General features: G+C 70.1%; 55 protein-coding genes and 4 tRNA genes (1 of these 59 running past the window's edge). 23 read left to right on the forward strand and 36 right to left on the reverse strand.

Going from position 1 to position 56291, the window contains the following annotated elements; all coding sequences use genetic code 11:
• Positions 1-441: 441 nt before the first annotated feature.
• The 4 genes from ABT324_RS11490 to ABT324_RS11505 form a co-directional block, all read right to left on the reverse strand.
• Positions 442-516 (reverse strand) — tRNA-Val (locus ABT324_RS11490).
• A gap of 1 nt (position 517) precedes the next feature.
• Positions 518-589 (reverse strand) — tRNA-Cys (locus ABT324_RS11495).
• A 47-nt stretch (positions 590-636) separates the two neighbouring features.
• Positions 637-709: transfer RNA gene (locus ABT324_RS11500), tRNA-Gly, on the reverse strand.
• Positions 710-851: 142 nt separating this feature from the next.
• Entirely contained in the window at positions 852-1277 is a 426-nt protein-coding gene (locus tag ABT324_RS11505; protein WP_351175136.1) for an SsgA family sporulation/cell division regulator, read from the reverse strand.
• 943 nt (positions 1278-2220) lie between these two features.
• Here ABT324_RS11505 and ABT324_RS11510 point away from each other — a divergent pair.
• Positions 2221-2610 (forward strand): TIGR02611 family protein, encoded by a 390-nt coding sequence (locus ABT324_RS11510; protein WP_351175365.1) that lies wholly within the window; start codon positions 2221-2223, stop codon positions 2608-2610.
• A 58-nt stretch (positions 2611-2668) separates the two neighbouring features.
• A tRNA-Val gene (locus ABT324_RS11515) sits at positions 2669-2740 on the forward strand.
• A gap of 99 nt (positions 2741-2839) precedes the next feature.
• Here the strand turns inward: ABT324_RS11515 and ABT324_RS11520 are convergent.
• The 15 genes from ABT324_RS11520 to ABT324_RS11590 all read right to left on the reverse strand — a co-directional run bounded on the left by ABT324_RS11520 (position 2840) and on the right by ABT324_RS11590 (position 11794).
• Positions 2840-4069: a tyrosine-type recombinase/integrase gene (locus ABT324_RS11520; protein WP_351175138.1), complete on the reverse strand. Its 1230-nt coding sequence runs from the start codon at positions 4067-4069 to the stop codon at positions 2840-2842.
• The gene (locus ABT324_RS11525; protein WP_351175140.1) at positions 4069-4239 is read right to left on the reverse strand and encodes a helix-turn-helix domain-containing protein; all 171 of its coding nucleotides are present in this window, start codon (positions 4237-4239) and stop codon (positions 4069-4071) included. Before ABT324_RS11525 ends, ABT324_RS11520 begins: the two co-directional genes overlap by 1 nt.
• A gap of 2 nt (positions 4240-4241) precedes the next feature.
• Positions 4242-5780 (reverse strand): replication initiator, encoded by a 1539-nt coding sequence (locus ABT324_RS11530; RefSeq protein ID WP_351175142.1) that lies wholly within the window; start codon positions 5778-5780, stop codon positions 4242-4244.
• Positions 5781-5881: 101 nt separating this feature from the next.
• Complete coding sequence (locus ABT324_RS11535) at positions 5882-6784, reverse strand: hypothetical protein (RefSeq protein ID WP_351175144.1); 903 nt, start codon at positions 6782-6784, stop codon at positions 5882-5884.
• 9 nt (positions 6785-6793) lie between these two features.
• Positions 6794-6985: a hypothetical protein gene (locus ABT324_RS11540; protein ID WP_351175146.1), complete on the reverse strand. Its 192-nt coding sequence runs from the start codon at positions 6983-6985 to the stop codon at positions 6794-6796.
• Positions 6985-7245: a hypothetical protein gene (locus ABT324_RS11545; RefSeq protein WP_351175148.1), complete on the reverse strand. Its 261-nt coding sequence runs from the start codon at positions 7243-7245 to the stop codon at positions 6985-6987. The genes ABT324_RS11540 and ABT324_RS11545 overlap by 1 nt, the downstream gene beginning before the upstream one ends.
• A 117-nt stretch (positions 7246-7362) precedes the next feature.
• Entirely contained in the window at positions 7363-8655 is a 1293-nt protein-coding gene (locus ABT324_RS11550; RefSeq protein WP_351175150.1) for an FtsK/SpoIIIE domain-containing protein, read from the reverse strand.
• Positions 8656-8862: 207 nt separating this feature from the next.
• Entirely contained in the window at positions 8863-9054 is a 192-nt protein-coding gene (locus ABT324_RS11555) for a hypothetical protein (RefSeq protein ID WP_351175152.1), read from the reverse strand.
• Positions 9055-9056: 2 nt separating this feature from the next.
• Positions 9057-9323 (reverse strand): hypothetical protein, encoded by a 267-nt coding sequence (locus ABT324_RS11560; protein WP_351175154.1) that lies wholly within the window; start codon positions 9321-9323, stop codon positions 9057-9059.
• A gap of 6 nt (positions 9324-9329) precedes the next feature.
• A complete protein-coding gene (locus ABT324_RS11565; RefSeq protein ID WP_351175156.1) occupies positions 9330-9533 on the reverse strand; it encodes a hypothetical protein in 204 nt (67 codons plus the stop codon).
• The gene (locus ABT324_RS11570) at positions 9530-9754 is read right to left on the reverse strand and encodes a hypothetical protein (RefSeq protein ID WP_351175158.1); all 225 of its coding nucleotides are present in this window, start codon (positions 9752-9754) and stop codon (positions 9530-9532) included. Before ABT324_RS11570 ends, ABT324_RS11565 begins: the two co-directional genes overlap by 4 nt.
• Positions 9755-9886: 132 nt before the next feature.
• On the reverse strand, positions 9887-10246 hold the full coding sequence (locus ABT324_RS11575; protein ID WP_351175160.1) for a hypothetical protein: 360 nt from the start codon (positions 10244-10246) through the stop codon (positions 9887-9889).
• A gap of 383 nt (positions 10247-10629) precedes the next feature.
• Positions 10630-10863: a hypothetical protein gene (locus ABT324_RS11580; protein WP_351175162.1), complete on the reverse strand. Its 234-nt coding sequence runs from the start codon at positions 10861-10863 to the stop codon at positions 10630-10632.
• A gap of 115 nt (positions 10864-10978) precedes the next feature.
• A complete protein-coding gene (locus tag ABT324_RS11585) occupies positions 10979-11191 on the reverse strand; it encodes a hypothetical protein (protein WP_351175164.1) in 213 nt (70 codons plus the stop codon).
• A 243-nt stretch (positions 11192-11434) separates the two neighbouring features.
• Complete coding sequence (locus ABT324_RS11590; protein WP_351175166.1) at positions 11435-11794, reverse strand: hypothetical protein; 360 nt, start codon at positions 11792-11794, stop codon at positions 11435-11437.
• Between the two features lie 168 nt (positions 11795-11962).
• On the opposite strand from ABT324_RS11590, the gene ABT324_RS11595 reads away from it, so the two are divergent.
• On the forward strand, positions 11963-12730 hold the full coding sequence (locus ABT324_RS11595) for a GntR family transcriptional regulator (protein ID WP_351175168.1): 768 nt from the start codon (positions 11963-11965) through the stop codon (positions 12728-12730).
• A gap of 19 nt (positions 12731-12749) precedes the next feature.
• The gene (locus ABT324_RS11600) at positions 12750-13418 is read left to right on the forward strand and encodes a YdcF family protein (RefSeq protein WP_351175170.1); all 669 of its coding nucleotides are present in this window, start codon (positions 12750-12752) and stop codon (positions 13416-13418) included.
• 945 nt (positions 13419-14363) lie between these two features.
• On the opposite strand, the gene ABT324_RS11605 is transcribed toward ABT324_RS11600, so the two are convergent.
• A complete protein-coding gene (locus ABT324_RS11605; protein WP_351175171.1) occupies positions 14364-14975 on the reverse strand; it encodes a QsdR family transcriptional regulator in 612 nt (203 codons plus the stop codon).
• Between the two features lie 106 nt (positions 14976-15081).
• Here ABT324_RS11605 and ABT324_RS11610 point away from each other — a divergent pair, with 106 nt between their 5' ends.
• The 6 genes from ABT324_RS11610 (at position 15082) to ABT324_RS11635 (ending at position 21051) form a co-directional block, all read left to right on the forward strand.
• Positions 15082-16053, forward strand: coding sequence for a phosphotriesterase family protein (locus ABT324_RS11610; RefSeq protein ID WP_351175173.1), 972 nt, complete (start codon positions 15082-15084; stop codon positions 16051-16053).
• 75 nt (positions 16054-16128) lie between these two features.
• Positions 16129-16704, forward strand: a complete 576-nt coding sequence (locus ABT324_RS11615; protein WP_351175175.1) for a class I SAM-dependent methyltransferase — start codon at positions 16129-16131, stop codon at positions 16702-16704.
• A 49-nt stretch (positions 16705-16753) separates the two neighbouring features.
• Complete coding sequence (kamC, locus tag ABT324_RS11620; RefSeq protein WP_351175177.1) at positions 16754-17407, forward strand: 16S rRNA (adenine(1408)-N(1))-methyltransferase KamC; 654 nt, start codon at positions 16754-16756, stop codon at positions 17405-17407.
• Positions 17404-18531: a DUF371 domain-containing protein gene (locus ABT324_RS11625; RefSeq protein ID WP_351175179.1), complete on the forward strand. Its 1128-nt coding sequence runs from the start codon at positions 17404-17406 to the stop codon at positions 18529-18531. The genes kamC and ABT324_RS11625 overlap by 4 nt, the downstream gene beginning before the upstream one ends.
• Positions 18532-18800: 269 nt before the next feature.
• Entirely contained in the window at positions 18801-20081 is a 1281-nt protein-coding gene (locus ABT324_RS11630; RefSeq protein ID WP_351175181.1) for an MFS transporter, read from the forward strand.
• A gap of 142 nt (positions 20082-20223) precedes the next feature.
• Positions 20224-21051 carry an SAM-dependent methyltransferase gene (locus tag ABT324_RS11635; protein WP_351175183.1) on the forward strand — a complete coding sequence of 276 codons (828 nt, stop codon included), beginning with the start codon at positions 20224-20226 and terminating at the stop codon, positions 21049-21051.
• Between the two features lie 3 nt (positions 21052-21054).
• Here ABT324_RS11635 and ABT324_RS11640 read toward each other — a convergent pair whose 3' ends face one another.
• Together ABT324_RS11640 and ABT324_RS11645 are read right to left on the reverse strand one after the other, a co-directional pair.
• Entirely contained in the window at positions 21055-21804 is a 750-nt protein-coding gene (locus ABT324_RS11640; RefSeq protein ID WP_351175185.1) for an SWIM zinc finger family protein, read from the reverse strand.
• Positions 21804-24542, reverse strand: a complete 2739-nt coding sequence (locus ABT324_RS11645; protein ID WP_351175187.1) for a DEAD/DEAH box helicase — start codon at positions 24540-24542, stop codon at positions 21804-21806. The genes ABT324_RS11640 and ABT324_RS11645 overlap by 1 nt, the downstream gene beginning before the upstream one ends.
• 535 nt (positions 24543-25077) lie before the next feature.
• Here ABT324_RS11645 and ABT324_RS11650 point away from each other — a divergent pair.
• Positions 25078-25263: a hypothetical protein gene (locus ABT324_RS11650; RefSeq protein WP_351175189.1), complete on the forward strand. Its 186-nt coding sequence runs from the start codon at positions 25078-25080 to the stop codon at positions 25261-25263.
• Between the two features lie 192 nt (positions 25264-25455).
• Here ABT324_RS11650 and ABT324_RS11655 read toward each other — a convergent pair whose 3' ends face one another.
• Both ABT324_RS11655 and ABT324_RS11660 read right to left on the reverse strand, forming a co-directional pair.
• Positions 25456-26112 carry a response regulator transcription factor gene (locus ABT324_RS11655; protein ID WP_351175191.1) on the reverse strand — a complete coding sequence of 219 codons (657 nt, stop codon included), beginning with the start codon at positions 26110-26112 and terminating at the stop codon, positions 25456-25458.
• Positions 26103-27359: a sensor histidine kinase gene (locus ABT324_RS11660; RefSeq protein ID WP_351175193.1), complete on the reverse strand. Its 1257-nt coding sequence runs from the start codon at positions 27357-27359 to the stop codon at positions 26103-26105. The genes ABT324_RS11655 and ABT324_RS11660 overlap by 10 nt, the downstream gene beginning before the upstream one ends.
• Positions 27360-27541: 182 nt before the next feature.
• On the opposite strand from ABT324_RS11660, the gene ABT324_RS11665 reads away from it, so the two are divergent.
• From ABT324_RS11665 to ABT324_RS11680, 4 genes are all read left to right on the forward strand, one after another.
• The gene (locus ABT324_RS11665) at positions 27542-27778 is read left to right on the forward strand and encodes a hypothetical protein (RefSeq protein WP_351175195.1); all 237 of its coding nucleotides are present in this window, start codon (positions 27542-27544) and stop codon (positions 27776-27778) included.
• Entirely contained in the window at positions 27775-28530 is a 756-nt protein-coding gene (locus tag ABT324_RS11670; RefSeq protein ID WP_351175197.1) for an ABC transporter ATP-binding protein, read from the forward strand. Before ABT324_RS11665 ends, ABT324_RS11670 begins: the two co-directional genes overlap by 4 nt.
• Before the next feature lie 3 nt (positions 28531-28533).
• Positions 28534-31053 carry an FtsX-like permease family protein gene (locus ABT324_RS11675; RefSeq protein WP_351175199.1) on the forward strand — a complete coding sequence of 840 codons (2520 nt, stop codon included), beginning with the start codon at positions 28534-28536 and terminating at the stop codon, positions 31051-31053.
• A 112-nt stretch (positions 31054-31165) separates the two neighbouring features.
• Entirely contained in the window at positions 31166-32092 is a 927-nt protein-coding gene (locus ABT324_RS11680) for a CPBP family intramembrane glutamic endopeptidase (RefSeq protein WP_351175201.1), read from the forward strand.
• A gap of 91 nt (positions 32093-32183) precedes the next feature.
• On the opposite strand, the gene ABT324_RS11685 is transcribed toward ABT324_RS11680, so the two are convergent.
• From ABT324_RS11685 to pruA, 4 genes are all read right to left on the reverse strand, one after another.
• Positions 32184-32864 (reverse strand): Pr6Pr family membrane protein, encoded by a 681-nt coding sequence (locus ABT324_RS11685; protein WP_351175203.1) that lies wholly within the window; start codon positions 32862-32864, stop codon positions 32184-32186.
• A 58-nt stretch (positions 32865-32922) separates the two neighbouring features.
• Complete coding sequence (locus ABT324_RS11690) at positions 32923-33699, reverse strand: thioesterase family protein (protein ID WP_351175205.1); 777 nt, start codon at positions 33697-33699, stop codon at positions 32923-32925.
• Positions 33700-33845: 146 nt separating this feature from the next.
• Positions 33846-34775, reverse strand: coding sequence for a proline dehydrogenase family protein (locus ABT324_RS11695; protein WP_351175207.1), 930 nt, complete (start codon positions 34773-34775; stop codon positions 33846-33848).
• A gap of 187 nt (positions 34776-34962) precedes the next feature.
• A complete protein-coding gene (gene pruA / locus ABT324_RS11700) occupies positions 34963-36591 on the reverse strand; it encodes an L-glutamate gamma-semialdehyde dehydrogenase (RefSeq protein ID WP_351175209.1) in 1629 nt (542 codons plus the stop codon).
• Between the two features lie 145 nt (positions 36592-36736).
• Between pruA and ABT324_RS11705 the strand changes: the two genes are divergently transcribed.
• Positions 36737-38395 carry a PucR family transcriptional regulator gene (locus ABT324_RS11705; RefSeq protein ID WP_502949729.1) on the forward strand — a complete coding sequence of 553 codons (1659 nt, stop codon included), beginning with the start codon at positions 36737-36739 and terminating at the stop codon, positions 38393-38395.
• Position 38396: 1 nt separating this feature from the next.
• On the opposite strand, the gene ABT324_RS11710 is transcribed toward ABT324_RS11705, so the two are convergent.
• From ABT324_RS11710 to ABT324_RS11720, 3 genes are all read right to left on the reverse strand, one after another.
• Complete coding sequence (locus ABT324_RS11710) at positions 38397-39218, reverse strand: SDR family oxidoreductase (RefSeq protein ID WP_351175211.1); 822 nt, start codon at positions 39216-39218, stop codon at positions 38397-38399.
• A 274-nt stretch (positions 39219-39492) separates the two neighbouring features.
• Positions 39493-40425 carry a type I pantothenate kinase gene (gene coaA, locus ABT324_RS11715; protein ID WP_351175213.1) on the reverse strand — a complete coding sequence of 311 codons (933 nt, stop codon included), beginning with the start codon at positions 40423-40425 and terminating at the stop codon, positions 39493-39495.
• A 275-nt stretch (positions 40426-40700) separates the two neighbouring features.
• Positions 40701-42161: an amino acid permease gene (locus tag ABT324_RS11720; RefSeq protein WP_351175215.1), complete on the reverse strand. Its 1461-nt coding sequence runs from the start codon at positions 42159-42161 to the stop codon at positions 40701-40703.
• A 336-nt stretch (positions 42162-42497) separates the two neighbouring features.
• Here ABT324_RS11720 and ABT324_RS11725 point away from each other — a divergent pair, with 336 nt between their 5' ends.
• The 4 genes from ABT324_RS11725 (at position 42498) to ABT324_RS11740 (ending at position 46737) form a co-directional block, all read left to right on the forward strand.
• A complete protein-coding gene (locus ABT324_RS11725; protein ID WP_351175217.1) occupies positions 42498-42950 on the forward strand; it encodes a universal stress protein in 453 nt (150 codons plus the stop codon).
• Positions 42931-43920, forward strand: coding sequence for an adenylate/guanylate cyclase domain-containing protein (locus ABT324_RS11730; RefSeq protein ID WP_351175219.1), 990 nt, complete (start codon positions 42931-42933; stop codon positions 43918-43920). Before ABT324_RS11725 ends, ABT324_RS11730 begins: the two co-directional genes overlap by 20 nt.
• A gap of 193 nt (positions 43921-44113) precedes the next feature.
• Positions 44114-45493 (forward strand): FAD-binding oxidoreductase, encoded by a 1380-nt coding sequence (locus tag ABT324_RS11735; RefSeq protein WP_351175221.1) that lies wholly within the window; start codon positions 44114-44116, stop codon positions 45491-45493.
• Positions 45494-45507: 14 nt separating this feature from the next.
• Positions 45508-46737 carry a class I SAM-dependent methyltransferase gene (locus ABT324_RS11740; RefSeq protein ID WP_351175223.1) on the forward strand — a complete coding sequence of 410 codons (1230 nt, stop codon included), beginning with the start codon at positions 45508-45510 and terminating at the stop codon, positions 46735-46737.
• 369 nt (positions 46738-47106) lie between these two features.
• Here the strand turns inward: ABT324_RS11740 and ABT324_RS11745 are convergent, their stop codons facing one another.
• The gene (locus tag ABT324_RS11745; RefSeq protein ID WP_351175369.1) at positions 47107-48501 is read right to left on the reverse strand and encodes a lipase maturation factor family protein; all 1395 of its coding nucleotides are present in this window, start codon (positions 48499-48501) and stop codon (positions 47107-47109) included.
• A 100-nt stretch (positions 48502-48601) separates the two neighbouring features.
• Between ABT324_RS11745 and ABT324_RS11750 the strand changes: the two genes are divergently transcribed.
• Positions 48602-49426 carry a putative RNA methyltransferase gene (locus ABT324_RS11750; protein ID WP_351175225.1) on the forward strand — a complete coding sequence of 275 codons (825 nt, stop codon included), beginning with the start codon at positions 48602-48604 and terminating at the stop codon, positions 49424-49426.
• A 3-nt stretch (positions 49427-49429) separates the two neighbouring features.
• Here the strand turns inward: ABT324_RS11750 and ABT324_RS11755 are convergent, their stop codons facing one another.
• The 4 genes from ABT324_RS11755 to ABT324_RS11770 form a co-directional block, all read right to left on the reverse strand.
• Positions 49430-49918: a winged helix-turn-helix transcriptional regulator gene (locus ABT324_RS11755; protein WP_351175227.1), complete on the reverse strand. Its 489-nt coding sequence runs from the start codon at positions 49916-49918 to the stop codon at positions 49430-49432.
• Positions 49919-50027: 109 nt separating this feature from the next.
• Entirely contained in the window at positions 50028-51482 is a 1455-nt protein-coding gene (locus ABT324_RS11760) for an aldehyde dehydrogenase (NADP(+)) (RefSeq protein WP_502949726.1), read from the reverse strand.
• A gap of 122 nt (positions 51483-51604) precedes the next feature.
• Positions 51605-52666 carry a cobalamin-independent methionine synthase II family protein gene (locus tag ABT324_RS11765; RefSeq protein ID WP_351175229.1) on the reverse strand — a complete coding sequence of 354 codons (1062 nt, stop codon included), beginning with the start codon at positions 52664-52666 and terminating at the stop codon, positions 51605-51607.
• A gap of 142 nt (positions 52667-52808) precedes the next feature.
• Positions 52809-54158, reverse strand: a complete 1350-nt coding sequence (locus tag ABT324_RS11770) for an FAD-dependent oxidoreductase (RefSeq protein ID WP_351175231.1) — start codon at positions 54156-54158, stop codon at positions 52809-52811.
• A gap of 332 nt (positions 54159-54490) precedes the next feature.
• Here ABT324_RS11770 and ABT324_RS11775 point away from each other — a divergent pair, with 332 nt between their 5' ends.
• Positions 54491-55300, forward strand: coding sequence for an SAM-dependent methyltransferase (locus ABT324_RS11775; protein WP_351175233.1), 810 nt, complete (start codon positions 54491-54493; stop codon positions 55298-55300).
• 5 nt (positions 55301-55305) lie between these two features.
• Positions 55306-56291, forward strand: partial view of a putative bifunctional diguanylate cyclase/phosphodiesterase gene (locus tag ABT324_RS11780; protein ID WP_351175235.1) — the start only. 1108 nt of this gene lie beyond the right edge of the window; 986 of the gene's 2094 nt are visible here — the first part of the coding sequence; its start codon is at positions 55306-55308; its stop codon lies off the right edge, out of view.

Consider the following 56291-nt stretch of genomic DNA (forward strand, 5'->3'; position numbering starts at 1 on the left):
CTCCCCCGCCCCCCCCCGACATCTACCCCCACCTAATAACACTCTCCCCCCCCCCGCCGCTCTTCCGATCGCCGCGGCGGCCGGACCACGGGGTGCTCGCCGACGACGGCGAGCACCGCCAGTCCCAGGAGTGATCAGCTCACCGAGCCGACGTGCTGCCGCTCCGAGGAGTGAGGCGAGATCATCGGTGACTCGTGCTGCTCAGCAGAACGGAAGCCAGATTCCAGACGAAACAGCAGTTGGGCAGTGGCAGTGCCGACCCGTTGCTCGTCAACAACCATCCAGTGGTGCGTGGAGCTGAGAGCTTCGATCGAGTGATCCGAGTGGTGCCGCCACCCGCATCGGGGCAGGGCGGAAGGGCTAGAGATCAGATCGCGATTCGCTAGCTGACAGTCAGCCCGCCCCGTGGAAGAGCAGGGCCGTTGGCCCGTGAAGAAGAACTGGTGCGCGATACTGGGATTGAACCAGTGACCTCTACCGTGTCAAGGTAGCGCTCTCCCACTGAGCTAATCGCGCGAGGCGGAGGCGGGAATCGAACCCGCGTACAGGGCTTTGCAGGCCCTTGCCTAAGCCACTCGGCCACTCCGCCGGACTCCGCATCCACACCTGAGTCGGCTGGAACGCCAGAGGATCCAGAGCGGATGACGGGACTCGAACCCGCGACCCTCACCTTGGCAAGGTGATGCGCTACCAGCTGCGCTACATCCGCGTGCCTGCGACTTCCAGGTCCCGGGATCTGCCGGGGCCGTCCGCCGCGTTGCACAGAGAACTTTAGACCACGCCCGAGATCGCGATCAACGGGGGGTCCACCAGACGTTCGGCGCGGGCCGCGCCGAGCCTGTTGTTCCTGGTCAGCCGAGGTCGTGCGGCAGCAGCCTGGTCAGCGCCTCGTCGACGTCGACCCACAGGTTCTCGTTGCCGGGAACCACCACGTCGTAGGTGCGGTCGAGGAAGTCGGCCAGCTCCTGCGCGGAGGCCTCGAACACCGCGTGCCCCGACGGCGAGCTCAGCTCGACCGCCACGACCTCCGGGTCGTCGACGGCCGGGCGGATGGTCACATCGCCCTCACCGGCGTGCGCGATCAGCCCGTCGGCGAGCAGGTCGCGGGCGAACACCCACTCGACCCAGCCAGCGCGACCGGTGCGGAACGCGGCCACCACCGCGTACGGGTCCCGGGTGTCGTAGCGCAGCTCGACCTGGACCGGCACGGCAGGCGCCTGTGGAGCCAAGAGATCGAACACCGCTGTGGAACGCAGTGTGACGTGATCGTTACGCATTGTCCTCCCCTTTCTGCTCCCTCCCGGTCCTTCTATCGACCGAGCAACACAGTTGTGACGCCTCGACGGGCTCGCACGCTCGCGACTTTCGCTCAGATCACCCGTACGGGGCAGGGTGCACTTCGCTGGGCAATCAGTTGGATGCGCTGCGTGTTCGCGGTGGACTCCGGTTCGGGGTGGGCAGCGGCTCGCGCCCTTCGGGGGTGAAGTGCGTCGGGGCCGTTGCTCGCGCCAGCGGGGGAGCCGTTGCGAACGAGACATCGAGCCGCGGGGCCAGCACTCGATCGGTGACCACGCTCCGTTACTGCCAGCAACTGAGCGAATCGGTCCCGCTCCTGGTCCTCGACTCGTCGCCCCCGTCCCGCGGAACTCGCCTTCGCGTCCGGTTTGACCACCGGATTTGCCGCTCCGCCGAGTCAGCGCGACGTCCCCTCGAGAATAGGCGATCGACCGCCTCGGCTGGCCTGGCGCGCCGGTCGCAGGTGAGACGCTCGCCACGGCACATCCCCGTATTGGGCTAATGATGCTCGGCGTTTCGGTTACGTGACAGGCGTGTGGCCGAACGCCCGATCGAGAGCGCCGTCACACTGTGACCAGGATCGAAATGGTGGAACAGGGCCGAAGGGCCCGGCCGGGTGCCCTGCGGGCCATGAGACGGGTCACACTTCAGAGGTGGCCGGGGACGCGCCGACGTCCGACTGTCGGCTTGACAGTAGTCGCCCCGCGGCGGTCGTGTCGGAGTGCGCGAAACGCGCCCCGGAGCGCGGCGGGGTCGTATTCTGGCCGGGAGCTGGGCACCGTCGGCGAGACTGGTCCCGGCCACGACGAGCAAGCACGACCGGCAGGTGGAGCCCTGAGCGAGAAGACCGAGCCGGGATCCCGCCCCGCGGACCCCGCGACCGACGAACCCCGCAAGACCCGGCTGGGTGCGCTGCGCGAGCGACTGGCCGCGTTCCGCGAACGCGTCCGCAGCAAGCCGAGCTTCAACCTCGCCTACCGCGTGGCGATCGGCGTCATCGGCGGCCTGGTGCTCATCGCCGGCATCCTGATGATCCCGTACCCCGGCCCCGGCTGGCTCGTCGTCTTCGCCGGGCTCGGCATCCTCGCCACCGAGTTCCACTGGGCCGGGCGCGTCAACGCCTTCGCCAAGCGCCACTACCGCCGCTGGGTGGACTGGCTCGCCCGCCAGAACCTCGCCACCAAGCTCGCGGTGATGGGCGGCACCTGCGCGATCGTGCTGGTCACGCTGTGGATGCTCGGCATGTTCGGCACCGTCGGCGGCTGGTTCGGCCTGCGCTGGGAGTGGTTGGCCTCCCCCCTGTTCGGGCGCTGAAACCGGTCGTGTATTGTTCTTCGTGTCGCCAGGAACGGCGGCGGACACAACAGAACAAGGGCGATTAGCTCAGCGGGAGAGCGCTTCGTTCACACCGAAGAGGTCACTGGTTCGATCCCAGTATCGCCCACAGCGCGAAAGTCCTGGTCAGAGCTTCGTAAGAAGGCTCCAACCAGGACTTTCGGTTTTTCTCGGGGCCACCGCAGTCAGCAATTCGTCAGCAACCCGATCAGCGAAGTGGAATCCCGCTACTTGCGTCGCCCTCATCGTCGTCCGCTAGGGCGCGGAGAATACGTTCTCCGTCGTCGGTGCGGCGGGTGTACAGGTCGAGGGTGGTCGAGGACCGTTCGTGCCCCATGACGCGCTGGACCATGTTGACCGGTACACCTTCGTCAACGAGCCAGGTGGCGTAGGAGTGACGGAGATCATGGAACTTCAACCCGCCGGTAGCCCGCTTGGCGACCTCGAACACCGCGGCGTCGCGAGTGGCGAACTCGGAGGACCCAGCGGTGCCGTCCTGGTTGGTCCAGGTACCGATCCAGCCGTCCGCCGAAGTTGGGGTGAGCCCGCCGAGTAGCCCGGCCCGCACCAGGGAGGGTTTCCACACCCGCGACCGGAACAAAGTCCGCCGGAGCGGCTTACCGACGGTGTTGGAGAACACCAGTCCATCAGCCTGGGGTGGCCATCTGCGGAGGTGCTCGCCGATGATCTCGATCAGCCACGGCGGCAGGGGGACGGTGCGGCGTCCTGCCTTGGACTTCGGGAAGGACTTGAACGTGGTGTGGCCGCTGACCTCGGTGACGGTGCGGACGACGCTCAGGGTCCCGCCGTCGAGGTCGAGGGCGTCGGTGCAGAGCCCGGCGACCTCGCCCCAGCGCAAACCCGTCCCGGCGGCGGTGGCGATCACGCCTCGGTAGAAGTCCGGGACCGCAGGCAGGAGCCGAGCTCGCAGGTCGGCACGGCTGATGATCCGCTCATCGGTGTCGCGGGTGCGCTTCTTCGGGATCCGTACCTCCTCAGCCGGGTTGAACGGGATCAGCCGGTTGCGCACCGCCGACTTGAGCACGCTGGAGGCCAGCCGGTAGCACTCCACGACCGTGGCACGGGAACGCTTCTCGCAGAGCTCGCTGATCCAGGCCTGCACGGCCATGTGGTCGATCTTGGCCAGCGGCCACGCACCCCACTGGGGCAATACGTGGTTGCGCATGATCGAAGCATCGCGGGCCGCGGTGGTGGCCTCGGTGTTCCAGGTGTCCATCCAGCGCTGGGCGTGCTCGCCGAAGGGGATACGTCCGGCATGTGGGGAAACGTAGGCACCCTGGGCTTTCTGGGTCTCGATCTGGGCCAAGAACGTGGCGGCCTCGCGCTTGGTGCGGAAGGTCTTGGCGCGTTGCTTGCCCTCCGGATCACGCCAGTTGGCCCGCCACTTGCCGTTGGGGGTGGAGTTGACGAATCCCATCAGGCACCCTCCCCAGCCAACCACGCGTCGAAGCGGGCCTTGGGAATGATCCACCGCTTGCCCAGCCGCATCGACGGGATTGCCCCCTCACGTACCTGCTCATAGGCAACACTGCGGGACACGCCGAGCACCCCGGCGATCTCGTCCACTGTGTAGGTCTGGCGTTCCATAGCTAGTCCTTCCTTTCGCTGTCGTACTTGCGTTTCCGCACTGCCCGCTGCCCCTCGGCGATCGCGGCGGCGAGTTCGCGTTCTTCGGGGGTGCGGTGGCCGACGCTGGTCATGGACCAGTCGTTGATCACGGTGATCGAGTCGGTGTCGGTGATGCCGAGTTCGGCGAGGGTGTGTTCGTGCTGGTAGCGGCGGCGGTCCTCGCGGATCTGGCGGAAGGGCACCGAGTAGTGCTTGCTCTTGGTGAGGAAGTGGCCGCGGAAGCCGAGCATGTGTGCCCAGTGCCGCAGCTTGAGCGCGTCCAGCGGGTCGGGCTTGTCGTCTGCTTCGGGGTGCAGGAAGTGCTGGCGGGTGGTGCGGGTGACCTCGCCGCCGTTGTCGCAGGTGGCGCAGTACTGGGCGTGGGTGCGTTGCTGGCAGCCGCAGCCTTCGGGCCGGTGGGGGCCGTGAGGGTGGCAGTCCGGGCACGGCACCGGCGCGACCAAGTCCCACGCGGTCTGGATGATCTTGCGGTGGTGGGCGCTGACCGTGAGGCGGTCGATATCGGCTTGGGAGCGGATGCGGCGGTCCGCGGCCTGACTGGCGCTGGTGCCCTTGGTGGCGTACTTGGCCACGTAGGAGGCCAACCGGTCATCGGTGATCACCCCGGAGGTGTTCTCGACCTCCGCGGCCTGCGCAGGCCGAATGGGGCGGATGTCGAGCTGGTCGCCGAACGCCAGCTGCCAGCGCTGACCGCCGACGTCGGGGGAAGTCATCGTGACGTTGGCGTGGGCAGCGCGGACAGCTTCGGCCAGCGCGTCGATGCCGCCCCACGGCGGGGTGGGGTCCTTGGAGCCTGCGGGGCCATCGAGGCGGATCACGGCGTGGAAGTGGATGACACCGCGGCGCTGGAACTCGGCGACCTTGGCGAACGAGAGCCGGGCGTGCTTGTTGAAGTCGGCTTGCCGGAACCCGGCGGCCTCGGCCAGGTGGCGCTTGAGGTAGGTGATGAAGCGGTGCCACAGCGCCCCGGCGTGGGCCTGCCACAGCACGTGCCCGATGTAGTCGTAGGAGGCGGGGTTCAGCGGCTGGCCTAGAGCGGGGTCGTCGGGGTGGTGGAACTGCCCGCACCGGCAGGGCAGGGCCTTGCCGTGGGGTGCGCGGCGGTTGTGCACCGGCCCGAACGACGGTGCGGTGAGGGTGACGAACAGCCGCGGCTTGTCGGCCACCTCGGTGGGGACGCCCTTGGTTCCTCCGGCCAGGCCCGCCTTGAGCAGGTGGTAAGCGTCAGCGGCGTAACGGTCGGAGCAGGCGACGCAGACGGATTCACGGCGGTTGCCGCAGGGGATGAGGACGTGGCCGGTGCGGTTGGTCAGCACTTGTCCGGTGCCGGAGTCCTGCAGTGCCCATGAGCCGGACAGCCGGATTGGTTGAGTGCAGCCTCCGGTGGCGGTGACCGCGGTACGCCACTGCTGGAAACCCGCAGCGCGGGCACGGCGCTGCATGCCGTCCGCATTGATGCGGGCGTAGGTGGTGTGGTCGAGTAGCGGAACTCCGGGCACGGGTGCCCACCTCCTCACGCAAGAAAAGGGGCGGGACACCGCCTGAGCTCGTACTCGGTGGTGCCCCGCCGAGCTGGAACAGGTTGTGCGGTATGGGGTTGTCAGGCCACGGTGTGGCCGTTGGTGCGGTAGCTCGTGGCGACTTGTGCTGCCATGTCGTCGGGAAGCTTGACGACCTTTTGCACGTCGGCGGCGGTGAACTCCCGGCCCTCGCGGAGTGCGTGGGCGTGGGCGGTGTCGATCGCCTGGATCATCTGCGGGGGTAGCTTGGGCCCTCGCTTGACCGCTGTGACTGCCGCAGGTGGTGCCGGTGCGAGCTCGGGTTCAGCCTCCGGCACAGGTTCCGGTTCTGGCGTAGGTGCCGGTGTCGATGGTGCTGGTTCCGGTCCTGGTTCCGGCGCGGGGGCCGGTTGGTGTTTGTCGGCTTCGGCGTATCCGTTGAGGACGGCTTCGCGTGCCCGGGCTTGGATGACGGGGATGACCTCGGCCAGCGCGTAGACGATTACCGGGATGATCGCGTGCACAAGCGCGGAACCGGGGTTGAAGCTTCTCCAGTCGGTGAGTAGCGGCACGAGCTGGGGGATGACGTTCATGAACAACGTCGAGGCCAACAGCACATGCTTGAGCCGGGACCACCACGGGTGATCGGCTTCGATGCCGTGGGAGAGGATCACCGCTTCGAAGTTGAGCAACACGATGAGCAACCCGGCGAACATCGGCTCGACCGTCCAAGCAGCCCACCACAGCGGGTCGGCCAGGGTGGTGTCCCCGGCTAGGAACCGCTGCACGCCCGCGGTGGTGAACGCGAGTCCGAGGGAGAGGAAGAACCACAGTCCCGTCAGGGTGCGCCGACGACGGCGCTCGATCTCCACCGCCACCAAGTCGGGATTGCGGACCAGTCCGCGCAGCTGGCTTGCTTCGGCGATCTGGTCCCGCAACCGCTGGACCCGCTTGGTCTCGCCCGCCTCGGGCCCGTCCGTGTGCTGTGCGCGGCGGTCACGCATCGGTGCCTCCTAATCGCGGCGGGGGGCGAACAGGGCGTAGAGGCCCCGCACGATCATGATCACGATGATGGCTCCGGCGATGGCGTAGCCGGGGCCGACCAGCAGCCAGACCAACGCCAGCACCCCGGTGGTGATCAGCAGTAGGAGCAGGATGGTCTTGATCGCCTTGCCGGTCAGTTCAACGTGGACAACGGGACCCATCAGCGCGTTCCTTCCTGGTCGGTGAACGAGGGTTGGTGAGTGGCTTCGGCGCGGCGTCGCTCGATCTCGGCAAGTGCCGCGGCCCCATCGGCGAGCAGTTCCCGGAACTGATCAGGGCTCATCCGGCAAGCCGTACCGGGCTTGGTGTCGTCGGTAGGCCACGTGATCGCGATCCCGACACCCGTGCTCACCGGGTGGATGGAGACGATCGCCTCAGGGTGGCCCGCGTAGAAGTACCGGGTCGGCGGGAATGGGGTCATCAGTCCTCCTCTTCGAACGGGTCGTAGTCCTGCGGGGGTTCGGGCGGCGGCGGGATGTCGTCGGGTTCACCGGGATTCGGATTGGACATGGTGGTTTCCTTTCTGTGCCAATGTGTTTCAGGCGGCTTGCTCGTCGTCGGTGTCCTCGTCGCGGTGGAGGGGGACAACGTTGGACTGGGGGTCGGGGGTGCAGGTGCGCACCAGTTCGGTGATGTCGTCGTCGGTGGGGTATCCGGCGCGCACTCGGATGGGGCGGCGGGTGTACTTGTCCACGCGGAACCCGACCCCGGCGTGCTCAGCGTCGGCGGGGATCTCGTCAGCCAGCGCGCCCTTCTGGCGCATGCCCTCGCCCAACACCATGTCGGCGTGGTTTTCGGCGGTGGTGCGCAGGCACACGCGGCGGGTGAACAGGTCCCGGACCGGAACGATGTCCTTGGTGGGTTCCTGCACGTAGGAGCAGATTCCAAAGCCCGGCGCGCGCCCTTGGGTCATGACCTCGGCCATGAGCTTGATCGCCGCGCGGGTGGTGCCGGAGCTGCCGAGTGCAGTCATCATGGCCAGCTCATCGATCATCAGCAGCCGGAACGGCGTCTGCTGGCTGACGGTAAAGTTCCGCAGCCCTTCGGCGGCCAGGTGGCGCTGGGTGGCCTTCATGTCGTTGCGGAAGGCCTCGATGACCTCCAGGCCGTCGTCTGGGTCGTCGGCGTAGCGGTGGAAGAGTTGTCGGTGGCTGCCCGCGGTCATGCCGCCCTTGAGGTCGAGGAAGTCGACCTGAACCAGGCCGTCTCGGATTGCCGGGCCCATCGCTAGCAGCGGATTCCAGATCAGCGAGTCCTTACCCGAGCCCGTTGCGCCGCACACCAGCAGGTGGTTTCCGCCGATGAGCGGTTCGGTCCAGTCGTTGCCGTGCTCGTCCTCGCCCATGTACAGGGCGGAGAGGTCAACATCGGAGGCTTCAGCGGGGATCTCCGCGGGGGCGACGATCTCGGTGAACGGGTTGCCGCGGACCACAGTCAGGGCGATCACGCCAGGCTTGACCTTGGTAATTCCGAGCGCGTCGGCCCGCAGTGCCATTGCCAGTTCATCCTGGGCGTCCTGGAACCGCCTGACCGATTGGCCACGCAAGATCCTGACGTACAGGGTGTCAATCGACGGCGACGCCGAGCGCACCCGCAGCAGGCGGGGAACCTCGACGTGGCCGGTGCGGCGGTTCTCCCGTCCGAACTCGCAATCGATCATGATTCCGCGCCAGCGTCTGCCGACGTAGCGCACCCAGCGGTGCCGGAACGCCCGCAGCCACGGCGCGGCATGCCGGTCAAACGTCGACGGGTGTCCGCGGTACCAGGACAGGCCCGCCGCGCCGAGCCCGGCCAACACGCCCGCAGTGGTCACCGGCCCCAGCTCGACCATGCTCGTGCCCAGCGCAACCGGGGCCGTGGTCATGCCGGGGTGGCGGGCCATCCATCCGGCCGCGCGCCACTCGATGCCCTTGCGGCGAGACTCCTTGCCCATCACTGATCAACTCCTGTAATGCTTTCAGCGGAAATCAAAAACAAACGGGGCTCGACTACCGGTCTCAGGTAGCCGAGCCCCGCGGGTGGTGCGGTGCGCCGTGTGTCAGTCGACCTTGATGTAGGGCGCGATGTCCTCCAGGTCGACCTTGTAGTTAGCCACCTGGCGGGCCAGCTCGTCGTGCTCGCGCTTGAACCCGGCCGTGCGAACCTGAATCCCGGCCATGGCCTCGCGGAGCTTCTTCATCGCCTTGTCGACGTCCTCGATCACGGCATCGATCTGGAACCTGCGTGCCATGCTCACACCCTCCATCCGCGCGAAACCAGTTCCTTCTCCCATTCCACCGTCGAGTTGTGCAGCGTGTTCAGCTGCGCCACCGCCTTCTCGTAGGCGGCCTTCACCTCTTCCTTGGACGGCACTTGCCATCCAGCCTCCTCCCGCGACGGCTCCTTGATCTTCTTGTGGAGCTTGGCGGCCTCGCCCAGCGCGATCCGGACGACCTCCATCGCGTTGTGCAATTCCTGGTACTTGTTCATCGCGCGCCTGTTCAGCGCCTGTACCTGCACTGCCGATCACTCTCCCTCGTCGATTTGTCGGTACAATTCCCGTTCGAATTCCAAGCACACGACGTTCAGGTGATCCATAAGCGTCGTGAACTCCTTCAGTTCGGAAAACTCCTCGCCCCCTCGGCGGTGGGACAGAAAGCAATCCTCCAACGAAATTAGCCGGTTCATGGACTCGTTGGCCCGTCGGAGCAGGTCTTCGAGATCGCTCACGACAGCCGCCTTTCCAACGCTTCCATGTTCCGCGCGGCCCACGCCCGCATCGCATCCAGCAACTCAAGCAGATCTGCCCGCGCGTTGTGCACCCGCAAGGAGCACCGCAACACCGTGAAATTCTCCAACTCCTTGGTGAAGAAAGCGACCTCGGAATGCACATCTTGGAGGATCTTGTACAGCCTCTGGTCAGTCGTCGCCGGACCATCCGGCGAACCCACCGGAGCCAGTCGACACACGCGACATGCGGGATCATCCGAATCCGGTTTGCAAAACTGCGAACACCTTTCCATTCTCGAACCTTTCCCGATCAGCGCCACGACAATTCCGTGACGGTGGAGCCCGCTCGTGTCTCACGCCGCCTTCCACGGATTCGTCAACGCGCTCCACCGATACGAGGCTTTGCGCGACCTGCAGGGCACCAGCACCGACCGCGCCGGGCCCTCATACCGCCCGTAGCGCACCTGGTGGGTGCCGCCCACCTCCAGCCACCGGGACTCGATCAGCTGGTGCACCGCTGCATCCACCTCCGCGGTCACCTTCTCCACCTCATCACCGGTCGTCCGCTGGTAGACCTCCTCCCGAAACCGGCCCACCAGCACGAACCCCGGCGACGTCGCCAGGCGCAATACCTGCTCGATGACGGCCATGTCATTGACCACCGCACGCGGGGACCGCCGCGCCTTGAGCGGGACCACCGGGTTACCGAACAAGTCAGTCTCCTCGATCACCGGCGATCACCGCCCGAGCCCAAACAGCCGGAACCGTGAAAACCCACACCGTCAAAACCCCGCATCTGCCCACTCCTCACTGAGGGCCTCGAATGCATCGGTCGCGTTCGCTAGATCTGACCGCGGTGCCAGCGTTACCAACAGGCCCCCAACCCCTCGTCCCGGAAGGCGGAGGGAGCACGATTCGACCTCGGACTCAATCGCGCGGACCTTCCTTGTGAGCTTGGCAAACCATGCAGAAGACGAATTCGCGCCCCTCATTACTCACCCCTTGCCCTGACTCTGGGCGCAGAACTCGTCGTGCGAGTGCCGGTAACCCCGATCGGCGATCCAACACGCCGGGCAGTACTGCAACGACACGACAATCACTCCTTCTCAATCTCGGCTTCGGACTCGAACGTGTTCAGCCACACCTTCAGCGCGGAACACATTTGGTGCATCTCCGCGAGGAGAACACCGCTCGGCCGAACAAACTGCTCACCCGCAGCGGAAATCATGGCCGACCCGTCCTCAAAGGCACCGGCGGCCTTCTCGATGCTCTCCCACGCCGTCACATAGGCGCGAAGCATCTGCCCGTATTGCCTCCTCGAAATCGTCATTTAAAACCCCTTTCGTGTTGAAAAAACCATGAAGACCCCCGGAACAAGACGCCGGGGGTCAACATCATCAATCAACACGCGAACAACCACAGGTATATTCGATTCTCGAAAGCTGTCAGCGGACCAAATCGAAGTCCGGGTCTTTCCGCTGACGGCTGATCGCGAAGCGGCTCAGCGCACGGAATCCCGTAACGCTGATCTCTCCGGACTCGGTCACCATCCCGAACTTCCGCAGCCCGGCGGCCACGTCCGACCGCGTATCGGCCGGAATCCGCAACTCGCAGTTCATCGCCGCCGACCACAGGGCGTGAAAACGGTCGCTGGTCATCAACCATCGAGTCGCAGTGGTTCCCACCATGTCAGCCACTCCTTTTCTCTGCTGGAGACCATGAAGACCCCCGGCGCTGAAAAGAAACGCCGCTCATCCGGGGGTCAATAAGGCCTCCCCGACGCACAAATAAGCGCCGAAGAAGACATAGCTCGGCCCACTCTGGAATTCTCAAACAACACAGCCAAACGGCTCAGAAGGTGGAACTCAGAAAAGCGAATTCATTCGAACGCAAGGCGAGGCTCAGGCCGCGGGCTTCAAACCCAGGGCCTTGAACGAGATGCCCGAAGAAACCCGACCCTTACCCTCGATCTGCCACGGGCTCACCGTCGCGCCGACCAACTCGACGTAGGTACCTCGCGAGAAGCCCTCACCCGGGTCCGCGGTCAGGGTCACCTTGATCTCCTCACCCTTCTCCGCGTACTGGCCCTCCTGCGGACGCTTCTTCGCGAACAGCGACACCACGAACTGGTTCACACCCTCGCGGTCGGTGACCGGCTTCAACTCGCCCGTCTCCTCGTCCTCGCGCATCTTGATCGACGGAACCTCCGTGACCATCAGGTCGTAACCCTGCATGTTGACCGGGATGTTCTTCAGCGCCATGACTTGCCTCCGAGTGGCTCTGTGGTTTGGTTCGCGACCTCTTAGGTCTACATCTATTAGACACTGCGCCCCGGCGTCTGTCAATAGATGTACATCTAATGACTCGTTGGACGGTGTCGCCGGGATAGAGGTACGGTTATCTCCGCTGGTCAGAAGGAGGGCATAGGCGTGGGAACTGGCTACAAGGAGGTCGCCGCTGAGCTGCGGCAAGCGATCGAAGGTGGGGAGTACCCGCCCGACTCGACCTTGCCCAAGCAGAAGGAGCTTGCTGAGCGCTACGACGTCAACCTCGGAACCGTGCGCAAGGCCATCGCAGTCCTTGAAGCAGAGGGGCTCGTGACCCCGGTGCGCCGACGCGGCACTGTCGTACGGAGCAGACCGCCAATGCGGAGGCTCGGCGCGGACCGCTACGCCAAGAGCAAATGGAAGTTCGGCAACGTCGTGGCGTTCGCCGCGGACCGCGAGGCTTCAGGGCGGAAGTGGACGCCTCAAGATCAAACCAATGAGGTCCGAAAAACTGAGGCGGACCAGGAGGTGGCCGGCGCGCTGGGGCTCGATGTTGGAGCGCCTGTGTACGAGCGTGCTCGACTCGTCAAAGATCAGGGAACACCGACACACACGTTGACGAGCTACTACCGGCCGGACGATGTCGAGGGGACCCCCTTGGTTGACCCAACGGCCGGACCAGCGGGGCGTGGAGGAGGATTCGCCGTCCTGACCATTCAGGGACTCGAACCCGACACGATCAGCGAGACCGTCTACGCGAGGATGCCGACCCCCGAGGAGGCTGCGACGCTGGAACTTCCGGCCGGTGAACCGGTTGTGATCCTGAACCGGGTGACATCCACTGCAAGTGGCCGGGTGGTCGAATTTGCCCGCGGAGTGCACTCGGCTTCGCGGTTTGCCTGGTCATACACATTCAAGATCCCCGACTGAGCTGAGGCAGAGAACCACGATGAACGCGCCGACAGTGGAAGTTCCGGAGAGCCTGCGGGCGGATGTAGAGCAGCTGTGGGACTACCACGACCTTCACCATGAGGTTCGCCACTGCGATGTAGGTGTGGGCCTAGGCAGCCACGATCTCGGTGTAGCCGACCATGTCGTCGACCTCTACCGAGCAGGGAGCTTTCCCCTGATCGTGTTCACCGGTGCGAACGCTCCGACGACGGTGGGCCGCTTCCCCCGGGGTGAAGCTGTGCACTACCGCGAGCACGCCATTGAGCTTGGGGTCCCAGACTCGGCGATCCTGGTTGAGTCGCGGGCGACCAATACGGCCGAGAACATCGAGTACACCCGAGAGCTGCTGGGGGCGAAGGGCATTCCCGTTAGCTCCTTGCTGTTGGTATCGCGTCCCTACCAGCAGCGCCGAGCGTTCGCCACAGCTAAGAAGATCTGGCCAGAGGTCGAGATCGTGTGCAGCTCGCAGCGCTTGCCGTTGGACGAGTACGTGCGCGCCATCGGAGACGTTAGCCGGGTGATCAACATGCTCGTCGGAGACACCCAGCGCATCACCGTCTACGCGGAACGCGGCTTCGCGATCCCCCAAGATGTCCCGGCGGAGGTCGATGCCGCGTACCGCCGACTCGTTGACGCTGGCTACGTCTCCAGGCTTGTCCCCGCCTAGGCATTCGCCTACCGCGACGCTCGTGTTCAGAGTTTCTTTTCTTCATCAAGGGCGGCCCCTGCGGGGCCGCCTGCCTGCGGTTTCCGAGCCCGGCGCAGCGGGGCCCCGCCGGGGGCCCGCCTCCGGCACCCCGGCACCCCGCGCGCCGGGCAGATCGGAAGGCAGGCGGCCCCGCGCCACCAAGGGGCACGCTTGATCGCAAAGAGATGTCCTCGCCGGACGGGCAGGTCTCCGAGGTGAGGGTTCAAGATCGAACACTGCGGTTCGGTCGTGGCTGCTCTGCCCTCACCCCATCGACCTCCCACAGGGCTATCAGGCCGCGTCAAGGGGGCAAGCTCCCGCGGAGGCGTAACGTCGACATCGGATGTTGCCCCCTTGACACGACCTGATCGGTCTTCGACAGGTCGACGGGGTGAGGGCAGAGGCCCTCCCTCGTAGGTGGGAAGGACAGCCGTCGAGTCAGTAGGAAGTCAGCACGAGCAGCGGTCGCGCCTACTACTGATCAGCACGAAACAGCAGGTCAGCCGGACGCGCTAGCACTGGGCGGCACCACAAAATACCAGGTCAGCACCTGATCGCATCATTCACACCGAAGAGGTCACTGGTTCGATCCCAGTATCGCCCACTCGAAAATCCCCCAGGCTTGCTTCGCTTGGGGGTTTTTCTTCGTCATTCGTTGTGGGGGGCCCGAGCCCCCACGCCCCCCACGGTGCGGTGGGGGTTTCGTTGGCTCCTTGCGTGGGGTGGCGTTCCCGGCCTGGGTTGGGGACCAGCGTGTGTTGCCTTGCTTCGCTGCGGCCATTCCGGGGCCGTGTCTTGCTTCGCTGCGGCTGCTTGGGGGCTGTTCTTGGGGTGGCTTGCTTCGCTGCGACTGGTTTTGGGGCGGTTGGGGGTTTGCTTCGGTCTGCTTGGGGTTTGCTTCCTTGTGGTTGGGGTGGGGTGGGGTTATTGGGTCTTGGGGGTTGTTAGGAGAGTTCTTGTCAGTTCTAGGGCTGTTCCTATTTCTGGGTTGGGGTGGCCTAGTAGGGGGGCGTAGAGGTGGGGGTCGCACATGCGGACCACCGCTTGGGCCAGGACCTGTGGGGGTAGGGGTAGGTGGAGGTTGTTGGTGGTTTGTTCGGTGGTGAGGAGTTCTGCCAGTAGGCGGGCGCTGGTTCGTTCCACCGGGCCTGGGAGCAGGGCAAGGCGGGTGAAGAGGAGGGGTTCCCTCCTGGCCAGGGCTTGGAGGGGTTCCGCTTCGGCCACCGCGCGCATCCAGCGGTCCAGCACGTCGAGGATCCGGTCCGCTCCGGTCCTCGTCGTGCCGCGGGCCGCCACTGATCGGAAGGTGCGCTCTGTTTGTTCGGCCAGGATCGTGGAGACGAGTTCTTCGCGGTTGGCGACCAGGCGGTAGAGCGTTGAGCGGCTGATGGCGAGTTCTTCCGCCAGGGCGGACATGTCCAGCGGTTCGCACGCCAGGTAGGCGCGGGTGGCCGCGTCGAGGGCGGCTCGGCGGCTCAGCTCGGTGCCTAGGCGTGGGCCTGTCCGGGGGCGAACCGGTCGTCGCTTGTCGCTCACGGGTCGAGTATGGGACAAACCTTGACTTTGTTCCAAAGGTGGCACAGACTTTCGATCTGTTCCAGTTGTGGCACAGGTTACAAGCGTGTTCCAGGAGGTACCCGCGATGGCGGAAGCCCGCACCGTCCGTGGCCCGGTTCCGGTCGACCAGCTCGGGGCGACGCTCATGCACGAGCACGTCTTCGTCCTCGGTGCGGAGATGCGGCAGAACTACCCCGACTACCCGAACCGCTGGGACGAGGACGAGCGGATCGCCGACGCCGTCGACAAGCTGCGCCAGTGCAAGGCGCGCGGGGTGGACACCATCGTCGACCCGACCGTGATCGGCCTGGGCCGCTACCTGCCGCGCATCCAGCGGATCAACGAGCAGGTCGACATCAACATCGTGGTGGCCACCGGGGTCTACACCTACGACGAGGTCCCGATCCAGTTCCACCACACCGGCCCGGGGCTGCTCTTCGACGCACCCGAGCCGATGGTGGACCTGTTCGTCACCGACATCCGCGAGGGGATCGCCGACACGGGTGTCAGGGCAGCCTTCCTCAAGTGCGCCATCGACGAGCGGGGCCTGACCCCGGGTGTGGAGCGCGTGATGCGGGCGGTCGCGCAGGCGCACGTCGAGACCGGTGCGCCGATCACCGTGCACACCAGCGTGCACAACCAGTCCGGGTTGGTCGCGCAGAAGGTGCTCGCCGAGGAGGGGGTCGACCTGACCAAGGTCGTCATCGGGCATTCGGGGGACAGCACCGACCTGGACTACCTGCGCGCCATCGCCGACGCGGGCTCCTACCTCGGGATGGACCGGTTCGGGCTCGACGTCCTGCTGCCGTTCGAGCAGCGGGTCGACACCGTCGCCGAGCTCGCGAAGCGGGGCTACGCGGAGAAGATGGTGCTCTCGCACGACGCCTCGTGCTTCATCGACTGGTTCCCCGAGGAGTCCAAGGTCGCCGCCGTGCCGAACTGGATCTACACCCACATCAGCGACGACGTGCTGCCCGCGCTGCGGGAGCGGGGCGTGACCGAGGACCAGATCACCACGATGCTGGTGGAGAACCCGCGCCGCTACTTCTCGGCGTGACACCGGCGCACAACTGTCCACAGCGGAGGGCAGCGCCGTTGGTGGTGGCCGGTCGGCGCATGTGAGGATCGGGGCATGTTTCGAGGAACCGGACGCACCCCGGGCGGACCAGTCGAGTGGGACGGGCGCGACTACCAGCGGCGCTTCGACGAGCTCGCGGCGTCCGGGGCGGACGTGCACGGTGAGGCCGACCTGGTGCGTTCCTTCTCCCCGGCGAGCGTGCTCGACGCCGGGTGCGGGACCGGGCGGGTGGCCATCGAGCTGGCCCGGCACGGCATCGAGGTGGTCGGGGCCGACCTGGACCGCTCGATGCTGGCCACCGCCCGGCGGCTGGCGCCGCAGATCCCCTGGGTCTGCGCCGACCTGGTCGGGCTCGACCTCGGGCGGACCTTCGACGTGGTCGTCATGGCCGGCAACGTCCCGTTGTTCACGCGTCCCGGCACGCAGCCTGAGCTCGTGGCGAGCGTGGCCCGCCACGTGCGCCCCGGTGGTCGGCTCATCGCCGGGTTCAGCCTCGACCGCGGCTACCGGGTCGCCGACTACGACGAGCACGCCGCCGCGGCCGGGTTGACGTTGGCCGAGCGGTTCGCCACCTGGGACCGGGCGCCCTTCGACGGCGGCGACTACGCCGTGTCGGTGCACACCCGCTGACCGCCGCTGCGCCGGGGATCACGGGGAGCGCGGTCTCTAGACTGAGCGCATGCGCAGGGTGGTGGGCAAGAACGTCGTGGAGTTCTCCGGGGAGGAGTTCGACGCGGTGGCGGACCGGTGTTCCGGCGGGGTCGTGCTCGACGTCGGTGCGGGCAACGCCAAGCACGCCTACCAGCTCGCCCGTGGGGCGCAGGACACGTTGGTGATCGCGCTCGACGCCGCCAAGGACAACATGCAGAAGATCGCCGGGAAGGCCGCTGCTTCGCCGAAGAAGGGCGGGGTGCCGAACCTGCTCTGCGTGTGGGCGTCCGCGGAGAACCCGCCGCCGGAGCTGCGCGGCGTCACCGAACTGCACTCCCTGATGCCGTGGGGGAGCCTGCTGCGCGGGATGCTCGGTTCGGACACCGGGATGCTGAAGGGGCTCGCGGAGCTCTGCGTGCCTGGCGCGAAGTTCCTGATCACGCTCAACCTGCACGCCTGGCGGCCGCCCGTCCCGGAGGTCGGCGACCACCCGGAGCCGACCCCGGAGTCGGCGATGGAGCTGCTCGCCCCGTACTACGCGGCGGCCGGGTGGACCCTGGAGGAGGCGCGCTACTTCGGCGCCGAGGAGCTGGACGCGCTGGCCACCTCGTGGACCCGGCGGCTGGGGTCGACCCGCGACGAGCTCGACGTCCTCGGGCTCACCGGCGTCATCGGGGGGTGACCGCGGTGGGGGACGCGTTGCTGCGCATGGTGTGCCGCGGGCACGCCGACATCCGCGCCACGCACGGCAAGACCCTGGAGTTCGCCGTCGACGCGGAGATCACCCAGCGGGCGACGTGCGTTGTCGGGGTGGCTGCCGAGGTGCGTGAGCTCGCGGCGCCGGGCATCGCCGGGCCGGTGCGGATCACCATCAGCGCGGGGGAGCGCAGCGCAACTGCGCGGGCGGTGGCGAATTCGCTGTGGCGTCCCGGGTCGACGGCTGTGGTGCGCCGGAGTTCCGAGCGGCTGCTGAACACGTTGGCCACCGACGCCGATCTCGCGGCGAGCACGCTTCCCCGCGAACTTCTCGACGTGCTGCGCGAGCCCGGGGCCGAAGTGGACATCACCGTGGAGCGCGATCTCGACGTCGCGGGCGGGCTCGTCCTCTTCCACGCGCGCGAGGGCGATGCGCCGCGGCTGGCGGCCGAAGTGGCCTGCGCCGACCATGTGGTTGTCGAGGACCAGTCCGCTCGTGCGCTGGTCGACAGCGGGCGTCCCGTGGTCGATGCGCGCAAGGCCGACCTCGGGCGGCTCGGCGCCGCGCTGGAGCAGGGCGAGCGCGTCCTGGTGGTGTCGGCGATCAGCGCTCGCAGTGACGTGGTCGCGGGGTTGCTCGGCGGGGCAGAGGTGCCGTTCGAGGTGCTGGGGTTGCCGCCGCAGCTGGCGGTGGCCGCGACGACTTCGACCCGCAGCCCGGTGGTGCTGGTCGACGACACCGGGCGGCGCGGCATCGTCCGGGCCGTCCGTCGGCACGCGAACGCCGCTGTGGTCTTCCGGTCCGCCTCCGACCAGCTGCCGGGGATCCTCGCGGAGGCGGCGGGCGAGCGCGCGGTGACGACGCTGGTCACCTCGGAGCGGCCCCGGCGGGGTGCCTCGGGGCTGCCCGCCGGCATCGACGTCTTCTGCTGCGTCGCGCCCGCCGGGGACGCCGGTGCGGACACCGAGGTCGACGCGAACGGCTTGATTCGGGCGCTGCTCGCGCAGGGCGTGTCGCAGAAGACGATCTCGCGGGCGCTGATCGACTCGGCCGGTTGGTCGCGGCGCCAGGCGTACGAGGTGGTGCTGGGCCTCAGCAACGGGGAGTGACTGGCGGGGGTCGAAACCCCCCTGTGTCGCCCATGTGGGTTACGTAGTCCCTCGGGTTTGGCTACTGCGTGTTTCGGTTCACCTCATTTCGGATGGACATCCGGGGGGTGCGGCCCGGAAACTGGATTCCAGGCAGCCGATGGGGGCACCACTCCGACAAGATGGTCGTCCTCCCTCCGGACTAGCTCTTTATCGATCCAGTTCGTCGCTTCCCCGACCTGCGGCGACCTGGGCCCACCGACTTCCCAGCCTTCCCCGAGAGGAGAACTGTGCCCTTCGCGCTGGTCGCACTCGCCGTGGGCGCCTTCGCCATCGGCACCGCCGAGTTCGTGATGATGGGTGTGCTGCCCCAGGCCGCCGCCGATCTCGGTGTGTCCCTCCCGACCGCGGGCAACTTGATCTCCGGCTACGCCCTCGGTGTGGTTGTCGGAGCACCGGCATTGACGCTGCTGGGTGCCCGGTTGTCCCGCAAGACGATGCTCGTCCTCACGATGGGCCTGTTCACCGCGGGCAACGCCCTCTTCGCGCTGGCGCCCAGCGCCGGGGTGGGCGTGGCCTTCCGCTTCCTGACCGGGTTGCCGCACGGTGCCTTCTTCGGCGCCGGGGCCGTGGTCGCCGCCAGCATGGCCGGGCCGGGCAACAAAGCCAAGGCCGTGTCCATGATGTTCATGGGCCTGACGCTGGCCAACGTCGTCGGTGTGCCGCTGGGCACGCTGCTCGGGCAGCAGTTCGGCTGGCGGGCCACCTTCGTCGTGGTCGCCGCCATCGGGGCGGCGGGCGTGGCCGCCCTCGCCTGGCTGGTCCCGGACCAGGGGCGGCCCGCAGCGGGCGGCTCCGCGGTGCGCGAGCAGCTCGCCGCCTTCCGCTCGCCGCAGGTGTGGCTGGCGCTGGCGATCGTCACCTTCGGCCTCGGCGGCACCTTCGCGGTGCTGAGCTACCTGACCCCGATCCTCACCGACGTCTCCGGCTACTCGCCGACCGCCGTCACGCTGCTGCTCGCGCTGGCCGGGCTGGGCATGACCGCGGGCAACTTCATCGGCGGCCGGATCGCGGACAAGGCCGTGATGCCCGGCGTGTTCGCCGCGCTGGTCGGAGTGGCCGCGGTGCTCGGCCTGTTCACCTTCACCTCCGGCAACAAGGTGGCCGCCGCAGTGACGGTGTTCGCCATCGGCGCCGTCGGCTTCATGGTCGCGCCGATCATGCAGGCCCTGGTGATGGACAAGGCCGGTGGTGCGCCGTCGCTGGTGTCGGCCGCGCTGCAGTCCGCCTTCAACATCGCCAACTCCATCGGTGCCTACGCGGGCGGCCTGGTGATCGCGGGCGGCCTCGGGCTGCTGGCGCCGAACGTGGTGGGCGTGGGCCTGGCGGCGATCGGGATCGCGCTGGCCGCGACGTTGGCGGGCGTGGACCGCAAGCGCCAGCCCGTCGCGGAGCCCGTGCTGGAGCCGGTCGCCGAGCTGGAGCCGGAGCTGGAGCCCGTGCTGGAGCCGGTCGTCGAGCACCAGCCGGTGGAGCGTCCGGTCGCGGTCCCGCAGCCGGTCGCGGCCTGACCAACCAGACCGGAGGTGCCCCGTCGCAGCCCGGCGGGGCACCTCTTCCCAAACCCCAGGTGTTCTCGATCTCGGGATCAAGGCGTTATCCGGGCGAGCTAGGGTGGTTCGGACCACCAGGTGATCAATGCTGGAGCGTCTCGTGGACTGGGTAGTGAAGCACACGACCGAGCAGCACCCGCCGGCCGACCTGCGCACGGATGTGCCGCACACCGCGCGGGTCTACGACTACCTGCTGGGCGGCCGGGACAACTTCGCCGCCGACCGCGAGGCCGCCGGGTCGATCACCGCGGACTGGCCGAACCTGCCGAAGTCGATGCGGGCGAACCGGGACTTCATGTGCCGGGTGACGCGGTTCCTGGCCGAGCGGGGCTACCGGCAGTTCCTCGACATCGGGACGGGTTTGCCGACCTCGCCGAACCTGCACGAGGTGGCACAAAAGGTCGACCCCACCTCGCGGGTGCTCTACGTGGACAACGACCCGATCGTGCTGGTGCACGCGCGTGCGCTGCTGACCAGCACCCCGGAGGGCCGCACGGCCTACGTCGACGCGGACCTGCACCAGCCGGCGGCCATCCTGGAGTCCACCGAGTTCGCCGAGGTCTTCGACCCGGACGAACCGGTGGCGCTGAGCCTGCTCGCGATCGTGCACTTCATCCCGGACGACGAGGTGGCCATCGACCTGGTGCGCCGGATGGTCGATCCGTTGCCGCCACGCAGCGCCGTGGCGCTGTCGATGACCACCGAGATCAGCGCGCCGGAGGAGGTCCGGCGTGGGGTGGCGGCCTACAACGCCAACGGCCTCCCGCTCAGGTCCCGCACCAAGGCCGAGGTGGAGCGCTTCTTCGATGGCCTCGACCTGCTCGACCCCGGCGTCGTCCTGGTCAACCGCTGGCACCCGGACGCCGCCGCGGCCGAGGTCGCCGACGAGCACGTCCACATGTACGGGGCCGTCGCGGTCAAGCCCTGACGGTCAGGACTCCTCGGCCAGCTCCCACGCGCGGACGCGGGCGCGCTGAGCTGCGGTGACCAGCTGCTGCCAGGCGTGCTCGCCGATGCCCGGAGCCGGGCCGAGCAGGTGCAGCGCCTCCGGCGTCCGGTCGTCGGGCTGGTGCGGGTGCAGCTCGATCGCCGCGAGGTCGTCGCGCGCGGTGAACAGCGTGGACGGGTCCAGGTGCGTGGCGGAGCGAGTCGCGCGGAGTTCGGCGAGGAGCGGGTCGCGGTCCCGGCCGCGCAGGCGGGTCAGCAGGAACGGGTCGCTGTCCAGAGCCGGTGCCAGCACGTAGTGCACCGCCGTCGCGTGCGCGCACGGATCCGCGCGGCTGGTGCAGGTGCACGTGGAGCGCAGCTCCCCGGTCTTCGGGAACAGCGACAGGTCGACCTCGCGCAGCGTGTCGTCCACGTCCTCCGGCAGCTCGCCCCGCAGCAGCGCGGCGGCGTGCCGGAGCTGCCCGGCCAGCGCCGTGACGGCGGTCCGCCACTCGGCGTCGGTGAACACCGGCAGCGTCAGCACCACGTCGAGGACCTTGCTGCGCGCGTGCACCTGGGCGTGGACCGACCCCGGTTCGACGACGAGGTCCCGCACGGCACCGTTGCGCGCCAGCGAACGTCCTTGCGGCAGGCGGGGGTTCGGGTAGGTGGCGCCGAGCGATTCCAGCGCGCGCCGCCAGCGCCGCCCCCACCAGGTGGCGCCGAAGGCAGTGGCGCCCGAGTTCTGCGACATCAGTCCTCCGTGGACAGTTCGACGAGTTCGCGCAGCGCTTCGTCGGTGAGCTCGGTCAGCCAGGACTCACCGCTGCCGACCACCGAATCGGCCAGCGCGCGCTTGTGCTCCAGCAGTTCGGCGATGCGCTCCTCGAGCGTTCCGTGCGCGACGAGCTTGTGCACGTGCACGCGGCGGGACTGGCCGATCCGGTGCGCGCGGTCGGTCGCCTGGTCCTCCACCGCGGGGTTCCACCAGCGGTCGTAGTGCAGCACGTGCGTGGCGCGGGTCAGGTTCAGCCCGGTGCCACCGGCCTTGAGGCTGATGACGAGCAGCGGGGCCGCGGTGTCGTCGTCCTGGAAGGCGTCCACCATGGCCTGCCGCCGCGCGGTGCTGAGCCCGCCGTGCAGGAACGGCACCCCGGGCAGGCCCAGCTCGTCGGCGAGGTGACCGGCCAGTAGCTCGCCCATCGCCCGGTACTGGGTGAACACCAGCGCCCGGTCGCCGGCGGCGACCACCTCGCCCAGCATCTCGGTGGCGCGGGTGAGCTTGCCGGACCTCCCGCGCAGCGGGCCGGGCTCGCCGAGGTGGTGCGCCGGGTGGTTGCAGATCTGCTTGAGCGCGGTGAGCAGCTTCAGGATGCGCCCGCGCCGCCCGATCCCGGTGCCCAGGCCCGCGTCCAGCGACTCGCGTACCGCCCTGCGGTACAGGGCGGCCTGCTCGTCGGTCAGCGCGCAGGTGACCACCGATTCGATCTTGGGCGGCAGGTCGGTGGCCACCTCGGCCTTGCGGCGGCGCAGCAGGAACGGGGCGACGATCGAGCGCAGCCGATGGGTGGCACCGGCGTCGTGCCACCGCTCGATGGGGACCGCGAACCGCTCCTTGAAGCGGTGGGCCCCGCCGAGCAGCCCGGAGTTCGCGAACTGCATGATCGACCACAGCTCGGCGAGCCGGTTCTCCACCGGGGTACCGGTCAGCGCCACGCGGGCACGGGCGCGCAACCGGCCAGCGGCCTGGGCGGTCCGGCCGAACTGGTTCTTGATCTGCTGCGCCTCGTCCAGCACCGCCACGTCCCAGTCCACATCGGACAACAGGGTGTCCGACCGCAGCAGCGGATAGGTGGTGATCACCACGCACCCGGGGGCGAACGCGGCGGGGTCGGTGGGGCGGCGCGGGCCGTGGTGGCGGACCACCGGGAGCCCCGGGGCGAAGCGCTGCAGCTCGCGCTGCCAGTTGTCCACCACCGAGGTCGGGCACACCACCAGCTGCGGCCGGTCCCCGGCGCGCGAGGCCAGCAGCGCGATGGTCTGCAGCGTCTTGCCCAACCCCATGTCGTCGGCCAGCACCGCGCCGAAGCCCAGCTCGGCCATGCCCTGCAACCAGGCGGCACCCCGCCGCTGGTAGTCGCGCAGCGTGGCGTCGACACCGGTCAGCCGCGGTTCGGGCGGTGGCTCGCCGAGCCGGTCCACCAGCGCCCGCAACCGGCCCCCGGCCGAGACGTCGACCTCGCCGAACTCGGTGCTCCGCCGCCCTTCCAGCACGGCGGCCAGCGCCTCGGACTCCGACAGCACCTGCGTCGTCCCGAGCCTGGCCCGGACCTCCGCCGCCTCCCGTGCGTCCACGCTGACCCACCGGCCGCGCCAGCGCACCAGCGGTCGACCCAGCGCGATCAGCTCGTCGAGCTCGTCCGCGCGCAGCACCTGGTCGCCGACCACGGCTTCCCAGCGGAACTCGCCGTCGTCCGCGGAGTGCAGGCGCGCTCGCAGTCGGCGCACCCCGCCGAAATCCGCTGGCACCTCAACGGCGATGCCCGCCGCGACCAGCTCCCGCTGCCCGGTGGCCAGGAACTCCGCGGCCTGCCCGACGTCCAGTCGCGCCTGCGCAGGCCGCGGTTCGGACAACGCCGTGTCCAGCGGCCGGAAGACGCGCGCGGCCTCGGCGAGCCCGTGCACCAGCGCGTCCTGCGGTGCTCCGGGCAGCTCCGCGGCACCGGACCAGACGCGCTCGGCCGGTACTGGCGCCGCCGGGTCGGCATCGGTGCGCAGGTGGAAGCTCAGCGCCCAGGGGCCGTCGTCGTCGGCGGGGACCTCCAGCCGCAGCACCAGCGTCCCGCCGAGCGGTGCGACCGGTTCCGACGGGAGCCCCTGCGCCCACTCCTGCAGCGCCGACCGGGTGGGCTCGTCCAGCTCGACGGTCGGATCCGGGCCGGTCAGCGCGGTGACCCACGCCCCGGCCCAGGTGCCGTCACCGGTGATCGACGCACCACGCGCGCAGGTGTCGGCGACGAGGTCGCCGAAGGCGGCCAGCACCTCGGAGGCTGCCCACACCCCGCCGTCGCAGCGCAACGCGTGCGCGGCCGGGGGCATCGCCGCGGCCAGCGCGGCCAACCGGCTGTCTCCCAGGTTCGCCAACCGCCAGCACGCGCTGCTGCCGCGCACGTCGGGCACCAGGTGCCCGGCGGTGACGTGCTCCAACGCCAGCTTCGCCGCCACGCTCCAGGCGATCAGCGCGTCCCCGGGGCGTTGCCACGCGGGCCAGCGCTCGGGGGACGGCATCGCGGCGAGTGGGGCCAACGCGTCGGGGATCGGCACCGCGACGGCGGGGACCTCCGCCGCGACGACCTCGCCGTCGCCGGGCAGCACGGTGGCCAGCACGTCCGCGCGACCTCCCGGGAAGCCGAGCTCGCGGGCAGCCGCCGCGGGGTCCGCCGTGCCCCAGAGGGCCAGCTCGGCCGCCGCGGGCCGGAACGTCGCCTGCAACCGGTCAGGAACTGCGGGTGTTCGAGTGGGGATGGCGGGGCCTCCGTTCAGCGGCCGTCAGAGGGCGCAAGGCGCCCCCGACTGCGAATTCCCGGTGGTTCTGAACGGTACCGGGAACAATCGGGAATCTCCAAAAGCCCAGTTCGCCGGAACAATTTGACAAATAGCCGGGAATGCTACCTCTCGCGGGCTTGATTTCTCGCCGCATTGCCTGCAGTGCGGCTCTGACCTGTGGTTATCGGTCGTGTGGGGTTTCGACGGCAGTGCGCTGCCGAGCTTTGGTTTCCCGGACCGGTCAACACCTGGGGCCGTCGTCGAATCCGGCTGCCGGTCGCTTTTGCGGAAACGGATCAGTTCGGCTCCGGTGCTCTGCGGGTCGTCCTCGGAGAGGAAGTGCCCAGCGCCCGCGAACACCGGCAACCCCCGCGAGCGGGGTTGAGGAAGTTTCGCGTGACGCTCATTGGTGGCAGTGAACGAGCGCGGGCGTTGATCTCCGGCAAGTTGGTGATCGTCCCCAACCAGTGAGGAGAAGTCGATGCACCGAGCCATCGCCCGTTTCGCCGCCGCAGCCGGATTCGCCGCAGCGGTGCTCGTCGGGTCCTACGCCGTCTCCGCCACCCAGGCCACCACCGAGAACCGCGCGGCCCAGCCGTGCGGCGGGGTCGGCCAGAACCTGAACGTCCTCGACGTCGGGCTCAACCTGACGCCCAAGCTCTGCTGAGCGTAGTCCACTGTGGAATGCCGAGCCGCTGCTCCGGACCGGGGCGGCGGCTCCGCGTTGCTCGGGTGCCGGGACACCGGGCGCGACCGCGGCTGCGGCGAGCGGGTCGAGGTGTCCGCCAGGGTCAGGTCGAACCCGTCTCGCTGCCCGGCGCGGGAGTGTCCACTGTGGCCCGATATTGCCTTGTCAGCGCTACCGCCCCTGGGTGTTGTCGAGGTAGCGTAGGACCGCGGCGACCCGGCGGTCCGCGCGGTCGGTCGGCGCGAGGTCCAGCTTGGCGAAGATGTTGCGGATGTGCTTGTGGACCGCCCCGTTCGTGACGTGGAGCCGCTCCGCGATGGCGCCGTTGCCGAGTCCTTCGGCCATCAGCGCCAGCACGTCGCGTTCCCGCGCGCTGAGGCGTTGCAGCCCGGCGTCGGGTCGTGTCCTTGTCATGAACTGGGCGATGACCTCCGGATCGATGGCCATGCCGCCGCCCGCCACCCGGTGCAGCGCTTCCAGGAACTCCTCGACGCGCCCGACGCGTTCCTTGAGCAGGTACCCCAGTCGGCTGGTGTCGCGGGCCAGCAGCTCCGTGGCGAAGGCCTGCTCGACGTAGGCCGACAGGACGAGCACGGCCAGGCCCGGCTGCCGCCGCCGGGCCTCGACGGCGGCGACGATGCCCTCGTCGGTGTGCGTCGGGGGCATCCGGACGTCGACGATGGCCACGTCCGGCCGGTGCGCCTCGACCGCGGCCAGGAAGTCCTCCGGCGTGCTGGTGGTGGCCACGACGTCGAGCGACTCGGCGCGCAGCAGCAGCGACACGCCTTCGCGCAGCAGCAGGTCGTCCTCGGCTATCACTATCCGCATGGCAGGCTCGCAGTCAGGGCAGTAGGGCCGCCGGTCGGGCTGACCAGCGAGAAGGTTCCGTCGACGGCTTCGACCCGGTGGCGCATGCCGGTGATCCCGGACCCGCTGCGCTCGTCGGCGCCGCCGCGTCCATCGTCGGTGATCTCCACCCGCAGCTCGCCATCCCGGTGGCGGAGCCGTACCCCGGCCCGCCGGGCGCCGCTGTGCTTGGCGATGTTGGTCAGCGCCTCGGCCACCACGAAGTAGGCCGTCGCCTCGACGGACGCGGCGCACCGCTGGGGCAGGTCGGCGTCGATCTGGCAGTCCACCGGGCAGGCCGCCGCCAGGGCGGTGAGGGCGTCGGGGAGGCTGCGGTCGGCCAGTCCGGGCGGCAGGATGCTGCGGACCACCCGGCGCAGCTCCTGGAGCGCTTCCTCCGCGGTGTCCTGGGCGCGGTCCAGGACCTCCAGGGCTTCGGACGGGTTCCGGGCCAGCGCCCGGCGGGACGCGCCGAGCAGGACGTTCACTGCGACGAGCCGGTTCTGCGCGCCGTCGTGCAGCGCACGTTCGATGCGCCGTAGCTCGGCGGCGTGCGCGTCCAGCGCGGCGGCTCGGGTCGCGGTCAGCTCCGCGACCCGCAGGGCGAGGTCGGCACCGGGGCCGGGGCCGAGCAGGCGGCGTCCGGGCCACGCCTGCAGCCGGGCCATGCCGGGCAGGACGAGGAAGACGACCACCAGCCAGCCCAAGCCCATCAAGCTCACCCAGAGGGCGTCCTGGGTGCTGCGGACGAGCACGAGCTCCAGCGAGTCGGAGGCCTCCTCCGGCGGGACCAGGTGCCACCACAGCGGAAAGGTGCCGTTGGTGACCACGTACAGCACCAGCGTCACGCCGACCAGGGACAGCGCCAGCCCGAGGGTGCCGTGGCAGGCGGTCCACCCCAGCTCGCGGCGCACCGCCGGGTCCTTCAGGGCGGTGACCAGACCGGGCGGCACCGGCCCCGGGTTGATGATCGCCGCGTCCCAGCGCGAGAGCCGCGCGCGCTCCCGGTCGGCGATCAGGCGCACCACCCGCAGCGTCCAGGGGGCCACGAGGAGGCCCACACCCACCAGGCACAGCAGCGCGGTCGCGGTGAGCGCGAGCAAGGCGCCGACAACCATGATCGCGGTGCCCAACCCGCCGACGAGGTGTTCGAACGCGTCCATGGTGTCGCGCGCGCGGGCGGCCAGCTTCCGCGCACGGCTCGGCCCCGGGGGTTCGCGGGTCGACATCCGCCGCACCTCCTTGGTGAAGATCGAATGCTAGGACACCACGGGAGCAGCGCGGCGGTGCGGTTCTCGGCTCGGGAAGTAGTGCCTGCTGTACCAGAAGCGTCCAGTTCGCGGGATCGTCCCGGCGCCACGGGGCTCATAGGTTCGGTGGGACCTGACAGGCCGTCGACCGTGGAGCGCCCGTGACCGACCACAGCGCGGAGAAGTCCGACGACCCGGGAACCAGGCCGACCAGTGGTGGTTCCGGGACGCTGCGGCCGCTGCTGTGGCTGGTGCTGGTGTTCAGCGCCGCCGGGAACCTGGTCGCCTCGGCCACGACCCTGGATGTCGCCGTGGTACTCGGGTTCGGGGTGCTCACCGCCGCCAGCGGCACCGGCCTGGTCGTCCACCACTACCAGAACCGGCGCCGCAGGCCATGAGCACGGCAACCGACCGACCGAGAAGGACGAAGACGCTGTCCACCCTTGAACTGACGCGAGTCACCAAGACCTACCCCCACGGCCCGCGGGCGCTCGACGAGGTGAGCCTGACCGTGCGGCGCGGCACCTTCACCGCCGTGATGGGGCCGTCCGGATCGGGCAAGAGCACGTTGATGCACTGCGCTTCCGGCCTGGACACCCCGACCAGTGGGCAGGTCGTCCTCGACGGCGCGGTCATCAGCGAGATGAGCGAGACCCCGCGCACCGAACTGCGCCGGAAGAGCGTGGGTTTCGTCTTCCAGGCCTACAACCTGCTGCCCTCGCTGAGCATCGCGGACAACCTCACCCTGCCCCTGCGGTTGGCGGGCACCGCGCCGGACGAGGACTGGTTGCGCACGCTGGTCGACCGCGTTGGTCTGACCGACCACCTCGCCCGCCGCCCGGCCGAGCTCTCCGGCGGACAGCAGCAGCGGGCGGCCATCGTCCGGGCACTGGTGACCCGCCCGGCGGTCGTCTTCGCCGACGAACCAACAGGCGCGCTGGACCTGCGCAGTGCCCGGGACGTGCTCGACCTGCTCCGCGAGCTGGCGCGCGACCTCGGGCAGACCGTTGTCATGGTCACCCACGACGCCGCCGCAGCCGCGCACGCCGACCGCGTGCTGCTCATGGCCGACGGGCGGATCGTGGACACAGTGGACGCACCCAGCGCCGCCGACCTCGCCAAGCGGGTCACCGAACTCGGAGCGGAGTAGGCGATGCTGCGCCTGGCCTCGTCCGCGGCCCGCCACCGGGTCGCCGCCCTGCTCGCGATCGCGTGCGCCACGCTCGTCGGCGCTGCACTCATCACCTGCACCGCGGTGATCGCCGAGTCCGGTCTGCGCTCGCACGCCCCGGCTGAACGCCTCGCCGAGGCCGACGTCGTCGTGTCGGCCGAGCAGTCCTACACCCCAGCCGGTGATCTGCCCATCGCGCTGCCGGAACGCGCCGGGGTGCCGGCCGACCTGACCGCCCGGTTGGCTCGGCTGCCCCGGGTCACGACGGCGGTGGGTGACGTGAGCTTCCCCGCTGCGGTCATCGACGCTCGAGGCGAAGTCGTGGCAGTGGCGGACCCGCGCACTGGCGGGCACGGCTGGTCCTCGACGTCCTTGTTCGACGCGCCGCACGTCTTCGGTGTGGCGCCTGCCGGTCCTGGCGAGGTCGCCCTCGACGACGACCTCGCGACCGCGGCAGGTGTTCGGCCCGGCGACCGGGTGGTGATCAGCGCGGCCGGGCAGCAGGGCGACCACCGCGTGTCGGCAGTGATCACCACGCCGCAGCGGGGTGGGGTCTACTTCGCTGACCACATCGCGGCTGAGCTCGCTGGTGGCGGCAGCACCGTCGACCTGGTGGCGCTGCGAACCGCGCCCGGCGCTGCCGAGCTGGTCGCCGACGAGGCGCGCAAGGCCGTGCACGGGTTCGTGGTGTCCACCGGTCCGGAGATCGGTGACGTCGAAGACCTGTCCGCCGCGGCGGCCCGGTCCCTGCTCCCGCTGCTCGCGTTCTCGATGGCCGGAACCGTGCTGCTGATCACCGGGTTCATCGTGGGTGGCGCGTCCGCCGTGTCGGTGGGGGCGCAACGGCAGGACCTCGCGCTGCTGCGCGCCATCGGGGCCCTGCCCCGGCAGATCCGCAGGTACGCGGCCGCGCAGGCCACCACCGCCGCGCTTCCCAGCACGGCACTCGGCCTCGCCGCCGGATACCTGCTGGCCGACCAGTTCCGGGGGCTGCTCACCTCGATCGGCCTGGTGCCGCCCACGTTGGCGCTGAGCACCAGCCCGCTGCCGGCGATCGGCGCGGGGCTGCTCGTGGTCGTCGTCGTGCAGGTGGCCGCCCGCTGCGCGGCGTGGCGGACGTCCCGCCTCCCGGCCACCGAGGCGGTGTCGGAGTCGCGGAGCGAACCGCGGGTTCCGTCGAGGTTCCGGACGTGGGCCGGGCTCCTGCTGATCGCCGGTGCCACGGCGGTCTCGGCGACGCCGCTGGTGGTCCGCTCGCAGCTCGGGGCCGCCACCACGGCGACCGCCGGGATCGTCGCGGTGGTCGGGCTCGCGCTGGTCGGCCCGGCGCTGGTCGGCTGGGTCGGCCGCGCCCTCGAGCGGAAGCTGCCCGCGGGGGCCTCCGCGCCGAGTTGGCTCGCGGTGGTCAACGGCCGGGACCACGCGCTGCGGGTGGCCGCGGCCAGCACCACCCTGGCCATGGCGGTGGTCTTCGCGATCACCTACACCTTCACGCAGACGACCCTGGCGGCGGCCACCGCCGATGACGTGGTGGCGGGCAACCGGGCGCAGATCAGCGCCAGCGCCCCGAAACTCGGTGGTGTGCCTGCTGATCTGGCCGCCGCGGCGGCGGCCCGCCCGGGCGTGCGGGCCGCGGTCCCGGTCTCCAGCACCACGGTCCTGTGGCCCTACCAGTTCGCTGGCGAGACCGAGGTGGAGAGCACCTCCGCGCTCGTCCTGACCGCTGCCGCGCCGGAGGTGCTCGACCTCGACGTGCGCGCCGGTGACCTCGCCGAGCTGACCGGAGACACCATCGCCGTCGACACCGGGTGGGCCAGGTCGCGCGGTGCGCCGGTGGGCAGCGAGGTGGGCCTCGTCCTCGGTGACGGCACCGAGGTCACCGCCAGGGTCGTCGCCACCTACGCGCGCGGTCTCGGCTTCGGCCCGGTGGTGCTCTCCCGTGACCTCGTGGCCGGGCACACCAGCACCGGGCTGGACGACAGCCTCCTGATCCGCACCGATGGCACCGACCTGGCCAGGCAGGACCTCGCCGCCGTCGCCGGGTCCCGCCCCGGTGTGGTCCTCGGCGATCCCGTTGCCGCGCTCGGCGGTGCGGCCGAGGTGAGCCCTGAGCTGTGGGTGAACATCGCCGTGCTGGCGGTGCTGCTCGGCTACCTGCTGATCGGGATCACGAACAAGGTGGTCGCCGCCACCGCCCAACGACGCGGCGAAATCGCCACCCTGCGGCTGACCGGTGCCACCGCGCGGCAGGTCCTGGCGATGGTGCGGCGCGAGGCGGCACTGGTCTGCGCGGTGTCCCTGACCGCTGGTCTGCTGCTGTCGACCGTGCCCGTGGTGCTGCTGTCCACCAGCTTCCTGGGCCGACCATGGCCCGCTGGGCCAGCGTGGTTGCTCCCGCTGATCGCGGTCGTGGTGGTGGTGATCACCTTCCTGTCCACCGAGCTGCCCACCCGGAGGCTGCTGCGCACACCGCCGGTGGAGGCGCGCACCCAACCGTCCTGAACAACTCGACCAACGAGGTCTGGTGGCTGGCGCGGCTGCGCCACCGCTGCCGCTCGTGATCCACCGCACCGGGTGCACCGGGCGGAACTACGAAGCACCAGGAGGATTCCCCGTGGTTGACCACGTGCGAACCGGCCGCATGGGCGGCTTGCGCTCGCTCATCGCTCGGCACCAGTTGACGAGCTTCTTCACGCTGACGATCGGACTGAGCTGGATCGCCTGGACACCGTACGTGGTGTCCCAGAACGGCCTTGGCGTGGAGGACTTCGCGTTCCCCCCGGTGCTGGGGACGTCGCAGGTCCTCGGCATGCTGCCCGGCGCCTACCTCGGTCCGATCTGCGCCGCGTTCATCGTCACCGCCGTCGCGGGCGGGCGGGCTGGGCTGCGCAAGTGGGCCGGGCGCTTGCTGCGCTGGCGGGTCCACTGGGGGTGGTACCTGCTGGCGGTCGTCGGTGTCCCGGTGGCCCTCATCATCGGATCCATCCCGTTCGCCGGCCTGGAGAACATGGCCGTCCCGCCCACGTCGGTGCTGCTGCTGCTCGTGCCCGGACTGGTCATGCAGCTGCTCACCACCGGTGTCGCCGAGGAACCCGGCTGGCGCGACTTCGCGCTGCCGCTGGTGCAGCCGCGGTTCGGCCCGCTGCCCGGCACGGTCCTGCTCGGCGTGGTCTGGGGCGTCTGGCACCTGCCGCTGTTCCTGACGGAGTGGGGTGGCTACCCCGACGTCACCTGGGTGGACCCCGTCGAGTTCACCATCTCCTGCATCGCCATCAGCATCGTGATGACCTGGGTGTTCAACCGCACCGGCGAGAGCCTGCCGGTGGCGGCGCTGCTGCACGGCAGCATCAACAACTTCTTCTCCATGGCGTGGGGGTTCATCTTCCCCACCCTCGGTGACTCGCACCAGACGATGGCGCACATCATCCTCATCGTCTTCGGCGCGGCTTCCTGCGTGCTGCTGGTGACGACCCGGAGCAGGCTCGGCTACCAGCCACCGGCGGTGGACACCGAGGCGCCAGCGGTGCGCGCCTCGGCGTGACCGGCGCTCCACGTCGCGGACGCGCCGGGCTCAGCCCAGGCCGGAGCTCTGCTGAGCACCGGTGGCGGGTTCCCCGGGAGCCCGCCACCGGTCAGGCCGCGACGCGTTTCGGTTCCGGCTCCGGGGTCGGGGCGGCGTTGCGGGGGAGGGCCCGGTCGACGCCCACGAGGACCAGCCCGAGGAGCCAGAAGGCCCCGCCGTAGACCAGCAGGTTCAGCGCGAGGCCGTCGTAGCCGATGGCGTCGACGTCGAGGAACGGGTACGGATAGCGGTTCGGGCCGTCCAGCAGCGCGCCGCGGACCAGCGCGAACCCCAGGTAGCCCACCGGGTAGGCCAACCACGCCGCTGCGGCGGCCCAGCGGAACCGGCGGTGCTCGTCGAACAGCAGCCAGTCCGCTGCGGCGGCCAGCGGGACGACCAGGTGCACCAGCTGGTTGGACAGGTCCGCGGTCCCGGAGGTGCCGGTGGTCATCTGGAACGGCGCGTCGGCGAGCACCAGGTTGTAGACCAGCCCCGTGATGGCGATGTAGAGCGTGGTGCCGCCTTTCAGCCACGCAGGCGGTTGGCCGCTGCCGCGCACCGTCGCCCAGGACGCCCAGGCGAAGACGACCGCAACGAGCACGTTGCTCTGGACGGTGAAGTACACCAGCGAGCTGACGACGCCGTCCTTGCAGGTCAGGTAGACACCGAGGGCCGCGGTGAGGAGCACGGCGATCCGGAACAGCGCTGCTGACGGCCTACCCATGCCCACCCCGCAGATCCAGAAGATCATTCACGATTCAGCGTAGCGAGGTGGGCCGGGCGGTCCGACGTGATCCCCGACGCACCGCCTACCGCGCCAGCGAGCGGACCGTGAGCATCTGCTCCGCGCGGCCGACCGGGCCGCGGGTGTCGTGCAGGACGGTGCTGGTGATGCCCCGGCCGTCGGCGCCGAAGACCACGCTGGTGTCCAGCCCGGTCCAGCCGCCCCCCGGCTGGCGGTGCAGGTGGATCGTCAGGTCGACGTTGGGAAACATCCACTCGGTCGGGGGTTGGCGCACCGCGATGCCGTTGGCGGTGTCGACCAGCGCGATGAACGAGGCCGCCGGACCGGCCTGCTCCCCGGCCACGAGGTCGTAGGAGGTGGACATCCACGCGGTGGTCCGGCCCGGCTGGGGCTCGCCGACCGTGCGGGCTTCCAGGGACGCGATGAACCCGCCCGACCACACCGAACTCATCGGCCACGGCTCCAGCGCGTCCGGGTGCGGCAGCGGCTCCGGGGCACCGCCGGCGACGGCGCTGGTGTCCTGCGCGGAGAGGTACCAGGCGCGGGCGCGGACCACCGGGCGACCGCCGATGACCGCGGTGGCCTCCACCAGCTCGATGGTGCGGCCCGGGCGGACCGTCTCCACCCGCACCTCGAACTCGTCGAGGTCGATCTTGCCCAGGATGTCGAAGCTGACCCGGCTGAGCAGCAGCCCGGGGCGCTCCGCCGCGCGCTCGACGGCGTGGACCAGCAGACCGCCCAGCGGGCTGAAGTGCTGTTCGTCGCTGCGCCACGCGCCGCTGGCGTGGGCGGTCGGCTTGAACCGGTTCGCGTCGAGGCGTTCGAAGTAGCTGGGCGTCAACGAAAATCCCTCTTCCCGCTCGTGACTTGCCGTTCCAGGGTATTTGCCGGGAAGGCCGGACCGAGCGGGCTGTGTCGATCCCCACGCGCCAGCGGGCCCGGTCCGGAGGAGCTCCGGACCGGGCCCGCACGCGCGGGGGCGCCGCGTCAGTTCTGGGTGATCAGGGAGCGCAGGAAGAACACCAGGTTCGCCGGGCGCTCGGCGAGGCGGCGCATGAAGTAGCCGTACCACTCGTCGCCGTAGGCCACGTAGACCCGCAGCTTGCCGCCCTCGGCCGCGATCCGCTTCTGCTCCTCGGTGCGGATGCCGTACAGCATCTGGTACTCGAAGCTGTCCGCGTCGCGCCCGGCCCGGGCGGCCAGGTCGGTGGCGATCGAGACCATCCGCGGGTCGTGGCTGGCCACCATCGGGTAGCCCGCACCGTTCATCAGGATCTTCAGGCAGCGCACGTAGGAGCGGTCCACCTCGGCCTTGTCCTGGTAGGCCACCGAAGGCGGTTCCGAGTAGGCGCCCTTGCACAGGCGCACCCGGGAGCCCTCGGTGGCCAGGTCGCGGCAGTCCTGCTCGGTGCGGTGCAGGTAGGCCTGCAGCACCGCGCCGGTCCACGGGAAGTCCACCCGCAGGTCGCGGAGGATGCCCAGGGTGGAGTCGGTGGTGGTGTGGTCCTCCATGTCCAGGGTGACCGTGGTGCCCGCGTCGGCCGCCGCCTCGCAGATCAGCCGCGCGTTGTCCAGCGCGATCTTCTCGCCGTCGTTGGGCAGGAACTGGCCGACGGCGGAGAGCTTCACCGACACCTCGGCCCGGTCGGCCAAGCCCTCGGACTTGAGCACCGAGAGCATCCGCAGGTAGGCGCGGACGGTGTCGTTGGCCTGCTGCGCGTCGAGGGTGTCCTCACCGAGGTGGTCGAGGGTGACGTGCATGCCCTGGTCGCGGAGCGCGCGGGTGGCGGCGACCGCGTCCTCCGGGGTGGTCCCGGCGACGAACCGCTTGACGACCGGTTTGGTCAGCGGGTTGGCCTCGACGAGTCGGCGCACGCCCTGGGATCGGGCGGCGGCCAGCAGGGTGCTGCGCAGCATCGCGGCTCTCCTTCTGCTCCAGAAGTGTTCGGGGTGGGGATCTCCTGCCTTCCGCGTTGCCTGCGTGATGCGTGCCGCGGTCGCCGGTACCTCGGGAGCAGGCACCGACGAGCAGTTCAGAGGATGAGGTGTGGAGGGGTGGAGGGGCACCTCCCGCCGAGTGGGTCGGCCAGAGGTGCCCGCCACCTCAGCCCATGTGCGGGTAGCCGAGGGTGGTGGGGGCGTCCCAGGTCTCCTTGATGGCCCGCGGGCTGGTCCAGCGCTGGATGTTCAGCAGCGAACCGGCCTTGTCGTTGGTGCCCGAGGCACGGCTGCCGCCGAAGGGCTGGCGGGAGACGATCGAGCCGGTGGGCTTGTCGTTGACGTAGAAGTTGCCGGCCGCGCCGCGCAGCTTGCGGTGCGCCTCGTCGATGGCGCTGCGGTCGGTGGCGAACACCGCGCCGGTCAGCGCGTACGGGCTGGAGGCGTCGACGACGTCGAGGACCTCGGAGTACTTGGCGTCGTCGTAGACGTGCACCGCGATGATCGGCCCGAAGTACTCGGTGGTGAACACCTCGTCGCTCGGGTCGCTGCAGACCAGCACGGTGGGCTCGACGAAGTAGCCGACCGAGTCGTCGCAGCCGCCGCCGACCAGGACCTCGATGGAGTCGGTGGACTTGGCCCGGTCCAGCGCCGCCTTGTGCTTGGCAAACGCGCGGGCGTCGATGACGGCGCCGCCGAAGTGCGAGAAGTCGGTGACGTCGCCGTAGCTGATCCGGCGGGTCACCTCGGCCAGCTCCTCGCGCAGGCCGCCCTCCCAGATGGAGCGCGGCACGTAGGCGCGGGAGGCCGCCGAGCACTTCTGGCCCTGGTACTCGAAGGCGCCGCGGGCGAACGCGGTGGCCAGCGGGGCCGGGTCCGCGGACGGGTGCACGACGATGAAGTCCTTGCCGCCGGTCTCACCGACGATGCGCGGGTAGCTGCGGTAGGTGTCGAGGTTGTCCCCGACGATCCGCCACAGCTTCTTGAAGGTGGCGGTGGAGCCGGTGAAGTGCAGGCCGGCGAAGCCGGGGTCGGTCAGCGCGACCTCGGAGACGGCCTGGCCGTCGCCGGTGACCAGGTTGATCACGCCCGGGGGCAGGCCGGCGGCCTCGAACAGCCGCATGGTGAAGTGCGCCGCGAACTGCTGCGACGGGGTCGGCTTCCACACCACGGTGTTGCCCATCAGCGCCGGGGCGGTGGGCAGGTTGCCCGCGATGGCGGTGAAGTTGAACGGGGTGATCGCGGTGACGAACCCGTCCAGCGGGCGGTAGTCCATCCGGTTCCACTCACCGGGCACCGACCGCGGCTGCTCGGCGATGATCTGCCGCGCGTAGTGCACGTTGAATCGCAGGAAGTCGATGAACTCGCAGGCGGCGTCGATCTCGGCCTGCTGCACCGACTTGGACTGGCCCAGGATGGTCGCGGCGTTGATGGTGTCCCGCCACGGTCCGGCCAGCAGGTCCGCGGCGCGCAGCAGCACGGCGGCGCGCTCGTCGAAGGAGGTGGCGGCCCACGCCGGGGCGGCGTCCTTGGCGGCCTGCACGGCGGCGGCGACGTCCTCGCGGGTGGCCTGCGCGGCGGTGCCCAGCACGTGCGAGTGGTCGTGCGGCTGGACCACGTCGAACTTCTCGCCACCGGCCAGGCGCTGCACCCCACCGATGGTCTGGGTCAGCTCGACCTGCTCGGACTCCAGTTCCGCGACGCGCTTCTGCAGCGACTCGCGTTCCGGCGATCCGGGCGCGTAGCCCTTGACCGGCTCGTTGTACGGAACCGGTACCGAGGTGATGGCGTCCATGGGTGAAGTCGCCTCCTTGGGAGAAGTCGCTGTTGTGCGTCAGTGCCGCTGTTACTTGGGAGGTTAAGGTTTCAACCGGCAGCGGAGCTTGTCCGATCGGCTATCGTTGTCCGTATCGGGTTGTCCGGTTGAACAAGTGGGGTTCGTGGTGCGCGAAGTCGAGGTCGACGCGGTCGGCGTCGCCGTGGCCGGGGTGCCATTGCGCCAGCTCCTCATCGCGGTGGGGGAACCCCTGGTCGACGTGCTCGCCGCGCCCCGCGGTTTCGACGTCGAGGTGCGCGACGTGGTCATTGTCGACCCGGAGGAGGATTCCGGCAGCGGTCGTGCCGGCGACTTCGTGCTGGTCATCGGCGCCCGCGGCCGGGCCGCGGTGCGGCTGGTGCGGGCGGCGGCGCGCGAGGGTGCAGTGGCCGTCGCGGTCAAGGTGGGCGCCGAGAGCGACGTGCGGGTGCTGCGCGACACCGCGATCGACTGCGGCGTCGCGCTGCTCGGCGTCCGGCCGGAGGTGCGCTGGGAGCGCCTGGAGTCCTTCGCCCGCTCCGCGATCGACAACGCCCGGCTGACCACCGACGCCGACCTGGGGGAGGCCCTCGGCGACCTGTTCTCGCTGGCCCAGACGGTGGCGGCGATGACCGACGGCATCGTGTCGATCGAGGACACGGCCAGCCGGGTGCTGGCCTACTCGCGCTCCGACGACGAGGTCGACGAGCTGCGCAGGCTGTCCATCCTGGGCCGCCAGGGCCCCGAGCCGTACCTGGTGATGCTCCGCGAGTGGGGCGTCTACCAGCGGTTGCGCGCCGGGGAGGACGTGGTGCGCATCGACGAGCGGCCGGACCTGGGCATCCGCCGCCGGATGGCGGTGGGCATCCACGCCGGGACCCAGCCGCTCGGCTCGATCTGGGTGCAGGAGGGCAGCCGCCCGCTGTCGGGACGCTCCGAGCGGGCCCTGCTCGGCGCGGCGCGGGTGGCGGCGCTGCAGCTGGTCCGGCAGCGCACCGAGGCCACCGCCGGTCCGCGCTTCCGCGAGAACCTGCTGACCGGCCTGCTCGACGGCCGCATCGACGCCCAGTCGGTGGCCGACAACATCGGTGCGGACGCGGCGAAACCGGCGGTGGTCGTGGTGTTCACGCTGCGCCCAGCCGAACCTAACGCGGACCGCTCCGAACTGGAGCTGCAGCGCGCGGAGATGACCAGCCTGATCTCGGTGCACGCCTCGGCGTACCGGCGCAGCGCGCTGGTCACCACGATCGGTTCGCGGGTCTACGTGCTGCTGCCGGATCTGCCGGAGCGCTCAGCGATCGCCTCGACGCTGAGCCTGACGCGGGAGATCGTCGCGGCGGCCAAGCAGCACCTGCGAGCGCGCGTCCAGGTGGGCGTCGGTTCGGAGGTGCGGACGCTGGACGAGGCGGCCGAGTCGCGCAACGAGGCGGACCGGGTGCTCGACGCGATGACCCACGACCTGCAGGCGGAGATCGCGACGATCTCGGACGTCCGCGCGCAGGTGGTGATCAGCGAGCTCCTGACGGTCCTGCAGGGCAACGAGCGCTTCCGCGACGCCCGCCTGAACGCGCTGCGGGAGCACGACGCGGAGCACGGCACCGGCCTGGCCCGCTCCCTGCTGGCCTACCTGGAAGCCTTCGGCGACGTCCGAGCGGCCAGTGACCGCCTCCACGTCCACCCCAACACCCTCCGCTACCGGGTCCGCCGAGCAGGCGAGATCACCGGCATCGACCTCTCCAACCCAGCGGAACGCCTCAACGCCCACCTTCAACTCCTCCTCGCCCGCCGAGCCCGCCGCCCGTGACTCAGGCGCGGGGGCGCCAGCGGGCGAAGCCTCCTTCGGTGTTGAGGACCTGGCCGGTGATCCAGCGGGCTTCGTCGGTGACGAGCCAGGCGATCAGGCGGGCCGGGTCGTCGGGTTCGCCGTAGCGGCCTTGCGGGAACATCGGCCGGATCGTGCGCCAGGTCGCCTCGTCCAGGTAGCCGGTGTCGACTGGGCCCGGGTTGACAGTGTTCGTGGTGATGCCGGTGTCGGCCAGCTGCTCGGAGATGGTCAGGGTGATCTCGGCGAGCGCTCCCTTTGCCGCGGCGTAGGCGACCTCGCCGGGCATCGGGCCCTGCTGCTGGCCGGAGGTCATGAAAACGATCCGCCCGCCTGGGCGACCGTCGTGCTGCGCGGCGAAGGCCTGCGCGAGCAGGATCGACGACCTGGTGTTCACCGCCCAGTGCCCGTCGAGCACAGCCGCGTCCAGTTCGCCCAGCGCCCCGTCGCCGCCGCTGCGCGCGTGGTTGCAGACCAGGATGTCGAGGTGCCCGAACTCGGCCACCACGGCGTCGACCAGCTGCTCCGGCGCGCCGGGAGCGGCCAGGTCGGCTCCGGTGTCGGCGAGCCGCGCCGCGGGCACCAGCTGCTCGGCGACCCCGGCGGTGACGGCTTCGAGGTCGTCACCGCCCCACGGCTGCTCGACGTCGTGCGGCCGGTGGTGGTGCAGGAACACCGAGGCGCCGTACGCCGCCAACCGGCGCGCGATCGCGTACCCGATGCCCTGCCTGCGGCTGACCCCGGTCACCAGCGCGGTCCGGCCGCGCAGCGGGTGCGGGGTGCGGGAGAGGTCGGCTTCCGTCATGCGCGGCAGGCTAGGGGAGGGGATCCGACCACTTCCACCGAATTGTCGGGATAGCGTTCCGTGACTACGTACGGGTGTGGGTATTTGCACCGGTCCGCCGGGGGCTCTGATGGGGCACCCTCGGACCAGCTCCCCGAGGGGAGCGCGCAGGAACCGGTCGACCGCTCTCTCCCCCCGAAGCCGGTCTCCGGAGGCACCGCCCCCTGCCGCCCCCAGCGGCAGGGCCCGCGGTTCGTCCGACCCTTCCCCGACGGGCCGGACGAACCGCGCGGTGTCAGAGCTTGCGGAGGCGAACCCGGTTGATCGAGTGGTCGACGTCCTTGCGCAGGACCAGGGTGGCCCGCGGGCGGGTGGGCAGGATGTTCTCCACCAGGTTCGGCTCGTTGATGGTGCGCCACAGGTGGTCGGCCTCGGCGCGGGCCTCCTCGTCGGACAGCTGCGCGAAGTGGTGGAAGTGCGAGTCCGGGTTGGCGAACGCCGTGCTGCGCAGCGCCAGGAAGCGGTCCGCGTACCAGCGGGCGATGTGCTCGGTGTGCGCGTCGACGTAGATCGAGAAGTCGAACAGGTCCGACACCGCCAGGCTGGGGGCGGGCTGCAGGACGTTGAGTCCCTCGATGATCAGGATGTCCGGCTGGCGCACCACGTTCTGCTCGTCGGGCACGATGTCGTAGGCCACGTGCGAGTACACCGGCGCGGCCACCTCGGGGGCGCCGGACTTCACCTCGGTGACGAACCGCAGCAGCGCGCGCCGGTCGTAGCTCTCCGGGAAGCCCTTGCGGTGCATCAGGCCGCGCCGGACCAGCTCGGCCTTCGGGTACAGGAAGCCGTCGGTGGTCACCAGGTCCACGCGCGGGTGGTCGGGCCAGCGCGCCAGCAGGGTGCGCAGCAGCCGCGCGGTGGTCGACTTGCCGACCGCGACGCTGCCCGCGATGCCGATCACGAACGGCACCTTGGTGCCGCGGGTCTCCTCGCCGAGGAACGTCGTGGTCGTCTCGTGCAGCCGCTGGCGGGCGGCCACCTGCAGGCTGATCAGCCGCGACAGCGGGAGGTAGACGTCGGCGACCTCGGCGAGGTCGACCTGCTCGCCGAGCCCGCGCAGGGCGGTCAGCTCGTCCTCGGTCAGCGGCAGCGGCAGGGAATCTCGCAGTTCCCGCCACTGGTCCCGGTGCAATTCGACATATGGGCTCAGTTCGCGAACGCGCGTCACAGGCACCCCTCGGCGTTGAGGCCCGGCAGGAACTTCGCGGAGGACCCTAAGCTGCCGAACGCCCGCAGCGCTGTGATCCACTGCACGCTGAGACGCAGCGAACACCGCTTGATCGATCGCGTCCCCACGTCCGGGTGCCCCAGGCCCGCAGTTTCAATTGAAACTGCGAACCCCAGCCACGCCGGATCGCAGTTTCAATTGAAACTGCGGAACGGCAGGACGCCGGACCGCGTGGGGTGGCCCGGCGTCCTGTGGGGTGGGTCAGGGGAGTCGGGTCACTCCTCCGGGGTGTCGGTGGCCTTGGTGCCAGCGGTGTTCAGCTTCGACTTGCGGTAGCCGTAGGCGAAGTAGATCACCAGGCCGATCGCGAACCAGACCGCGAAGCGCAGCCAGGTCACCGGGTCCAGGAAGGTGACCAGCCAGATCGAGAACGCGATGCCGATGACCGGCACGACCGGCATGCCCGGGCACTTGAAGCCGCGCGGCAGGTCGGGGCGCTTGTAGCGGAGCACGATCACCGCGGCGCACACGATCACGAACGCCAGCAGGATGCCGATGTTGGTCAGCTCGGCGGCCTCGCCGATCGGCAGCAGACCGGCGATCAGCGCGGAGGCGATGCCGATCAGCCAGGTGAACCGGCTCGGGACCTTGCGCACCGGGTGGGTCTTGGCGAACCACTCCGGCAGCAGCCCGTCGCGGCTCATCGCGAAGCCGACGCGGGTCACGCCGAGCATGAAGGTGAACAGCACGGTCAGGATGCCCAGGATCGCGCCGACCGCGATGACCGCGCCCAGCACCGGCAGGCCCACGTCGGCGAAGGCCGACGCGAACGCGCTCTCGGTGCTGATCTCCTGGAACGGGATCATGCCGGTCAGCACCAGGCAGGCCAGCACGTAGAGCACCATCGAGATGACCAGCGAGTACATGATCGCCTTCGGCATGTGCTTCTGGGCGTCCTTGGACTCCTCGGCCGCGGTGCTCATCGCGTCGTAGCCGAACACCGCGAAGAACACCGTCGCCGCCCCGGCGAACGCGCCGCCGATGCCGTACGGGAAGAACGGGTTGTAGTTGCCCGCGTCGATGTGGAACGCGCCGACCACGATCACCAGCAGGACCACGCCGACCTTCAGGTACACCAGGAAGGTCTCGAACCGGGCGGCGCTCTTCATGCCCTGGTTGAGGATGAAGGCGATCAGCAGGCACAGCAGGGCGGCGAACAGGTTGATCTTGTAGCTGCCGGGTGGTGCGGCGCCGTCCTCGGTGCCGGGGGCGCCCATCATCCACGCCGGTAGGTCGATGCCGAGGAAACCGACCAGCTCGTTGAAGTAGCCGGAGATGCCGATGGCGACCACCGCGACGATCGCGGTGTACTCCAGCAGCAGGTCCCAGCCGATCAGCCAGCCCACCACCTCGCCGAGCACGGCGTAGCCGTAGGTGTAGGCCGAACCAGCCTTGGGGATCATGCCCGCGAACTCCGCGTAGGAGAACGCGGCGGCCGCGCTGGCGATGCCGGCGATGAGGAACGAGATCAGCACCGCGGGGCCGGCCTTCTCGTTGGCCACCGCCCCGGCCAGCGAGAAGATCCCGGCACCGATGATGCCGCCGACGCCGATGGCGGTCAGCTGCCACAGTCCGAGCGACTTCTGCAGCCCACCACCGCCGGTGTCCTCGGTGATGGTGTCGATCGGCTTGCGGCGGAAGATCCCCCGCCCGGGTTGGAGCCTTGGTGCGGTCACGGTTCTACTCCTGGTGCTTCTTCATGCGCGAAAGGGTACGTACATGGCGTGATCCGGCCCGGCGAACGTCCCGCGCAACGTCGTCCGTGTCCTGCCTCACCAATTGGTTTGCACGTTGTTGGCGAAACCTACGCGGATGCGGTGCGTGATCATGTTGTGGGGTTGGATGAGAGTTCCTCGCGCAGTTTGGCCGATGGGACAAAACGGCCGGTCGAGGCGTGTCGGTCGGCTCACAGCTGGACGCGGCGCGTCGCGAACCGTGACTGGGCGGCGCCGCGATCGTTAAGGTTCACGCCGGTGCCAGGCCCAGGAACAGCCCAGGGAAGTGGGAGTGCGATGTCCAGTTACCGCACCGTCGTAGTCGGCACGGACGGCTCGGAGCCCTCGCTGCGGGCGGTGGCCCGCGCCGGGGCCGTCGCGAGCGACTCCGAAGCCCGGCTGGTGATCGTCTGCGCCTACTACCCGATGCCGACCCGCGAGGTCGAGCGGGCCAGCGACGAACTGGGTGACGAGGCGTTCCAGGTGGTCGGCTCGGCGCCCGCCGAGGCCACGCTGCGCGACGCCGTCGACGTCGCCCGCCGGGCGGGTGCGCACGCGGTGGACACCTCCGCCGCGGTCGGCGCGCCGATCGGGGTGCTGCTGGACGCCGCGGAGCAGGAGGCGGCCGACCTGCTGGTGGTGGGCAGCCGCGGATTGAACACGTTGAAGGGGCGCATCCTCGGGTCGGTGCCGTCCGAGGTGTCCCGTCGAGCGGAATGCGATGTGCTCGTTGTCCGGACCACGCGATAAGCCGACCGCGCGCGGCGACGAGCTGGAGCAGACCATCCTCGGTGGTGCGCCGCGCTTCACCAAGGCCCAGGTCGCCGAGGCTGCCGGGGTGCCGGTGCAGCGCGCCGAGCAGCTGTGGCAGGCGATGGGGTTCGCGCACGTCGACGACGCGGCCGTGGTGTTCACCGACGCCGACATCGCCGCGCTGCGCGCGCTGGTGGAGCTGGTCTCGGCGGAGGTGATCCCGCCCGAGCTGGAGTCGGCGGTGGCCCGCTCGCTGGCGCAGACGATGTCCCGGCTGGCCGAGTGGCAGGTCGGGATCTTCAAGTCGCTGCTGGGCGACAAGTTCGCGGTGGACGTCGAGACCACCGCCCAGGTCGCCTCGGTGATCCTGCCGGTGATGGAGCGGATGCAGGACTACGTGTGGCGGCGGCACCTGGCGGCGACGGCCTCGCGGGAGCTCGCCGAGCGCGACCCGGGCGCCGACGAGCGGGTCCAGGTGATCGGCTTCGCCGACCTGGTCGGCTACACCCGGCTGATCCGGGACTTCACCGAGCTGGAGCTGGCCCGGTTGATCGACGGCTTCGAGTCGCTGGCCGGGGCGGTGGTGGCGGAGAACCACGGCCGGGTCGTCAAGACCGTCGGCGACGAGGTGCTGTTCGTGACCGACACCGCCGCCGAGGCGGCCGAGATCGCGTTGAAGCTCAACGAGGAGATCGCCGAGGACGACCTGCTGCCGCCGCTGCGCATCGGGCTCGCGCAGGGCCCGGTGCTGGCCCGCTTCGGCGACGTCTACGGCTCGACGGTGAACATCGCCAGCCGGCTGACCTCGGTGGCCCGCCCGGCGTCGGCGCTGGTGGACCGCGAGCTGGCGGCGTCGCTGCGGGGGCACCCGGACTACCGGTTGATCCCGGTCGGCCCGACCAAGGTGCAGGGCTTCCGGGGGCTGCGCGCCTGGGCGCTGCGCCGCGCCGGGAATTCGTCCGTGTGATCGAAATCGCGACGAACTTGCTTGTCGCAAGCAAGTTCATCTGATATTGCCACCCGAGTGGTCGCCACCTGCGGTTATCGCGACCCCGACGGGTGGCGGGCCGGGCGTTTCTTCGGGTTTGCCGCTTCCCGGGTGGTGCCCAGCGGCCGAAAAGCGGGATGCCCGGGGGCAGCCCCGGCAATAGAGTCGAGGCATGGCGGATCGGGGATCAGTCGCGACACGCAGCCATTCCGACGATGTGGCCGCTCTGGTCGCGCAGTACGCGCGACTGCCCGCCGGGGCCCCGGTGCGGCTGGCCAAACCCACCTCCAATCTGTTCCGGTTCCGCGACCCCGCGGCGGGTCCGGGCCTGGACGTCGGCCGCTTCAACCGGGTGCTGGAGGTGGACACCGCCAATCGCACCGCGCAGGTGCAGGGCATGGCGACCTACGAGCAGATCGTGGACGCGCTGCTGCCGTCCGGGCACATCCCGCTGGTGGTGCCGCAGCTGAAGACGATCACGCTCGGCGGCGCGGTGGCCGGCCTCGGCATCGAGTCCAGCTCGTTCCGCAGCGGGTTGCCGCACGAGTCGGTGCGGGAGCTGGAGGTGCTCACCGGTTCGGGGGAGGTGGTGCGCGCCCGCCCGGACAACGAGCACGCCGAGCTGTTCCGCGGGTTCCCCAACTCCTACGGCACGCTGGGCTACTCGCTGCGGCTGGAGATCGAGCTGGAGCGGGTCCGCCCCTACGTCCGGCTGGAGCACGTGCGGTTCGGCACGGCCAGGGAGTGCGCTGACGCGATCGCGCAGATCTGCCGCGACCGGAGCTACGACGGCCGCCCGGTGGACTTCCTCGACGGGACCGCCTTCAACGCCCGCGAGCAGTACCTGACCATCGGGTCCTATGTGGACGAGGCGCCGCGCACCAGCGACTACACCGGCCAGCAGGTCTACTACCGCTCGATCCAGCAGCGGCGCACCGACCACCTGACCACCCACGACTACCTGTGGCGCTGGGACACCGACTGGTTCTGGTGCTCGCGCGCGTTCGGCGCGCAGCACCCGCTGGTGCGGCGGCTCTGGCCGCGGCGCTACCGCCGCTCCGACGTCTACCGCCGCATCGTGGCCTGGGACCGGCGGCACGCGCTGACCGACCGGCTCGCCGTGCTGCGCGGCCGGGGCCTCAACGAGCCGGTGATCCAGGACGTGGAGATCCCGGTCGACCGGCTGCCGGAGTTCCTGGAGTTCTTCCACCGCGACATCGGTATCTCCCCGGTCTGGCTGTGCCCGGTGCAGCTGCGCGACGCCAAGGGCTGGCCGCTGTACCCGATGGACCCGGACGTGCTCTACGTCAACGTCGGGTTCTGGTCCACCGTGCCGCTGCGCCGGGGGGAAGCGCCGGGGCGGCACAACAGGGCGATCGAGCGCGTGGTGACCGAGCTGGACGGCCACAAGTCCCTGTACTCCAACTCCTACTTCACCGAAGAGGAGTTCTGGCGGCTCTACAACCAACCCGCCTACCAGCAGCTCAAGGAGCGCTACGACCCGCAGCGCCGACTACCCGGGCTGTACGAGAAGTGCGTTCGGGAGAAGTGAAAGGGGATTCGCCGATGGGCTGGGCAGAGGTGTTCGCGCGCGTCCTCGGGGGCGAGGCCCCGGTGGAGATCAGCGCTTTCGACGGCAGCCGGACCGGACCACCGGGCGCTGCGGTCCACGTGGAGGTCCGCTCCCCGCTGGCGCTCTCGCACCTGGCCGCGGCACCCGGCGAGCTCGGCCTGGCCCGCGCCTACGTCAGCGGGGCGCTCGAGGTGCACGGCGACATGTACACCGCGCTGGCCGCGTTCCCCTCGGTGGCGCTGGAGGAGATCCCGCCGAGCCTGCGCCGCGAACTGCTGGTGAAGCTGGCCGGGTACCGCCTGTGGTGGCCGGTCCGCCCGCCGGCGGTCGAGCACCGGCCGCGCGGGTGGCGGCACTCGAAGCGCCGCGACAGCAAGTCGGTCTCCTACCACTACGACGTGTCCAACCGGTTCTACGAGTGGGTGCTGGGGCCGTCGATGGCCTACACCTGCGCGGTGTACCCCGCGGCGACGTCTACATTGGAGGAAGCGCAGTTCGTCAAGCACGACCTGGTGGCCCGCAAGCTCGGGCTGCGGGAAGGCATGCGGCTGCTCGACGTGGGGTGCGGTTGGGGCGGCATGGTGATGCACGCCGCCGAGCACCACGGGGTCCGCGCGCTGGGCGTGACGCTGTCCCGGCAGCAGGCGCAGTGGGCGCAGAAGGCCATCGCCGAGCGCGGGCTGGCCGACCTGGCCGAGGTGCGCCACCTGGACTACCGCGACGTCGCCGAGTCCGGCTTCGACGCGGTCAGCTCGATCGGCCTCACCGAGCACATCGGGCTGGCGCAGCTGCCGTCGTACTTCTCGTTCCTGCGCGACAAGCTGGTGCCTGGTGGGCGGTTGCTCAACCACTGCATCACCCGGCCCGACGGCAGCTTCGGCGCGCGGCCGGGCAAGTTCATCGGCCGCTACGTCTTCCCGGACGGGGAGCTGGAGCCGGTGGGGACCCTGGTGTCGGCGATGAACGACAACGGCTTCGAGGTGCGCCACGAGGAGAACCTGCGCGAGCACTACGCCCTGACCCTGGCGGGCTGGTGCGAGAACCTGGAGGAGCACTGGGACGAGGCGGTCGCGGAGGTCGGCCTCGAGCGGGCGCGCGTGTGGCGGCTGTACATGGCGGCCTGCCGCCTGGGCTTCGAGCGCAACGTCGTCCAGCTGCACCAGGTGCTGGGCGTCCGCCTCGACGGCACCGAGGCGCACTACCCGCTCCGCCCGACCTGGTGACCACGCCCGTCCGTGACCACCGCACCGGAGTCCCACGACACCACGAGGGCACCTACCCACCCGCAGGTGCCCCTCGTCAAACCACAGTTTCAGTTGAAACTGTAACTAGGCCGAGCCTCTCGTTGACCACAGTTTCAGTTGAAACTGTAACTCGGACGGGCCTCTCGTTGACCACAGTTTCAGTTGAAACTGTGCTCCTCGGCGTGTCGTACGTCCGACACGCCGAGGAGTGTCGGGACCTCCCGCCATTTCGATGGAAATCATCTGATTTCCGTTGGAATCGCACACACCACCGGTGGAACTCCCCTCGAAACCGCGGATCTCCGGCGGATCTCGCCTGGCGGCGCACGCTCCGGAGGGTGGGGCCCGTCAGGGGAGGTCGTCGAGGGTGAGTGGGGGGACGAAGTCGCCGACGCGGGTTCTGATCCAGTAGGCGCCGGTCTCACGCCGCTCGGCGCGGGTGGTGAAGCGGTAGCGGTAGAAGTCCGCGCGGACCAGCAGCGGCGGCTGGTCGGGGAACGGGTTGTGCCGCAGCAGGCGCAGGACATGCTCGTCGTTGCGCAGGAGCGCCCTCACCAGGCCTGGCAGCCACGCCCGGCCATAGGACGGGGACAGCGCGAGGAACCACATCAGCCAGTCCAACCGCAGGTGGTAGGGCGCGACCTGCGGCGGTCGGCGGTGCGGGTCGCCGGGCTTGCCCTTGAACCCGTACTCCCGCCACTCCCCGCCGACCTCGGCGGCGCCCTCCACCACCACCTCGTAGCGGGTGCGGGTGATGCTGCCGAACGCGCCGTAGGTGTTGCCCAGGTGCAGCTTGTTGAAGCTGCGGTTCATCACCTGGCGCTTGCCGATCATGTTGCGCACCGGCCAGTAGCTCAGCACCACGAACGCCGCCGCCAGCACCATCACCAGCACGGCGAACCACGGCGGCAGCCCGGCCGCCGGTGGGGAAGGGGCCGGGACGGCCACCGCGGAGCAGGCCAGCGTGATGGTCAGCAGGTTCAGCCAGGCGAAGTTCCCGCTGAGCACCAACCAGCCCTGCGTCACCACCACGACCAGGGCGGCCGCGGTGGCGACCGGCTGCGGTGCGAACAGCAGGAACGGCACCACGAGCTGGGTGAAGTGGTTGGCCAGCACCTCGACCCGGTGCAGCGGCCGAGGCAGGTGGTGGAACCAGCGGCTCAGCGGACCGGGCATCGGCTGGGTCTCGTGGTGGTAGTGCAGCGCGGTGAGGTCGCGCCAGCAGGAGTCGCCGCGCACCTTGATCAGCCCGGCGCCGAACTCCACCCGGAACAGCAGCCAGGTCAGCAACCACAGCACCAGCGTCGGCGGCGCGATCTCGGCGGGTCCCAGGAAGATCGCCAGGAAACCGGCCTCCAGCAACAGTGATTCCCAGCCGAAGGCGTACCAGACCTGCCCGACGTTGACGATCGAGAGGTACAGCAGCCACAGCAGCGTCCACAGCGCGAGCCACGCCCACAGCGGCGCCAGGTCGGCGACCATCGCGAGCACGCTGCCGACCACGCCGACCCAGCACGCGCCCGCGTAGAAGCGGTCGGAGTAGTGCAGGTGGAACAGGCTGGGCGAGGCCCGGAACGGGACGCGCGCCAGGAAGCGGGGGATGGGGGTCAGCCCGCGCTCGCCGAGCAGCCCGCGGAACTGCCGCAGCGCGCTGACGAAGCCGAGCAGGTAGGTGAGGGCGACCAGGTGCGAGACCGCGAACCGCGCTGCCCAGTAGTCGGGGGCTGCCGCCCATTCCCACATCCGCACCCACCGCCTTCGCCGTCCGCGGTCGCCTCACCGGGGTAGCCGCGCGAGGCCGCTCCTACAATCGCCTACCGACGATGCGGTGTGGAGGGCTGGCGTGCTGGACGACGTGGTGGCGGTGCTGGCCTGCCCGCATTGCGGTGCCGACCTGGACCGGAGCGGCAACAGCCTGCGCTGCGCGGCGAACCACGTGTTCGACGTCGCCCGCCAGGGCTACGTGAGCCTGCTGCCCGGGGGGACGAAGGTCGTCGGGGACACCGCCGCGATGGTGGCGGCCCGCGCGGACTTCCTGGCCGCGGGCCACTACGCGCCGATCGCCGACGCGGTGACCGAGGAGCTCGCCGACGTCGCGGGCTGCGTGGTCGACATCGGTGCCGGGACCGGCTACTACCTCGCCCGCGCCCTGGGGGACTCGGACCGGGTCGGGCTCGCCCTGGACGTCTCCAAGTACGCGAGCCGCCGCGCGGCCAAGGCCCACCCGCGCATGGGTGCCGCAGTCGCCGACGCCTGGCAGCGGCTGCCGGTGCGCACGGGCGCCGCGGGGGGTCTGCTCAACGTCTTCGCGCCCCGCAACGCGGCGGAGATGCACCGGGTACTGAGCCCGGGAGGGCGGCTCGTGGTCGTCGTGCCGAACGGCGACCACCTGGCGGACCTGGTGTCGGCGCTCGGCCTGCTCACCGTCGACGAGCGCAAGCAGGAGCGCCTGACCGGGCAGCTCGCCGACCACTTCGACCTGGTCTCGCAGCGGCCCTGCGTGTTCCCGCTGTCTTTGGAAGCGGCGGAAGCCGAAGCGGTGGTCGCGATGGGCCCCAGCGCCTGGCACGCGGACCCGGGAGCCCTCCGCGCCCGGATCGCCGCCCTTCCGCAACCGCTCAGCCCGACGGCGTCGGTCACCATCGCGACCTACCGCCCCAAGCGCTGACGGTCAGGCGAGTTCGGCTTCGTAGGCGGCCTGCAGGCGGTCGAAGACCGACCCGGCGCCTTCCGCGCGTGGGATGCCCAGGTGCTGTTCGCGCAGCTCGTCCATGAACTCCGCCCACAGCTCGGGCCCGCCGCGCTCGAGCAGTTCCGCGCGGATCGACAGCTCACGCGTCACCGGCAGGTGGCGGCGCCCCCAGGCGGCGAGGTGGACCAGCACCGGGACCAGCTGGATCGCTGGCTCGGTGAGGCTGTAGATCACCTTTTGTTTGTGGCTGGGGTCGGCGGCCTTGGACACCAGGCCGTGCTCGGTGAGGCGCTGCAGCCGGGCGGCGAGGATGTTGGAGGCGATGCCCTCCTCGGAGCGGTGCAGCAGCTCGCGGAAGTGCCGGCGGTTGCCGAACATCAAGTCCCGGATGACCACCAGCGACCACTTGTCGCCGAGGACCTCCACGGCGAGGTTGATCGGGCACCCCGACCGGTGCTCGTCCTTCACGGCTCCTCCCGCTGTCCCCCGGACTGCTCGCAGGCCGCACCCGGTTCCGACCAGGCTACTACCGGTTGCGCCCTGCAAGCTGATCCGGATCACCGGAGGGCCGCGCCGGTCACCCCGGTTCGTGCCGGGTCTGGGGAATGCCCCAGGGGTTGGCGTCCTGGAGGGGTTCCGGGAGGAGGTGCTGGGGGACGTCCTGGTAGGTCACCGGGCGGAGGAAGCGGTCGATGGCCGCCGTGCCCACCGAGGTGAAGCGGGCGTCGGTCGTCGCCGGGTAGGGGCCGCCGTGCTGCATCGCGGGGGAGACCGCGACGCCCGTGGGCCAGCCGTTGAACAGCAGGCGGCCCGCTCGGTCGCGCAGGCGGCCCACCAGGCTCGCGGCGAACTCCGCGTCGTCGTCCTCGGCGTGCAGGGTCGCCGTCAGGTTGCCCTCGAACGCCTCGGCCGCGCGGCGCGCCTCGTCCTCGGAGGCGTAGGTGACCACGATGGACAGTGGGCCGAAGACCTCCTCCAGCAGGGCTTCCCGGTTGGCCAGCAGCGTGTCGACGTCGGTGGTCAGCAGGGTCGGCGCGGCACCGTCGTCGACGCTGCCCTCGGCGAGCACCCGCACGCCCGGGACCCCGGTCACCGCCGCGCGGCGGGTGCAGTAGCCCTCGTGCAGGCGGTCGTTGAGCAGCTGGTGCGCCGTGACCGCCTCGGACTCCGCAGCCAGCACCTCGTCCAGGCCGTGGTCGGCGGGCAGGAACAGCAGGCCCGGCTTGGTGCACAGCTGGCCCGCGTTGCCCGAGTACGACGTCACGTAGCCCTTGGCGATCTCCTCGCCGCGGGTCCGGACCGCGCCGGGGGTGGCGAAGACCGGGTTGAGGCTGCCCAGCTCGCCGAAGAACGGGATCGGGGTCGGGCGGGAGTGGGCGATGTCGAACAGTGCCCGACCGGCCGTGACCGACCCGGTGAAGGCCGCCGCCCTGATCCGGGGGTCGCGCAGCGCCACCGTCCCGGTCTCGAGGCCGAACACCACGTGGAAAACCCCGTCCGGGGCACCGGATCCGGCCAGTGCACCGGTGATGATCTCGCCGGTGCGCGCGGACAGGCGCGGGTGCCCCGGGTGCGCCTTGAGCACCACCGGGCAGCCCGCCGCGAGCGCCGAGGCGGTGTCGCCACCGGCGACGGAGAACGCGAACGGGAAGTTGCTGGCGGCGAACACCAGCACCGGGCCCACCGGCACCAGCACGCGGCGCAGGTCGGGCTTGGCGCCCAGTGGGAACCCGGCGTCCGCGCTGTCCACAGTGGCCTGCAGGTAGCCGCCGTCGTCGAGCACGTCGGCGAACAGGCGCAGCTGGAAGGTGGTGCGCTTGAGCTCGCCGGTCAACCGCCCCTCGCCCAGGTGGGATTCGGCCATGGCCAGCGGCACGAGCTCACCGGCCGCCGCGTCGAGCGCGTCGGCGACCGCGCGGACCTGCCGGGCGCGGGTGGCGGGGGATTGGGCGCCGAACGCCTCGGCGGCGTCGGCGGCCCGCTGCAGGGCGGTGTCGAGTTCGGCTGGCGTGGTGTCCGGGATCTCGGTCAACGTGCCCGTCCTTCGCGCGGTGCGTGCGGCGTTCTCCCGACACCGTAGTACGCACCCGGCTGGTCGGACGACGTTCGGCGGTGGAGGGCGCTCCGGAGGTGCCCCCCCCACCGCGCGGGGGATCAGCCGCCGAGGGCCTCGGCGGCGAGGGCGGTGCCCGCGACGCGGGCCTCGATCTTGGCGAAGGCGATGTCGCGCGAGGTGGAGGTGTCGTCCCCGAACGGGGAGAAGCCGCAGTCGTCGCAGGTGCCGAGCCGGTCGGCGGGCAGGTGGCGGGCCGCGTCGAGCACCCGGTCGCGCACCTGCTCCGGGCTTTCGACGACCGGGTCGATTGGGTCGGTGACGCCGACGAACACCCGGCTGTCCTCGGGCAGGTGCCGGGCGATGGTGCCGAGCACGCGCTCGGGGTCCTGCTCGTTGGCCAGCTGGACGTAGAAGTTCCCGACCTGCAGGCGGAAGAGCTCGGGCAGCAGCTCCGCGTAGTCCACGTCCAGGCTGTGCGTGGAGTCCAGGTCCCCGCCCGGGCAGGTGTGCACCCCGAGCCGCGCCCGCTCGTCGGCGCTGAACCGGCCCAACACCTCGTTGTTGAGCGCGACGAAGTCCCGGAGCAGCCCGCCCGAGGGGTCGAGCTTGAGCGAGAGCCGCCCCTCGGTGAAGTCCAGCTGGACCCGGTGCGCGCCCGCCTCCAGGCAACCGCGGATGTCGGCCTCGGCCTCGTCGGCGAGGTCGCTGATGAAGTCCTCGCGGGAGTAGCCGTCGAGCGGCTCGGCGGGGTAGAGCAGGCTCAGCGCGGAGGGGGCGATGACCGCCTGCTTGACCGGCAGGTCGGTGTGGCGCCGGGCGGCGCGCAGGTAGGTCTCGGCGCGGGTCCCGTAGCGGAACGGCCCGGCGGTCAGGTGGGGGAGCTGCCGGGTGTGCCCGTCGGCGAAGGGGATGACCGCGCCGTCCGGGGCGAGGTCGAGCCCGGTGAGCGGGTAGGTGGCGAAGCTCGGCTTGGCCTGCTCGCCGTCGACCACGACGGGGCAGCCCAGCGCGGACAGCTTCGCGATCGTGTCGGCGGTGGCCTGCTCCTGGAGCTCGCTGAGCTCCGCGTCGCCGAGCCGCCCGGCGGCGTGCTCGGCGACTGCGGTCTGCAGCGAGCCGGGGCGGGGGATGCTGCCGATGGGTTCAGTGGGGATGATCATGCGTGGACGATAGGGACGCCCACCTGCCGCGCTCGCGGTCCTTCACCCGCGTGCGCGCGCACCCAGCGAGGATTTCACCCGACCAGCCCAGCAGCGCGGAGGGCGCCTCCGGTGGCCGGAGACGCCCTCCACCGGGCAGCGGTCACTCCGCGCGGGAGATGCGGACCATCTCGTCGCGGGGGACGACCTTGATGCGCTCGCGGCCCTGGGCCTCGCCGAGCGCCTTCTCGTGGGCGTCCAGGCGGCCCCAGCCCTCCCACGTGGTGTACTGCACGCCGCGGTCCTCGAGCAGCCGCAGGATGCTGTCGGCCGCGGGCTCCTCCGCCTCCGGCAGCGACTCCAGGTCGGCGAGCAGGTTGTTGATGGTCTCCAGCGCGTCGCCCTTGGTGTGGCCGATCAGGCCCACCGGGCCGCGCTTGATCCAGCCCGTGGTGTAGACGCCCCGGAGGTGCTCGCCGTCCAGGTCCAGCACCCGGCCGCCCTCGTTGGGCACCGTGCCGGAGGCGTGGTCGAACGGGATGTCCGCCAGCGGCGAGCTCAGGTAGCCCACCGCGCGGTAGACCTGCTGCACCGGGTAGGTCTCGTACTCGCCGGTGCCGCGCACCCCGCCGTCGCCGGTGAGCTCCATGACCTCGACCTTGAAGCCCTCGACCCGGTCGGTGCCCAGCACCTCGACCGGGGAGCGCAGGAAGTGCAGGTGCAGCCGGCGCGGGGTGTCGTGCTTCGGGTCGCGCAGCGCCCAGTCCTGCAGCGTCTTGACGATCGTCTTGACCTGGTTGTTGGTGCGGATCGACTCTTCGCTGGCCTCGTCGAGCTCGAAGCCCTCCGGGTGCACGATGATCTCCACGCCGTCCTGGTGGTCGAGCTCGCGCAGCTCCAGCGGGGTGAACTTGGCCTGCGCCGGACCACGCCGGGCGAACAGGTGTACGTCGGTGACCTTGGAGTCCTGCAGGCCGCGGTGCACGTTGTCCGGGATCTCGGTGCGCAGCAGGTCGTCGGCCTGCTTGGCCAGCACGCGGGCGACGTCCAGCGCCACGTTCCCGGCGCCGATCACCGCGACGTGCTCGCCGTCCAGCGTCCAGTCGCGCGGCGCCTCCGGGTAGCCGTCGTACCAGTAGACGAAGTCGGCCGCGCCGTAGCTGTGCGGCAGGTCGATGCCGGGGATGTCCAGCGGGCGGTCCTTGTCCGCGCCGGTGGCGAAGATGACCGCGTCGTAGTGCTGCCGCAGGTCCTCCAGCTTGAGGTCCACGCCGTAGTCGATGTGCCCGAGGAAGCGGATCTCCGGCTTCTCCAGCACCCGGTGCAGCGCGCTGACGATGCCCTTGATGCGCGGGTGGTCGGGAGCCACGCCGTAGCGGATCAGACCGTAGGGCGCGGGCATCCGGTCCAACAGGTCGATCTCGACCGGTGTCTCGGACTTGGTCAGGATGTCGGCCGCGTACACACCGGCCGGTCCGGCACCGACGATCGCTACCCGCAGTGGGCGAGACATCGCATCTCCTCCTACTCCGCACCGCGCCGAACGGTCCTCGGCCGACCCGGAGTGCTCGCTGACTTGCCCATGCGACTGGGCTGGTGGACGACGTCCACCAAGACGTCACCAAGCTTAGGTAGCCCTTACCCGGGATCCCGGGATGCGGACGGTGACAATGCTCATATCGAGGCATCAAGATCGTTTCTCTTATACGCTGAGTGCGTGACTCGATGCGGCGGGTGACAGTAGGATCGCCGCTTGATCAACGTTCCGGTCGCGGTGGACGCCTCGCTCGAACACGCAGAGATGATCTCGGGGCCGGGCGGACCAACGGCTGGAGGTCAGGCGAGATGCAGCAGCGGCCGGAGTGGATCCCCGACGGAGTCGACCTGGAGAAGCCCAGCGCGGCGAGGTGCTACGACTTCTACTTAGGTGGCGCGTACAACTTCGAGGTCGACCGCGAGCTGGGCCGCAAGGCCCTGCAGGTGGTGCCCCACCTCAAGGAGATCGCGGTGAACAACCGCGCCTTCCTGCGCCGCGCGGTGCGCTACTGCCTGGACCAGGGGATCAGGCAGTTCCTGGACATCGGGTCCGGGATCCCCACCGCGGGCAACGTGCACGAGATCGTCCACTCGGTGGACCCGGAGGCCCGCGTGGTCTACGTGGACAACGAACCGGTCGCGGTCGCGCACAGCCGCTCCATCCTGGAGGGTGTGGAGGGGGCCAGCATCGTGCAGGCCGACCTGCTGGACGTGGCGGGCGTCCTGGACGCGCCGGAAACGCGCCGGATGCTCGACTTCTCGGAACCCATCGCCATCATGATGGTGGCGCTGGTGCACTTCGTGCCCGACAGCAGCAAGCCGCGCGAGGTGATCCGCCACTACTACGAGCACCTCCCGGTCGGCAGCCACATCGGCTTCTCGCACGTCACGGGGGACCACCACAGGGAGGGCGTGGAGGGGTTGGTCAAGCTCTACGAGAACAGCATCAACCCGGTCACGCTGCGCACCCGCGACGAGGTGGCCGAGCTGATCAGCGACTTCCAGCTCGTCGAGCCGGGCGTGGTCTACGTCCCCGACTGGCGGCCGGACACCCAGGAGGACGTTTGGGAGCACCCGGAGCGGTCCATCGTCTACGGCGCCGTCGGGCGCAAGGTGTGAGCTCCGTGCCGAACCGGGCGCCGGTACACGACGAGCTGGTCAAGGAGTGGGCTCGCCGGGTCATCTACACCAGCTACGTCGCGATGGGGCGTCCCGAGCTCGAGCACTTCCTGGCGGACTGCCTGGACGACCTGCTCGCCGCGCTCGACGGTGGTCCGGTCGCCCGCGCCACCAGGGTCGGGCAGCGCCTGGTCGACGTGCACTTCACCAACTCCGAGGCGCTGTCCCGCACGCTCCAGCACCTGGCGGCAGGGCTGGCGAAGATCCGCGCCACGGACCCGGTGCGCCTGACCGAGGTGCTCAGCGAGCTGGCCGCCGGGTACGCCGGGGCGCTGCGCGAGCAGACCCTGGCCCAGCAGGCGTTGATCCAGCGCGCGGCGTCGGCCGCCCGCGACGCCGCCGAGGAGGCGCTGCGCGCCAGCGAAGCCCGCTCCCGCGCCGTGGTCATCTCCTCCGCGCTGGGCATCGCCGTGGTCCGGCTGGACGGCTGCATCGAGGAGGCCAACGCCGCCATGCGCCGCATCTTCCGGCGCGGCGAGGAGGAGCTGGTCGGGCGCAGCATCTTCGAGCTGGCCGACGAGGAGTGGCTCGGGGAGCTGCGGGCCGCCAACGAGAACCTGATCAGCGCCAGCGACGACCGCTACCAGCTGGACACCCGGTTCACCGCGCCGGACGGCTCGCACGTGTGGACCCAGCTGTCCGCCTCGCTGGTGCGCGACGCCCGCGGCGAACCCGAGTACCAGGTGGTGCTCTACGAGGACATCACCGACCGGCACATGCTCCAGGAGCAGTTCCGGCGGCAGGCCGTGCAGGATCCGCTCACCGGGCTGGCCAACCGGACCCGCCTGCAGTCCAGCCTGGACAAGGCGCTGGAGGAGACCACGCCCGGGCGGCGGGTCGGGCTGTGCTACTTCGACCTGGACGGGTTCAAGGCGGTCAACGACAGCCTCGGCCACCCGATCGGCGACCAGCTGCTGCGCACCGTCGCCCA

It is taken from the genome of Saccharopolyspora sp. NPDC000359 (assembly GCF_040300525.1).
Lineage (GTDB): Bacteria > Actinomycetota > Actinomycetes > Mycobacteriales > Pseudonocardiaceae > Saccharopolyspora.

Excerpts from the sequence above, each read along its gene's own strand:
- ABT324_RS11505 (WP_351175136.1), bottom strand. The coding sequence starts at position 1,277 with ATGCGTAACGATCACGTCACACTGCGTTCCACAGCGGTGTTCGATCTC.
- ABT324_RS11520 (WP_351175138.1), bottom strand. The coding sequence starts at position 4,069 with ATGGGATTCGTCAACTCCACCCCCAACGGCAAGTGGCGGGCCAACTGG.
- ABT324_RS11525 (WP_351175140.1), bottom strand. The coding sequence starts at position 4,239 with ATGGAACGCCAGACCTACACAGTGGACGAGATCGCCGGGGTGCTCGGC.
- ABT324_RS11535 (WP_351175144.1), bottom strand. The coding sequence starts at position 6,784 with ATGCGTGACCGCCGCGCACAGCACACGGACGGGCCCGAGGCGGGCGAG.
- ABT324_RS11540 (WP_351175146.1), bottom strand. The coding sequence starts at position 6,985 with ATGGGTCCCGTTGTCCACGTTGAACTGACCGGCAAGGCGATCAAGACC.
- ABT324_RS11545 (WP_351175148.1), bottom strand. The coding sequence starts at position 7,245 with ATGACCCCATTCCCGCCGACCCGGTACTTCTACGCGGGCCACCCTGAG.
- ABT324_RS11550 (WP_351175150.1), bottom strand. The coding sequence starts at position 8,655 with ATGGTCGAGCTGGGGCCGGTGACCACTGCGGGCGTGTTGGCCGGGCTC.
- ABT324_RS11555 (WP_351175152.1), bottom strand. The coding sequence starts at position 9,054 with ATGGCACGCAGGTTCCAGATCGATGCCGTGATCGAGGACGTCGACAAG.
- ABT324_RS11580 (WP_351175162.1), bottom strand. The coding sequence starts at position 10,863 with ATGACGATTTCGAGGAGGCAATACGGGCAGATGCTTCGCGCCTATGTG.
- ABT324_RS11585 (WP_351175164.1), bottom strand. The coding sequence starts at position 11,191 with ATGACCAGCGACCGTTTTCACGCCCTGTGGTCGGCGGCGATGAACTGC.
- ABT324_RS11590 (WP_351175166.1), bottom strand. The coding sequence starts at position 11,794 with ATGGCGCTGAAGAACATCCCGGTCAACATGCAGGGTTACGACCTGATG.
- ABT324_RS11600 (WP_351175170.1), top strand. The coding sequence starts at position 12,750 with ATGAACGCGCCGACAGTGGAAGTTCCGGAGAGCCTGCGGGCGGATGTA.
- ABT324_RS11610 (WP_351175173.1), top strand. The coding sequence starts at position 15,082 with ATGGCGGAAGCCCGCACCGTCCGTGGCCCGGTTCCGGTCGACCAGCTC.
- ABT324_RS11615 (WP_351175175.1), top strand. The coding sequence starts at position 16,129 with ATGTTTCGAGGAACCGGACGCACCCCGGGCGGACCAGTCGAGTGGGAC.
- kamC (WP_351175177.1), top strand. The coding sequence starts at position 16,754 with ATGCGCAGGGTGGTGGGCAAGAACGTCGTGGAGTTCTCCGGGGAGGAG.
- ABT324_RS11640 (WP_351175185.1), bottom strand. The coding sequence starts at position 21,804 with ATGTCGCAGAACTCGGGCGCCACTGCCTTCGGCGCCACCTGGTGGGGG.
- ABT324_RS11650 (WP_351175189.1), top strand. The coding sequence starts at position 25,078 with ATGCACCGAGCCATCGCCCGTTTCGCCGCCGCAGCCGGATTCGCCGCA.
- ABT324_RS11655 (WP_351175191.1), bottom strand. The coding sequence starts at position 26,112 with ATGCGGATAGTGATAGCCGAGGACGACCTGCTGCTGCGCGAAGGCGTG.
- ABT324_RS11660 (WP_351175193.1), bottom strand. The coding sequence starts at position 27,359 with ATGTCGACCCGCGAACCCCCGGGGCCGAGCCGTGCGCGGAAGCTGGCC.
- ABT324_RS11670 (WP_351175197.1), top strand. The coding sequence starts at position 27,775 with ATGAGCACGGCAACCGACCGACCGAGAAGGACGAAGACGCTGTCCACC.
- ABT324_RS11675 (WP_351175199.1), top strand. The coding sequence starts at position 28,534 with ATGCTGCGCCTGGCCTCGTCCGCGGCCCGCCACCGGGTCGCCGCCCTG.
- ABT324_RS11685 (WP_351175203.1), bottom strand. The coding sequence starts at position 32,864 with ATGATCTTCTGGATCTGCGGGGTGGGCATGGGTAGGCCGTCAGCAGCG.
- ABT324_RS11695 (WP_351175207.1), bottom strand. The coding sequence starts at position 34,775 with ATGCTGCGCAGCACCCTGCTGGCCGCCGCCCGATCCCAGGGCGTGCGC.
- pruA (WP_351175209.1), bottom strand. The coding sequence starts at position 36,591 with ATGGACGCCATCACCTCGGTACCGGTTCCGTACAACGAGCCGGTCAAG.
- ABT324_RS11710 (WP_351175211.1), bottom strand. The coding sequence starts at position 39,218 with ATGACGGAAGCCGACCTCTCCCGCACCCCGCACCCGCTGCGCGGCCGG.
- ABT324_RS11725 (WP_351175217.1), top strand. The coding sequence starts at position 42,498 with ATGTCCAGTTACCGCACCGTCGTAGTCGGCACGGACGGCTCGGAGCCC.
- ABT324_RS11735 (WP_351175221.1), top strand. The coding sequence starts at position 44,114 with ATGGCGGATCGGGGATCAGTCGCGACACGCAGCCATTCCGACGATGTG.
- ABT324_RS11740 (WP_351175223.1), top strand. The coding sequence starts at position 45,508 with ATGGGCTGGGCAGAGGTGTTCGCGCGCGTCCTCGGGGGCGAGGCCCCG.
- ABT324_RS11745 (WP_351175369.1), bottom strand. The coding sequence starts at position 48,501 with ATGTGGGAATGGGCGGCAGCCCCCGACTACTGGGCAGCGCGGTTCGCG.
- ABT324_RS11765 (WP_351175229.1), bottom strand. The coding sequence starts at position 52,666 with ATGATCATCCCCACTGAACCCATCGGCAGCATCCCCCGCCCCGGCTCG.
- ABT324_RS11770 (WP_351175231.1), bottom strand. The coding sequence starts at position 54,158 with ATGTCTCGCCCACTGCGGGTAGCGATCGTCGGTGCCGGACCGGCCGGT.
- ABT324_RS11775 (WP_351175233.1), top strand. The coding sequence starts at position 54,491 with ATGCAGCAGCGGCCGGAGTGGATCCCCGACGGAGTCGACCTGGAGAAG.